Below are 47,527 nucleotides of genomic sequence, written 5' to 3'. Positions count from 1 at the left end.
CTCTTCCGATCTTACGCCGACGCGGACGACCTCGTCATGGTCGGCGTTCTCAAGGGCGCATTCGTCTTCCTCGCGGACCTGTCCCGCAAGCTCACGATCCCTCGCACGATCGAATTCATCGCCGACGCCAGCGAAGGCCTGCGCGCCGACCGCATCTTCTTCATGGAGATGAACACCCGCCTTCAGGTCGAGCACCCGGTGACCGAGGAGATCACCGGGGTCGACCTGGTCGAATGGCAGCTGCGCGTCGCCAGCGGCGAGCCGATCCCGCTCAAACAGGAAGATCTGTCGATCAACGGCTGGGCCATAGAAGCGCGGCTCTATGCCGAGGACCCGGCCAAGGGCTTTTTGCCTAGTATCGGCAAGCTCGATTCGCTCGACCTCTACGACGATAGCGCGCGGATCGAGACCGGGGTGGTTGAAGGCAGCGAAGTATCGCCTTTTTATGATCCAATGATTGCCAAGGTCATTGTCCACGCGGAGAGCCGGGCGGAAGCGATCAACCTGCTTGGCTCGCAGCTGGAAATTGCGCGCGTTTGGCCTGTAAAGACGAACAAAGGCTTCTTGGTCCGGTTGCTCAAGAATGAGAGCGTCCGCGCCGCCGACCTGGACACAGGCTTGATCGAGCGAAACTTCGATGCGCTGACCACCCGTCCGCAACTATCTGATCGCACGTTAAGCGACGCCTCGTCCTGGCTCCTGAGAGAGTCGAGCGACTACGACCAGCGCGTCTCCGGCCTATCAGGCTTCCGCCTCAACAGCCCACAGCGCTCGCTTCAGCGGCTCAATGTCGATGGAGAGACTGTTGCACTCGACTTCGATCCTACTCCGCTCGGTGGGCGGTTCGAGCACGGGTTCATGGACGTCATGCACCACGGTTCGCAGTTTGTGCAGGTAGAAGGCGATATCTACGAAATCAGCTGGCCGCGCGCCTCCGGCACCGGCCACCACCACGCCCACGACGGAGACATCATCGCCCCCATGCCAGGCAAGGTGATTGCGGTCGATGTTGCCAATGGCGAGGAGGTCAAGGCCGGGCAGCGGCTGATGGTGCTCGAGGCGATGAAGATGGAGCATGCGCTCGCCGCGCCCTTTGACGGGACGGTGCGCGAGCTCACCGCCCAACCCGGTGCGCAGGTCCAGGTTGAAACATTACTGGCGGTGGTCGAACCCAACGAGGAATAGGGTTAGCCCCAAACATCCGTTCGGGCTGAGCTTGTCGAAGCCCTGTTTTTCCTGTTCAAAGGGAAGTGCGCCCCTTCGACAGGCTCAGGGCGAACGGGGAAGGATGGGCAAATGAAAATCTTCATCACCGGCGCATCGGGGTTTGTCGGCGGCGCGGCGGCGCGACACCTCGCGGCCAAGGGGCACGAGATTATCGCCATGTCACGCTCCGAAAACTCGGACGCCAAGATCCGCGCGTTGGGCGGCACGCCGGTCCGTTGCGATCTTGAGAATGTTTCCGCCGAACACATGGCAGGGGCCGACGCGGTCATCCACTCGGCTGCCTTTGTCGAGGCATGGGGGCCGAAGGACGCCTGGCACCGCTTCAATGTGCTGGGCACGCAGCACATGCTCGATGCGGCGCGTGCGGCAAGCGTGAAGCGCTTCATCCATATCGGGACCGAGGCAGCAATCGTGTACGGACAGGATGTTCGGCATGCCGATGAGAGCTATCCGCTCGCGCCCGATTCCCCCTTCCCCTATTGCGCAACCAAGGCGCAGGCCGAAATGAAGGTAGTGAGGGCCAATGGCCCCGGTTTCGAGACCATCGTGCTGCGCCCCCGCTTCATCTGGGGGCCGGGCGACCAGACCCTGCTGCCCGCGATCGAGGCCATGGTGAAAGCCGGCAAATGGGCATGGATCGAACATGGGAAGGCCCTGACGTCCACCACCCATATCGACAATCTGGTCCACGCCATCGAACTCGCGCTCGATCACGGTACGCCGGGTGAAGCCTATTTCATTCTCGACGACGGTGAGGTGAGCATGAAGGACATGATCGCTGGAATTGCCGCCTCGAAGGGGCTGGAACTGCCCGACAAGTCGATCCCTTCGTGGGTGGCAGGCACAATCGCCGCTGTGAGCGAGCCCGTCTGGCGCATCCTGAACCTCAAGGGCAAGCCGCCCCTGACCCGGCACGAGGCCATGGTGCTGGCGCGCGACTGCACGCTCAGGGGCGACAAGGCGTGCGCCGGGCTGGCCTATGCTCCAATCGTCACCCGCGAACAGGGCCTCAGGCAGCTGAAGGCCTGAATGGGTCCACGCAGCCTAAAGAACTTCGTGCATGGCGAGATACTTCCTCGCATCGCGCGGACGGCGAAACAGCACGCCGCGTTCGCTGTATAGCACCAGCAACAGGCCCAGCAGGCTGCAAATCAGCAGCGCCAGTGCAAGCGGCAGGGCACTGCCGTTATAGGCCTGTCCGATCAGTATCCCCAGCCCGGCGCCGGTCCCCATGCGGATGAACGCCTGGACCGAGGACGCGGCGCCCGCAGTATCGTAAAACGGCTGCATCGCAATCGAACCGAAGTTGGAACCGATGAAGCCCAGCAGGCACAGGTTCGCCGACATCAGCGGAATGAACCATGCGAGGGAATCGGGGTGGTCGATCGCGGCATAGACCTGCACCGCCGACACCGCGATGAAGGTCACCAGTGCCGTATGCGACACGCGGCGCGCGCCGAAACGTTCGACGATGCGCGAATTGGCAAAGCTGGATATTGCCAGAGTCGAAGCTGTTACGCCGAAGATCAGCGCGAAATATCTTTCCGCCCCGAAATGCTCGCCGATCAGCTGCTGCGCCGAATTGATATAGCCGAACAAGGCCCCGAAGGTGATTGCGCTGCCCAGCACGTAACCGATTGCCACACGGGTTCGCAGCGTCAGCGGCAGATTGCGCGCGATTGTCCGCACATCGATCGGCTGGCGATCCTGCGGTGCCAATGTCTCTGGCAGGCGAACCCAGGTCCAGGCACACACCAGCGATGCCAGGATCGCCATGACCACGAAGATCCAGCGCCAGCTTGCAAACAGCATCACCGCCTGCCCAACGCCGGGTGCAAGCACCGGCACGACCATGAAAACGATGAAGATCAGCGACATCAGCCGCGCCATCGCGTCTCCTTCAAAACGGTCTCGGATGATGGCGGCGGGCAGCACCGCCAGCCCGGCAGTGCCAAATCCCTGCGCCATGCGAAAGGCAATCAGCATCTCGAAACTTGTCGCCCATGCACACAGCAGCGAGGCGAGCGCATAGATCGCGAAAGTCAGCACCAGAATGGGGCGGCGGCCAAAGCGATCCGCCAGCAATCCGGGAATGAGGCAACCGAGTCCGCTGGAAATCATGTAGCTGCCAATCACGAACTGGCGCTGGTTCTGGTCCAGAACATTCAGCGATGCCGCAATATCGTCCAGCGCGGGCAACATCGAATCGATCGCGAGCGCGTTGAGCGACATGATCGCCGCCATCAGAGTGACGAATTCGCGCTGTCCGATGACCCGGTTGTCACCGGCCGAGGATGTCACTGTTATCGCCATGCGCCGTCCATGCCCAACTCGCCAATGACTGGAAAGCGAAAATTGCTTGCCCGGCATAGCTTGCAAGCCCGTTGCTGCTTCACGGCCCACAATCGCCTACACAGCTGGCATGACGCAGGCTGAAACCGATTCTGGCGAGGCCGGGGAAGGCGAAGAGGAGGCCGGCACCGGCCTGCGCAAGATTATCCATGTCGACATGGATGCGTTCTACGCGTCCGTCGAACAGCGCGACAATCCCGAGCTGCGCGGAAAGCCGATTGCGGTGGGCGGATCGGGCGAGCGCGGCGTGGTCGCCGCAGCGAGTTACGAAGCGCGCAAGTTCGGCGTGCGCAGCGCCATGCCTTCGGTCACCGCCAGGCGACTGTGCCCCGACCTGATCTTCGTGCGGCACCGTTTCGATGCCTACAAGGAAGCCTCGCGGCAGATCCGCAGGATCTTCGAACACTACACGCCGCATGTCGAACCGCTGAGCCTCGACGAGGCCTATCTCGACGTGACGGACGATCTGCTGGGGATCGGCTCCGCCACCCGCATCGCCGAACTGATCCGGCAGGAGATCAAGGCCAAGACGCAGCTCACCGCCAGTGCGGGCGTGTCCTACAACAAGTTCCTCGCCAAGATCGCCAGCGACCAGAACAAGCCTGACGGAATGTGCGTGATCCGGCCCGGCCAGGGCGCGCAATTCGTCGCGGGGCTGCCCGTACGACGTTTCCACGGCGTGGGGCCCAAGGGCGCGGAGAAGATGGCGAAGCTGGGAATCGAAACCGGGGCGGACCTCGCCGCCAAGGATATTGACTTTCTGCGTCAGAATTTCGGCAGTTTCGCCGATTATCTCTATCGCGCCGCGCGCGGGATCGATTTGAGGCCGGTGCGCGCGCATCGCATTCGCAAGTCTGTCGGCGGCGAGCGGACGTTCAACGAAGATATCTCGTCAGGCCCGGCGCTGCGCGAAACGCTGCGCGATATCATCGATATCGTTTGGGAAAGCATCGAGCGCACCAAATCCAGGGGCCGCACGGTGACGCTGAAGATGAAGTTCACCGATTTCCAGCTCATCACCCGATCCCGCTCGGTGCCACAGGCGGTATCCGGCAAGGAGGAATTCTCGCAGCTTGCGCATCATCTCCTGGAAGAAACTTTGCCGCTACCCATGCCGATCCGGCTGATGGGGCTGACGCTTTCAAACCTGGAACGCGACGAGGATGCGGAACCCAAGCGGGAGGATGCGCAGCTCTCCCTTCTTTAGCTTCCGTCCTTGCCAATTTGCGCCTGCCACCTCTCAAGCCGAGTCCGGCTGAGGGAGCCAATCGGCCGGGGCAGCGAGGCGGGCTCAAACACCCGCGCCTCCACCACTTCGCGCATGTCCGGGCGCAGTTCTCCCTGCAACCGCGCGGAGACAAGATAGGCGGTGTGCCGCGATCCCGAAATCACTTCCTCGAAACTCTCGAACAGCTCGACCTGCTCGATCAGGCAGCCGACTTCCTCGCGCATTTCGCGATGGGCCGCATCCTGCGGCTCCTCGCCCCGCTTGATCCCTCCGCCTGGCAGGGCCCAATGGCCGGAACCATAGCTGTGCCGGACCAGTAGAACCCGCCCCTGCGCATCGCTCGCAATCACCGTCACACCGGATATCGGGACCTTGCGCAGAAGACGCCATTTGTGCCGCACGCGGTGCGCTATCTTCAGCGCGAGCCGGTGCAGCGGAGGCGGGATCAGGCGAAACACGTGACCGGCTGCGTCGCCGCCACCAGCAGCCGGGCGACAGGCAGGTCGTGCTCTCCGCGCATTGCCGCTTCGAACACTGCGCGCTTTTCCGCAGAGCCGCCCAGCGTGAACAGCACCGCTCCGCTGTTGAGAAGCGAAGGGATCGTAAGCGTAATGCGGTCGAACGGAGCCTCTGGCGGCAGCGGATCGGGTGTAAGCCGCCGGATCGCCTGCCCATCATGCACCTGCGGATCGGTGTTAGGGAACAGCGAAGCGATATGCCCGTCCGCGCCCATGCCCAACCACGCCAGCGCAAAGCGCGGCACCTGCTCCATCTCGCTCAGCGTCACGACTTCCGCGCCCGCAGGTTCGAACAGAGCGCGGATCTTGCCAGTGTTGGAGGCGGGGTGATCCTCCGCCACAATCCGGTCATCGCCCGGCCACACCAGCAGGCGGGAAAAGTCGAGATCGCGTGCGACCAGCTCCTGGAAGACCGGAAACGGCGTCGATCCGCCCGGCACGGTGATCGCGACCGGGCCTTCGCCCGCAGCCAGCTCGGCACCGATGCGCTGCTCCAGCCAGTCGGCGACTTCGCCGATCCCGGCTCCTTCGATGATTGTGACCTCTGCCATGCAAGCACTCTAGCAAAAGGGCCGCTTCCGAACAGTGCGGAAACGGCCCCGATCAAAGGAATAGCTATGCGCTGCCCGCTACTTGCCTATTTGAGCGTCTGCGAAAGGAACCAGACGCGTTCTTCCGCCTGATCGGTCCAGTCGTCGAGCATCCCGTCCGTGGCATTGTCATTCGCATTGCCCGCCAGTTCCTTCAGCCCCTTGAGCCGCGCGACCAGCGCCGCATTGTCGTCGCGCAGTTCCGCAACCATCGCTTCCGCGCTCAGCAAGGTATCGTCCTGATCCCTGACTTGAGTGTGCCGGACGACCGAGCCGATCGACGTCAGCGTATCTTCGCCATTTTTGCGCACGCGTTCACCGATCGCATCGACCTGACCCAGAATTGCACCCGCCTGCTCGTCGAACATCAGATGCAGGTCGCGAAAGCGCGGTCCCGCCACATGCCAGTGGAAGTTCTTGGTCTTGAAATAGAGCGCCAGATGATCGGCCAGCAGAGCGTTGAGCTCGCTTGCCAGTGCCTTCTTCGCATTGTCTCCATGGGTAGCCATCGAAAATCCTTCACCTTCCTGAATTTGCGTTGTTGGCCATCTCCATAACGCATCGGGAACACTAAGGCTTTCGATCATTTTCGGTATCAATAATCGATTTCATCGATTGACTACAGGATGCCGCGCGCGCCGAGCATGATCGCCACGGCCAGCACCAGCATGACGCCGCCGAGCATCAGGCGGATGCTACGCAAACGCAGGACATGCTCCAACCTCTCGCCCATGCTCCAGCCGAAATAGAGCGCGGCCGCGCCGCCGATCGCCCCGCCCAACCCGGCCATGGGCGCAAGCGCGGTCGCCGCAGCGAAGGCAAAGATCGCGAAACGGGCGGCATCGCCGATCTGCCGGGTCAAGAGGACGAGAGAAAACGCGCCGAGCGAGCGGGTCGGTTCGCTCGGGATCTTCATCCGGACTGGCCAGAACAACTCCACCGCCGCCACCAACAGGGCGAAGCCGATCAGCATTGACTGCGCCGCACCGGGCAGAAGCGCGGCGATGGTCGCTCCGGCCCAGGCCATTGCTCCTGCCGAGATCGCACAGGAAAGAAGCACCGCAGCCAGCAAGCCGCGGCTTTGCCCTGACACTGCGGAAAATCGCGCTACCAGCAACTGGTCATGCCCGCCCAACGAAGCGAGAAACACAGCCACCAGCGGGAAGAGAAACGAGTCCATGCGCCGCCGAGGTTAGCCTGCGCGTGCGACCAGCGCCATGCTGTAGCGCCGACTGATCCACGACGCGCGTTCAATCAACTGGCCGCTGGCGCGGGTGAGGCCGGTTCAAACAGTGCAGCGATTGTGAAGCGAAAGATCTGGAGCGGGTGAAGGGAATCGAACCCTCGTCGTCAGCTTGGGAAGCTGCTGCTCTACCATTGAGCTACACCCGCAAACGGCTGCGTGCCCAGCCGCCTGAACGCCGCCTTTGCCGCGCGTGCACGTTCCGGTCAATGGCGTTTTCATTCAGGCCCAGTTGGAGAAGACTCGTCCCGCCTGCGAATTGCCCAAAAACGCCCTTTCGCAGGCGCTTACCGCAATACATTGATGGCTTTCGCAAGAGTTCCGCCCGGTCGGCATGAATTTCTCATCATGTCGTTCCCGGGGCAATTGCCGTTACGGCATCCACACTCTTCGAAGTTTGTCCTAGTTCTCTCGTAGTTGTCGGCAAACCGCATGTTCCACTGGCTGATGCTCCAGCCTTGCCAATTACCGAAAAATTCGATCTAATCAGTCTACAAAATAGAGGGGAACGCGCCCCAACGACGGGCGCAATAGGGAGAGGACATTTCAATGAAAAAGCCCGAATTGTATCTCGGAACGGCGCTGGCTGCGCTGGTCGCAACGCCCGCTTTTGCACAAGACGAAGCGGAAGCGCCCTCGATGGCCGAAAACGTCATCATCGTGACCGCACAGCGCCAGGCTCAAAGCCTGCAGGAAGTTCCCATCGCGGTGAGCGCTTTCAGCGCGGAAGCGCTTGAAGAGCAACAGATCGAAAACAGCAGCGACCTGCAGCTCACTCTGCCCAACATTACCTACACCAAGACCAATTTCACATCGTCCAGCTTCACCATTCGCGGCATCGGCGACCTTTGCGTTGGCGTTTCGTGCGATACCGCCACCGGCATCCACGTGAACGACATGCCGCTCCTGGCATCACGTCTGTTCGAGACCGAGTTCTTCGATCTGGAACGGATCGAGGTGCTGCGCGGCCCCCAGGGCACGCTGTTCGGCCGGAATGCGACATCGGGTGTGGTCAATGTCATCACTGCAAAGCCCGACCTTTCCGGATTCTCCGCTTCCGGCGATTTCGAATATGGCAATTTCAACAGCATCAAGGCCAAGGGGATGGTCAATATTCCCATTGGCGAAACACTTGGTGTCAGACTGGCCGGCTTCTACCTCAATCGTGACGGCTTTACGAAGAATCTGACCACCGGCAACGATATCGACGGACGCGATCTCTATGCGATCCGCGGAACCCTGACCTGGGAACCCACGGCCGACACCAAGGTGACGCTAATGGGTTATTATTTCGAGGAAGACGACAACCGCTCGCGTATCCAGAAGCAATTGTGTCACCGCGACCCCACCGGCGTGCTGGGATGCCTTCCCGACCGGCTGGACTACGATGTGCTCAATTCCAATGCGACTCTGGCCGGGGTGCTATCATCCAATGAATTGCTGGGAATCGCGGTCGCACCTTCTTTCGCACCGCTCGGCCTCAACAGCCTCTATGGCACGGACGCTTTCAGCACGGCACAGAACCCGCGCGATCTGCGCACCGTCGCAATCGACTACGAGCCGACCTATTTTGCACGCGAAGAAATCTACATGGCCAAGCTGGAGCAGCGTCTCGGTTCGATGACGTTGAATCTGACCGGAGGCTACAGCAAGAACCGTGTGGACTCGACCGTTGACTACAACCTCAGTGTGCAGGATTCGCTGGCCAATAATGCCGGCCTTCTCGCGCTGCAGGCCTATGCCAACACGCCCGGTTTCGACGCGATCTTTGGGCCGGTAGCAAACGCCTTGATCCCCAATGGCCCGGCAGGGGCCGCCTGCCAATCGGCAACCGATCCCAATGGTGTGGGTGTTTTCGGCGGCAATAGCGCTGGCTGCTTCGAAACCAGCCTCAACTTCGACCGCTCGGAACAAGACCAGGAACAATGGTCGATCGAAGCGCATCTCGACAGCGACTGGGACGGACCGTTCAACATGCTGCTCGGCGGTATCTACCTGGACGGCAAGACCAAGGATAACAGCTACTACGTCAACAGCTTTGGACTGGACTATGCGGCTGGTATCCTGGGCGCTGCCGTGACCGCATCGGGTGCAACAGGCGGCCTTCCCGTCTATCGCATTACGCCCTTCTACCGGAACAATTCGCCGCTGATGCACCTCAAGAGCTACGGCTTTTTCGGTGAAGCCTATTTCGAGGCAACCGACCGCCTGAAGCTGACTGTCGGCCTACGCTACAATCACGATGAAAAGTTCCTGCGCGCCCGGACGCTGCTTTACAGTGACGGAACCTCGAGCGAATTCTCGGGCGGTGCCGCGATAATCGCGCCCTATTCGGCAACCACCTTCACCGACGCGCTCAACTATGCGACGGCGGACTTCGACAAGGCGACCCCAGGCGTTCAGGAATGGCAGGAGCGCAGCGTGAGCTTCAATCGCATGACCGGTCGTGCGGTCGTCGATTACGAGCTATCGCCGGATAATCTCCTCTACGCGTCCTATTCGCGCGGCTACAAGTCGGGAGGCATCAATCCGCCGCTATCGGTTGGTGCGGTCAACGAATCCTTCGCTCCGGAAAAGGTCGACGCCTTCGAGATCGGTTCGAAGAACGTATTTGCCAATGGCAAGATGACACTCAACCTCACGGGCTTCTACTACAAGTACAAGGGCCTGCAGTTGAGCCGTATCATTTCGCGCACTTCGGTGAACGACAATGTCGATGCGAATATCTGGGGCATCGAGGCTGAAGCGATAATCGCCCCGATCCCCGATTTCGTGATCAATATGAACGCGAGCTACCTCAATACCGAAGTGTCGGCCACTAAGCTGCTGATCAACCCGCGCGACGTTTCGGCGGGCCGCAGCGATACCGTGATTATCAAGGACATATCGCTGGCCAGCAATTGTGCGGTGACTTCCACTGTGGGCAGCGCCGCTGCCGCAAATGGATATGTCGCGGCAATCAATGGCGGCGTCGGCCTCCAGGCCCCCGTTCCAATCCCATCGACCAACACAACCGGCGCGTTCTCGTTCTGCCAGGCACTGTTCGACAATGCGCCAACTGTCGGCGCACTGTTTGGCGGGATCGAGGTTACATCGGGCGTCCCGGTCGATATCAAGGGCAACAAGCTGCCGCAGGCGCCGGACTTCAAATTCTCGGTTGGCGCGCAATACACCTGGTGGTTGGGCGACCTCAGCCTGGTCCCGCGTCTCGACCTGACATACACGGGCGAGAGTTACGGCAGCATCTTCAATGACCAGATCAACCGGATCAAGGGCTATGAAATCCTCAACGCGCAAATCCAGCTGAATGGCAAGGATGACCGCTGGTATGTCAGGGGATTTATCCAGAATATCACGAACAATGACGCGACGACGGGTCTCTATGTCACGGACCAGTCCTCCGGCCTGTTCACCAACATCTTCACGCTCGATCCGCGCCGTTACGGCGTGGCCGTGGGCGTGAAGTTCTAACTTAGGGTTCCAATCTGAAAGAGGGGCGTCGCGGGCAGTCGCGGCGCCCCTTTTTATTTCCCGGGCACCCCGAAGATTGCGATACTGGCCAACTGCGCATAATATGCGCAACGCAAGGCACAGGCCGGGGGATGCAGGGCGAGGACAAGCCGCAATATGCGCAAGACCACAGCATGGGACGTCGCCGAGAAGGCAGGCGTCAGCCAGTCGACCGTTTCGCGGGTGTTTACCGGCGCGTCACGGATCAGCGAGGCCACGCGCGAACGCGTTCTCGAGGCGGCCCGCTCGCTCGATTACCTGCCTGACAAGCGCGCATCCAGGCTGCGCAGCGGGCAGACCGGGGTCATTGCGGTGGTGCTCATCATTCGCGCCGAAGATCGCTCGCAGGAGGTCAATCCTTTCACCTATGCGCTGCTGGGCAGCGTTTGCCGCGCCGCATCGGCACGCGGTTACGAGACGCTGGTGTCCTTCCAATCGTCGGAAGACAATTTCTACGGGCGCTATGTCGAACAGCGCGATGCGGATGCGATGATCGTGCTGGGGACGACTCAGAACCCAAGGGCCTGGGCCCATTTCCGGCCCATCCTGCAGGAATCCGATCACTCGGTATGCTGGGGGCTTCCCTTCGAGGAAGCGCATTCGGTCCGTTCCGATAATCGCCTGGGCGGCAAGCTGGCTGCCGAGCATCTGTGGCAAAAGGGCTATCGCAAGCCTGTCTTCCTTGGCCCAATCGAAAGCGCCCAGCGCCAGTTCAACGAGCGCTTCGAAGGCTTCAGCCAGGCCATGAAGGAACTCGGCGGTGAAGCGGTGGTGATGCGCGATCTCAGCACCAACGACCGTTTCGAACAGGGGCGCGAGGCGATCGCGCGGCTGGCAGTGAGCGGCCAGACCTATGATTCGATCTTCGCCGCCTGTGACTTCATTGCGCTCGGCGCGCTCGAGGCGCTGGTCGAACGCGGGGTTTCCATCCCGCAGGAAGTTGGCATCGTCGGGTATGACGGACTCGCCGCGACCGCACACGCCAACCCACCACTGACTACGATCAAGCCGGACCTGGAGGAGGCAGGCCGCCAACTTGTTGCCCGCGTGCTCGACGAAGAGACCGATAGCGCCGCACCGCTCGCTCCGGTCGAACTGATTGCCCGGGCCAGCACTGCCCGCAATTGAAGGCGCGCGCTAATCCGGCGGATTAAGCCGCCGCTGCCCCTTCGCGACGCATTCTGCCAGCCAGGTCTTGCCCGCCCTCACCCGAGCCAGGCTTTGCGTGTCGCTATGCGTGACGAGCCATAGGCCCCGCCGGATCTTCGTGCTGGCACACACTGGCACGAGGTCACCCGCGTCCTCGGCGATGAAGCAAGGCAGAACTCCGATCCCCGCGCCTTCGACGATCAGGCGATGCTGGGCGTTGATGCTCGACGAACGGATTCTCGCTTCAAGCCCGGCATGGAACTCATCGAGATAGTTGAGCTCGGGTGCAAACAGCAGGTCTGGAACATAGCTGACGAGTGTGTGACCATGCGCCAGATCGGCGGGGGTCGCCGGCGTGCCGCGCTCCTCCAGATAGGCCGGGCTGGCATAGAGCCTGAGCGAATAGTCTGACAGCTTGCGGCACAGGACCGGCCCAGCCTTGGGCCGCGAAAGCATCACGGCGATGTCCGCCTCGCGTTTGGAAGGACTCAGAAAACCGCTATTGGCCACCAGTTCCACCGTGAGGTTAGGATGCTCCAGGGCGAACTGCCCCAGATAGGGAGTCAGGAACTGGCTGCCGAACCCCTCGGCAACGCTCATGCGCAGCACACCGCTCAACCCCGTTTCGGACGCCATTTGCTCGTCGATCGAGCGCGCCGCCTGCGCCATGGCCTCTGCCTGGGACAGCAATCGCTCACCCGCTTCGGTAAGGGTCTGGCCGGTTCTGGTCCGTTCGAATAGAGTCGTCTGGAGTCGCGCTTCGAGCCGTTTGAGCCGCCGCCCAAGAGTGGTTGGATCGAGCCGGAGATTTTGCGCAGCGAGCCCGATTTTGCCCGTTTCGGCCACCGCGAGAAAGACCCGGATATCGTTCCAGTTGAGATCCTGCATATTTGCAGGTGGTACATGCGAATTTACTGGTTGTCTGCACGAAATCCGTGCCGCATCGGGATGTGACAAAGTGGAAGAGGATTGAAGATCATGCGCCAGATCGACCATTTCATCGTTGGCGGAGGGGGCACCGCTCCCGCACGCAAGCACCAAATCTGGAATCCTTCGACCGGCGAGGTCCAGGCCGAAGTCGCTCTGGGCGATGCCAGCCTGCTCGACAAGGCCGTGGCAGCCGCAAAGAAAGTCCAGCCCGCATGGGCCGCGACCAATCCGCAGAAACGCGCCCGCGTGATGTTCGAGTTCAAGCGGCTGGTTGAGGCAAACAAGCAGGAATTGGCCGAACTGCTCTCGTCCGAACACGGCAAGGTGGTCGAGGATGCGCATGGCGACGTGCAGCGCGGATTGGAAGTGATCGAGTTTGCTTGCGGTATCCCGCAGGCGCTCAAGGGCGAATATACGCAGGGTGCCGGCCCAGGCATCGATGTCTATTCGATGCGCCAGCCGCTCGGCATCGGAGCGGGTATCACTCCGTTCAACTTCCCCGCCATGATCCCGATGTGGATGTTCGGCATGGCGATCGCTGCGGGTAACGCCTTCATCCTCAAGCCGTCCGAGCGCGATCCCAGCGTGCCGGTGCGGCTGGCCGAGCTGTTCCTCGAGGCTGGCGCGCCCGAGGGGCTGCTGCAGGTCGTCCATGGCGACAAGGAAATGGTCGATGCCATCCTCGATCATGCTGACATCAGCGCAGTGAGCTTCGTCGGCTCATCCGACATCGCGCAATATATCTATGCGCGCGGCACCGCCAACGCCAAGCGGGTGCAGGCCTTTGGCGGGGCGAAGAACCACGGCGTGGTGATGCCCGACGCGGACCTCGACATGGTGGTGAACGACCTTACGGGTGCGGCCTTCGGCTCTGCCGGCGAGCGCTGTATGGCGCTGCCGGTGGTGGTCCCTGTCGGCGAAGATACGGCAGAGCGGCTCAAGGAAAAGCTGATTCCCGCCATCCATGCGCTTCGCGTGGGCGTCTCGACCGACCCCGAGGCGCATTACGGCCCGGTCGTCACGCCCGAGCACAAGGCGCGGATCGAGCAGTGGATCTCCACGGCCGAGCAAGAAGGCGGCGAAATCGTGGTGGACGGCCGCGGTTTCAGCCTGCAGGGCCACGAGAAAGGCTTCTTCGTCGGCCCGACGCTGATTGACCATGTCACGCCGCAGATGAAGAGTTATCAGGAGGAAATCTTTGGCCCGGTGCTGCAGATCGTGCGCGCCAAGGACTTCGAAGAGGCTGTGCGCCTCCCCTCTGACCACCAATATGGCAATGGCGTCGCCATCTTTACCCGCAACGGCCATGCCGCGCGCGAGTTCGCCAGCCGCGTCAATGTCGGCATGGTCGGTATCAACGTCCCGATCCCCGTCCCGGTGAGCTATCACAGCTTCGGCGGATGGAAGCGCTCCGGCTTTGGCGATATCGACCAATACGGCATGGAAGGCCTGCGGTTCTGGACCAAGTCCAAGAAGGTCACCCAGCGCTGGCCCGATGGCGGCGGCGATGGTAGCAACGCTTTCGTCATTCCAACTATGGGGTAAGTCCTATGCACAAACTGTTACTTCCGATCGTTTCGCTCGGCCTCGCATCCTGCGCCGGCTACGACGATATGGCGAGCGCACCCACGCCTGTGGAGATCGACTATATTTGTGATGCGGCTGCCGCGCAGGGCCATATCGGCCACGATGCCACTCAGGCTATGGGCGCGGCGATCCAGAAGGATAGCGGCGCACGGACGCTGCGCTGGGGGCCGCCCAATTCAGCCTGGACAATGGACTACCGCAAGGATCGCGTGAACGTCCGCTATGACGATGGAATGAAGATCACCGAAATCACCTGCGGCTGAAGCGGTTACACGCTGGACCGGGTTTGACGCGTCAGCGCCGCCTGGCTGGCGAGCAGGTACCAAGGAATACCAATGACAGGACAGTTCCAGCTTACCGACGATCAGCTTGCCATCCAGGAAATGGCAAAGCGCTTCACCGCGGACAACATCACGCCTTTCGCGGCCGAATGGGACGAAAAGCACCACTTCCCGCGCGACGTGATCCAGCGGACCGGCGAACTTGGCTTCGGTGCAATCTACGTTTCCGAAGAAAGCGGCGGGATCGCTCTGGGTCGGCTCGAGGCGGCGCTCATCATGGAAGCCATGGCCTATGGCTGCCCGGCGACCAGCGCCTATGTCTCGATCCACAACATGGCAGCCTGGATGATCGACCGCTTCGGGAGCGGTGAGCTCAAGGAGCGTTTCCTGCCCAAGCTCGTCACGATGGAGCATATCGCCAGCTATGCGCTGACCGAACCGGGTTCGGGCTCCGACGCCGCGGGCCTCAAGACCACGGCGAAGCTGGACGGCGATCACTATGTGCTCAATGGCACCAAGCAGTTCATCAGCGGCGCGGGCTTCAATGACATCTATGTCGTCATGGTCCGCACGGGCGAGCACAAGAGCAAGGGCATTTCCTGCCTGGTGATCGAGAAGGATACGCCGGGCCTCTCCTTTGGCGCGCCCGAGAACAAGCTGGGCTGGAACGCCTCTCCCACTGCGCAGCTGATCTTCGAGGATTGCCGCGTGCCCGCGGCCAATCGCGTCGGCGCGGAAGGCGAAGGTTTCCGCTTCGCCATGGCCGGGCTCGACGGCGGGCGGCTCAATATCGGTGCCTGTTCGCTCGGCGGCGCCCAGCGCTGCCTCGATGAAGCGATCGCCTACACCAAGGATCGCAAGCAGTTCGACACACCGATTGCCGACTTCCAGAACACGCAATTCATGCTGGCCGACATGGCGACCGAGCTGGAGGCCGCGCGCGCGCTGCTTTACCTCGCGGCCTGCAAGGTAAGCGAGAACGCGCCGGACAAATCGCGCTTCTCGGCCATGGCCAAGCGGCTCGCGACTGACAGCGGATCGAACGTTGTCAATAACGCGCTGCAGCTGTTCGGCGGCTACGGCTATCTAAGGGACTATCCGATCGAGCGCTTCTGGCGCGATCTGCGCGTGCACTCGATTCTCGAAGGCACCAACCAGGTGATGCGCATGATCGTTGGACGGGACCTGCTGCGGCAATGACTGAGGACGTTCTGACCTCAAGTGAGGGCGCGGCGGGCTTCCTGTCGCTCAACCGGCCCAAGGCGCTGCACGCGCTGACCCTGGAGATGTGCCACGAGATGAGCGCGGCTCTGGGTGAATGGGCCAATGACGATGCGGTCAAGGCCGTCATCATTGACCATTCGGAGGGCCGAGGCTTCTGTGCAGGCGGAGACATCGCCTTCCTGCGCAATTCGGCGATCAACGATGGCGGCGTGTCGGGTCGCAAGTTCTTCCATGACGAATACCAGCTCAACCACCAGCTTTTCACCTATGGCAAGCCTGTGGTTGCCTTCATGGACGGCATCACCATGGGCGGCGGCGTGGGGATCAGCCAACCGGCGCAGTTCCGCGTCGCGACCGAACATACCCGCCTGGCCATGCCGGAAACGGGGATCGGCCTGTTCCCCGATGTCGGCGGCGGATGGTATCTTTCGCGCCTTGGCGGGCGGCTTGGCCAGTTCCTGGCGTTGACGGGGGCAAGGCTGGATGGGGCGGAATGCCTGTGGGCCGGGCTCGCAACGCATTACCTCCCGTCCGAGACGCTGGGCGAAGCGAAGGAACGCATCGCACATGGGCACGAGCCGGGCGGTGTGCTGGCCTCGCTTGCGGCCACTCCGCCTCCTGCCCGGATCGAAGGCAATGCCTCGGCCATCGTGCGGCATTTCGCATCCGACCAGTTCGAGGACATTCTCGCCAGCCTTGAGAGCGACGACAGCGAATGGGCGGCGAAGGAGCTGGCGACGCTGCGCACCAAGAGCCCGCAGACCTGCAAGGTGGCGCTGCGCCAGCTTGCGACCAGCGCCACGCTCGTCGATTTCGCCGAGAACATGGCGATGGAATACCGCATCGCCAGCCGTGTACTCACCCGCCCCGACTTTGCCGAAGGCGTGCGCGCGGTGATTACCGACAAGACCAACGATCCCCAATGGGACCCGCCGACCCCAGAGGGCGTGACCGACGATCTGCTCGATGCAATCTTCGCCCCACTGCCCAAGGGGGAGGAGTGGGTGCCGCTCGAACTGAAATAATTCGTCATTCCCGTGAAGGCGGAAATCCAGATACCGTTTCGCGCGGAGCTGCAACGTTAGATAGGCCCCTGCCTTCGCAGGGGCGACGAGGACAATAAATGAGCTACGAAACCATCACCGTCGAACAGCGTGAAGCAGTCACTCTGATCACGCTCAACCGCCCGCAGGCGCTCAACGCACTCAATTCGCAGGTGCTCGACGAGTTGATCGAAGCCTTCGCCGCCTATCAGGCCGACGAGAGCCAGCTTTGCGCCGTGCTCACCGGGTCGGGCGACAAGGCCTTTGCAGCGGGGGCCGACATCAAGGAAATGAGCGAGAAGCCCGCGGCGGACTTCTACCTGCAGGATTTCTTCAGCCCCTGGACCAGCGAGATCGTCAAAAAGACCCGCAAACCCTGGATCGCCGCGGTGAATGGCTTTGCACTGGGCGGCGGGTGCGAGCTGGCGATGATGGCGGATTTCATCATCGCTTCGGAAAACGCGAAATTCGGCCAGCCCGAGATCAAGCTGGGCGTTGCGCCGGGCATGGGCGGTTCACAGCGCCTGACCCGCGCCGTCGGCAAGTCAAAGGCGATGGAGATGTGCCTGACAGGCCGGATGATGGACGCCGAGGAGGCAGAGCGAGCCAATCTCGTCGCGCGCGTGGTGCCGCATGAAAGCCTGCTCGATGAAGCGCTCAAGACTGCAGCACAGATTGCCGCGATGCCGCCCATGGCCGCCATCGCGAACAAGGAAATGGTCAACGCCGCTTTCGAGACTTCGCTCGATCAGGGTTTGATCATCGAACGCCGCATCTTCCAGATCCTCACCGCGAGCGAGGACAAGGCCGAGGGCATGGCCGCCTTCATCGAAAAGCGCGAAGGCCAGTGGAAGGGACGGTGATTCCATTCGCGTTGATCGCTGTCGGCGCTGTCGGCAGCTTTCTAGCATTGTCGGAATTCCGCGACTTTCGAAACCAGTCGGGCAATTTCTCGAAGCGGCACATCGTATCGTTTGGGCGCGGAAGTTTCATGCGTAAAGCAGTTGCATTTCGGTCGTGGACAGAATTGGTTGCACTCGCAACCGCTGGACCCGCGTCGCTAATCGCCGGACTCTGGCTGCTCCTGAAATAATCGGAGATTTGTTATGAAGATCGCATTTATCGGTTTGGGCAATATGGGTGGCGGTATGGCCGCAAACCTGGTGAAGGCAGGCCATGAGGTGCGCGCCTTCGACCTCAGCGACGAAGCGCTGGAGGCGGCGGAAGAGAATGGCTGCACCACGTTCGGTTCTGCCCGCGATGCTGCCGAGCATGCCGATGCCGTGGTCACCATGCTGCCCAACGGCGCAATCGTGCGCGACGTCTACACCACCGACATCATCGGCCAGGCACCCGAGGGTGCAATCCTGCTCGACTGTTCGACCATCGATGTCGCCACCGCGCGCGATGTGATCGCACTAGCCGAAGAGGATGGCTACGAGATGGTCGATGCGCCCGTTTCGGGAGGCATCGCGGCGGCCAATGCCGGGACGCTCACCTTCATGGTCGGCGGGACGCAGAGCGCATTCGAGCGCGCCAGGCCGATCCTGGAGGCGATGGGCAAGGCGGTGATCCATGCAGGTCAGGCGGGCAATGGCCAGGCTGCCAAGATCTGCAACAACATGTTGCTCGGCATCCATATGATCGGGACCTGCGAAGCCTTCCGCATGGCGGAGAAACTAGGGCTCGACCCGCAGACCTTTTATGACATTTCCTCGGTCTCGTCGGGCCAGAACTGGTCGATGACAAGCTATTGCCCGGTCCCAGGTGTGGGCCCGCAAAGCCCCAGCGACAATGATTATCAGGGCGGCTTCGCGACTGCGCTGATGCTGAAGGACTTGCGGCTGGCGATGGAAGCCGCCGAAAGCGCCGATGCCGCCGTGCCGATGGGCCAGCGCGCCGCGGCGCTCTATGAAGATTTCAACGGGGCCGGAAACGGCGGGCTGGATTTCTCCGCGATCATCAAGACGCTTTGATCTCGGCGAGAATCCGCGCGAGCCATTCGCGCGGGGCCCGGCGCCGCCCCACATCGGCGACGAATTCCTGACCGCGCGCTACGCTGCGCAATCTCTGTCCGCGTAGCCAGCGGTCAGCGCGATCATGGTAACTTAGCTCGCCGAGCCTGAGCCATTCGGGGCGGTTCCAAAGCGAGGGCGGCCCACCCGGCACCGTCAGCCGCAGCGCATCGCTCGCCCGTTCCGCAACCCGCCCCGGCCCGCGATAGACTACGTCATTTCGGTGGTGCATCTCCAAGGCATGGGGATGGCCCAGCGCGACCAACTCCTCCGGTGCTCCCTGCGCGAGCGAGACCAGCTCTTCGACTTCGAGATAGCCGAAGATGCGGTGATGCGGCTCGCCCGTCGTCTCGTTGCGAAACAGGCCGAAGAACAGGAACACGTCGCCCTTGCCCACGCCCTGCCGTGCGAGATGCGTTTGCGCCGCCCCGCACTGGCCGAAAGCGCAACTGCCATCGTCGAGGAACATCGGATCGTGATGGCACAAATCGTCCGGCCCCAGCCTGCCCCGGCTCGCTCTTTCCGCATGTTCGCCCAGGCCCAATGAGCGATAGGTCGTGCGCGATGCGATGCCCGCAGGAATCGGCAGGCTCACCGGCCTCCCGTCTACAATTGGCGACGGCCCGCCGCCTGCCGAGCTGTCGAAGCCCTTCCTGCTGAAGATTATGCGCATAGCCACCTGCTGCATCCGGTAGCTCGCGATGACAAGGCTTTGCCTCCAGCCAAATCGGGCCTATTGGCGCTGTCATGGAAAACAAGGTTACTGCTCTGATCATGGCCGGGAAGCGTTCCGGCGTTCACGATCCACTGGCCCAGCGTGCAGGCGTGGCCCAGAAATGCGTGGTCCCCGTTCGCGGCGTTCCGATGATTGAGCGCGTCGTTCGCGAAGTGGCAGCTTGCGGCAAGATCGGCGCCATCCACATTGTGGCGCACGATCATGAAGAGATCGCAGCACTTCCCACGGTGGCAGCGCTGGTGGAAAAAGGCCGGCTGAAGTTCCGCGAAGGCAAGTTCAACATTGTCGACAGCGTGTTTTCGGGAGCCGAAGGGGCCAGTTTCCCGCTTCTGATCACCACGGCGGACAATTGCCTGGTGACGTCTGATGGCTATGGCGAATTCATCGACAAGGCACTGGCCGCCGAGGCTGGAGCGGCTGCAGCGCTGGCCCGCAAGCAAGACGTGCAGGCCGCAGATCCCGAAGGACAGAAGAAGTTCTACGAATTCCGCGATGGCGGCTATTCCAACTGCAACATGTACTGGATGGGCAGCAGCGAAGCCCTTTCCGCTGCCGAAATCATGCGCGGCGGCGGCCAGTTCGTGAAGTTTCCCAAGCGGATTGCAAAGGCCTTCGGCTGGATGAACCTTGTGCGATTCTATTTCGGCTGGGGCACCAAGGAAAAGATCTTCGAACAGGTTTCTCGCCGATTCGGCTTCAAGCTGGTGCCGATTGTCATGTCCAAGGGCGATTTTGCGATCGATGTCGACAACGAGCGAACCTTCGAAGTGACCGAACGGATGCTCGCAAAGCGCGAGGCCGCCGCGGGCTGAGGCCTGCTCTGGATAGCCCGCGATGAACCGCCTCTTGCGCAATATCGGCTGGTTACTCGGCGGGCGCGGCTTCAATGCCGTGATGAGCCTGGTCTATCTGGCGCTTGCCACGCGCACGCTGGGGCTCGACGGTTTCGGCCATTTCGCGATTATCGTCGCGCTGGGGCAGGCAGTGACCGGCCTCGCCAATTTCCAGACCTGGCAATTCGTCGTGCGCTGGGGCGCCGGAGAAGAAGGGCCTGGCGAAGCGACCGGCTTTGCGATTGCGCTCGATATGCTGTCGGTGGCGATCGGCACCGTTTTGGCCGCAATCATGGTGCAAACCGCGCAGCTATGGCTGCCCTTGCCCAGCGAACTGCTGCCGATCACCTTCATCTATTGCCTTGTCTCGCTGCTCTCGATCCGCACCACTCCCACGGGGCTGCTGCGCCTGCGCTTCAAGTTCGGCAAGGCGACCGCGGCAGAGGCCGTGCAACCTGCCATTCGCGCGGGCGGCGCGATCCTGGCCTGGCTGTTCATGCCAACTGTCACGGGTTTCATTCTCGCCTGGGCCGCTTCCGAACTGACCGTAGCGGCAGCGCTGTGGATCGTCGCCGCGCGGCAGGAAAGGATCGACTTGTCGCAGATCAGCCTGCGCAAAATCCCGCGCGACCACCCTGAGGCATGGCGCTTCGTCGTCTCGACCAATCTCACCGGTAGCCTCAACATTGCTGCAAAGCAGGTCATGATCCTACTGGTCGGCTCGCTCGGCGGCGAGGCACTGGCCGGTGGTTTCCGCGTCGCCAGCCAGCTTGGCCAGGCGCTGGTCCAACTGGCGCAAACCGTTTCCAAGGCGATCTATCCCGAACTGGTCCATGCCAAGGATGAAGCACTGGTGATGGCCCGGCGCATGGCCAATATCGCGCTGATTGGCGGGGTGCTGGCAGTGCTGGTGGCGCTGTTCCTCGGTCGCTGGGGACTGGAACTGGTAGCCGGACCCGAATTCGGCGGCTTTTACTGGGCGCTGGTGATCCTGGCGATTGCAGGCGCGGTCGAATTGGTCGGCGCGAGCCTCGAATCGCTGCTGGTCTCGGCCGGAAAGGCGCACACGGCCTTCATGGTGCGTGCCGTTCCGACCCTGCTCGCGCTGGTCCTGCTCGATGTCGCGATCGACTGGAACGGGGCCAAGGGGGCAGCGCTGACAGTGCTGGGATCAAGCGCGCTGGCCGTGATCGGTTTCTACGTAGCGATGCTGAACATGCAGCAGATCCGCATCACGGTGGATCCCGCAAGGGATAGCGAGAAGGCCTAGCTCACGCCGAGCGCCTGGGCTTCCTGCCGCAAGCGCCCCGCTTCGGACGGATTGGCCGCAATCGCATCGCTCAGCGCCTTGCGCGCCTTGTCCGGTTCGCCCAGCGTCATGCGGCTGCGGATCAGCATCACCCACCCATCGACATTTGACGGATCGCTTGCAAGCCGCTGTTCAAGCCGTTCGACCATGCCCATTGCCATGTCGCGTTGCTGGTCCGGGCTCATCGCGCCAGCCGCGGCGATCTGCTGCTGACTGGGGCCGGGGATACCAGCACCGCCACCAAGCTCAGGACCGCCAGCGAGCGGTGATCGGGAAGCGACTGCCTCGGCAATTCGCTGGTCCGTCTCAATACCGTTGATTGCGCCGACCTGCTCGATCGTGCGCTGCAGATCCCGCTCCCACGGAGCGCCGGCGGGCGTATCGGCGAGGAGCGCAAGCCAATCGCTGATCGCGCCTTCGTGATCGCCGTCGAGATCCTTCTTCACCGCGAGGAAATAGCGCGCGCGCGAATCGCTGGGATCAAGCTGGATCGCTTTCCTGAACGCGGCAAGCGCATCTGCCGGCATCGGATCGTGTTCGCTCGCCATGACCTTGGCTTCGCCCAGCGCTGACCAAAGCACCGCTTCCGTTCCGCCTGCATCGGTGGCTTTTCCATATGCATCCGCTGCATCGGCGAAGTCCCCACTTGAAAACAGCGCGAAGCCCAGTTCCTGCCAGCCTTCCGGATTGCCAGGCTCTGATTCGGCCCGGGCGCGCAGCTCTTCCACGCTCAGCGGGCCTTCCTCCAGTGCCGTCTGCACACCTGCATCGCGGGAATCGCTCATAGTCCGCCATGCCAAAACGCCTGCAACGAGCAGCGCCGCCAGCAACAACAGGCCAACACCCCAATGCGATACGCCGCGCCCGGCACTCTCATTTTCCATCCCGTCTGGCTAGCAGCGGGGCATTCACCCCGCAATCACCGCAATTGGCCTTGGCGTGCACGCCGCGTTATGCCTATGGTAGGTAAAACAAATTAGGTCGCGGGATCAGCCAAGAGGGGGCGGTTGTGCCGGATCGCTATCGTGTAGCTGTTGTAGGATCGGGGCCTGCCGGGCTCAGTGCGGCGGCGCATGCGGCATCCCTTGGCATGAGCCATGTGCTGATCGAAAAGACCGATCACCTCTCCGACACGATCTTCAAATACCAGAAGGGCAAGCACGTCATGGCGACGCCCAACAATCTGGTGCTGCGCAGCGACCTCGATTTCGAAGCGGGCAGCCGCGAGACGATCCTCGGCATCTGGGACCGGCAGATCGAGGAAAACAAGGTCAACACCATCCTCAATGCAGAAGTGGTGGAGATTACCGGCGAGAGCGGCAATTTCACGATCAAGCTGAAAAGCGGACAGGAGATCGAAGCCGAAGCGGTGGTGATGGCGATCGGAACGCAGGGCAACCCCAACCGGCTGCGCGTATCGGGCGCCGATCTGCCGCATATCCAGTACCAGCTCGACGATCCAACCGAATATGTCGACGAGCATATCACCGTGGTCGGGTCGGGCGATGCCGGGATCGAGAACGCGTTGGGCCTTGCTGCCGATCCGGCTCAGCGCAATGTGGTGACGATCCTTAACCGCAGCGCGGAGTTTGCACGGGCCAAGGGTGCCAATGTCAAGCTGCTGGAAGAGGCGGAGCAGGACGGGCGAATTTCCGTCCGGCGCGAAACCAGCCCCGCCGAAGTGCGCGAGAGCGAACTGGTGCTCGAAACGCGCGATGGGCAGGAAACCATCCCTTGCGACCGGATCATCGCGCGCACCGGATCGCAGCCGCCGCGCGGCTTTGTCGAATCCTGTGGCATCGCATTCACCAGCGAGGATCGCGCCGCCTTCCCGCAGCTATCTCCCAGTTTCGAGACGACCAAGTCCGGCATCCATGTGATCGGTGCGCTGGCGGGCTATCCGCTTATCAAGCATTGCATGAACCAGGGCTATGACGTGATCGAGTTCCTGAACGGGAACACCGAGCTCAAGCCCGCGGACGAGCCCATCCTGGCAGAGAAATTCGCTGCCCTGCCCGGCAATCGTTCGGTCGAGGAATGGCTCGAGACATTCCGCAACAATATCGTGATCCTGCAGGAGCTTTCGCCGCTGCAGATGCGCGAGTTGATGCTGGACAGCAGCGTTGGCCACTATGATCGGGGCGAAGTGATCTTCGTCCGTAACGATCCCGGCTCGTCGATGTTCGCGATTGCCGAAGGCTCCGTCGCGGTCGAAGTGAACCCCAACGATCCCTCCGTCACAGTGCCGATCGAACAGGGTACGATCTTCGGCGAGGTCGGCCTGATCTCTGGCCGACCTCGCGGCGCGACGATCCGTGCAGCCGAACCGACAACCGTGATGGAGCTGTCACGCGGCGCCGCGCTCAAGCTGATCGCCACGGTTCCTTCCGCCGCGCGCGCGGTCAACCGCATCACCATCGAACGGCAATTGCTGCAGATGTTCGGATCGGGCCTGACCAGGGAAGACGTAGCCGAACTGGTCGATGCAGCCGAAATCCAGGAAATCCGCGCCGGACAAGCGGTGATCGAGGAAGGCGCGGAGGACAAGGACATCTTCGTTATCCAACGCGGATCGATGATCGTCGAAAAGGATATCGGCGGCCATCCAGTGTTCCTCAGCTATTTGCCCGCGGGTTCCTATTTCGGCGAAATGGCGGTGATCGACGGCTCGAAACGAACCGCCACGGTCAAGGCCGCGATCAAATCCGAAGTCGTCCGCTTTCCGGGCGAAGCCTTTACCCGGCTGCTCGAACGCAAGCCGGAAATCCGCCAGCGCACGCTCAAGGACATGGCGGCGCGGCGCGAAGTCAACGCCTTCATCGAAGAACAAAAACACAGTTTTGGCGGCGCGGTCGACATGTATTCGCAGACCGCGCAATTCCTGGTCGACAACGGGCTTGGCGAAGCAACCGACGTGCTGTTGATCGACGAGAAATTGTGCGTGGGCTGTGACAATTGCGAGAAGGCCTGCGCCGACAGCCACGAAGGTCTTTCCCGCCTCGACCGCGAGGCCGGGCGGACCTACGCCCATCTTCACGTGCCGACTTCGTGCCGCCATTGCGAACATCCGCATTGCATGGCCGATTGCCCGCCCAATGCGATCAAGCGCGGTGCGGACGGGGAGGTCTTCATCGACGAAACCTGCATCGGCTGTGGCAATTGCCAGCGCAACTGCCCCTATGGCGTGATCCGCATGGACGCCAAGCCGCCGCAAAAACCCTCGCTGATCCAGTGGCTGCTATTCGGCAAGGGGCCTGGGCCCGGCGAAGCGCCCTATGCCTGGCGCAAGAAGGAAGCCGAGAAGGAAGGTACGCAAGCGGCCAAGCTGGCGATCAAGTGCGACATGTGTTCGGGGATCGAAGGCGGGCCGGCATGCGTGCGCGCCTGCCCCACCGGCGCCGCGATCCGCGTCGCTCCCGAGAAGTTCCTCACCTTCACCAAGCTGGTGCAGGAGGAGATGGTCTGATGGCATCGGCACGGGACAGCGATTTCGCCTTCCACAATACGCGGCGCGACACCGATCACGAGAGCTTCCTCGCGCATCGGCGTTTCTACTGGCTGAAGGCCGCCGCTGCCATCAGCGCAATCTGCGTCCTGATCTACCTGTTGATCGATCCCGAACCGCGCCAGAATGGCGGAACCTGGTACGGTTACACCCTGGGTACGATCGGGGCCGGGCTGATCGTCTGGCTCAGCCTGCTCGGCATCCGCAAACGCAGGATGACCGAGGGCAAATGGAGCCTCAAGGCCTGGACCAGCGCGCATGTCTATCTCGGCCTCGCACTGATCGTGATCGGCACGCTCCACACCGGCTTCCAGCTTGGCTGGAACGTACATACGCTGGCCTGGTCGCTGATGATTCTGGTGATCGTGAGCGGGATCTACGGCATTACAGTCTATGCCACGCTTCCGCAGGCGCTCAGCAACAACCGCAAGGAAATGACGCGCGGCCAGATGGTGGAGGCGCTCGAAGCGCTCGACCGTCAGCTTGAAAGCGCCGCGCAGCCGCTCGGCCGCGACGATGCCGATCTGGTCATTGCCGCGCTTGATCAGGACGTGTTTTCCGCTGGATTGTGGGCCCGCCTGACTGGCTCATACAAGCGATGCGCCACCCGCATTGCGCTGGACGCATTTGCCACCGCCCATGGCGACGAACACCGCGAGCGCGTGCGCGCGCTGCTCGGCCGCCGCATGGCACAGCTCGAACAGATCCGCCGCCAGTTGCGCCTCAAGGCGCTGCTCGAAGTCTGGCTCTTCATCCACATCCCGGCAACGATCGCGCTGATCGCCGCGCTTACCGCGCATATCGTCAGCGTGTTCTATTATTGGGGCTGAGGGGGAGAGACGGCGCGATGGCATTCCTGATCCGTACGATCGACTTCACAGCCGCCGGGCGCGAAATCGTCCGTGACCGCGAGCACGGCGGCGACACGCTTTCCATCGGACGTGCGAGCGAAAATGATGTGCATTTGCCCGATCTTGCGGTCGAGCAGCAGCATGCCAGAATCGAACCGGTGCCGGGCGGGCATTTGCGCGCCGTCGCTGCCGGTACGCTTGGCTTCACGCATGACGGCAGGACCGTCACCGAAGCCGTGTTCAACCCGCGCGAAGGTGCCGAATTGGGCTTCGGCAGCTACCGTCTCGCCTTTTCGCAAGAGGGCGATGGGCCGGTCACGATCACCCAGCGCCAGGTCGATGACAAGGTGGGAGACAGCGAAGCGTTATCCGGCTTTGCGCTCGCCAGCGTGATGCCGTCGAAGCGCGTCATGTCGTGGATCGGGCTCGCGGCAATTCTGGTCGCGTTCCTCGCCATTCCAATCGTCTCGAACCTCACGCGTGAGAAGGTGGAGCCCGACTACAAGGCGCCCGGAAAGGTCGCGATGGATGGTAGCTGGAGCACCGGCGCGCTCAGCTTCGCGCACCACGGGCTTGAGGACAATTGCGAGGCCTGCCACGTCGTCCCGTTCCAGGCCGTGCGCGACGAGACCTGTCTCGCCTGCCACAAGGGCACCGGCGATCACGCCCCGAAGCCGCGCCAACTCGCCGGCCGCGGGCCGCTATCCGCCGGGGATTCGATCCAATGGGCGGTGGCCGAAACGCTGGGCAAGGAAGGCCCCGGTGCCTGCACAACCTGTCATACCGAACATGAAGGGCCGATGCGGATGGCGCCGCCTGCGCAGGCCTTCTGCGCCGAGTGCCACGATGGCATGGACGCGCGGCTGACAGACACCGTGCTGGGCAATGCAAGCGACTTCGGCAAGGCCCACCCGCAGTTCAAGGCGCTGATCCGCACGATGCGCGGAGAGCCCAAGCCTGAGCGCGTTTCACTGGCAAAGAAACCGAAAGAGTTCAATGGCTTGCGCTTCCCGCACAAATTGCACCTGGACCCCAGGGGCGGCGCTGCGCGGATGGCCGCCAGCCTGGGTCCGCGCAAGGGATATGGCGAAGCGCTGGTGTGCAAGGATTGCCATACGCCGACTAAGGACAAGCTCGGCTTTCTTCCGGTCGATATGGAGGATGATTGCGAGGCCTGCCACAGCCTGGTCTATGACAAGGTCGGCTCGACCTTCCGTACGCTGCGTCATGGCGATGTCGACCAGATGCTGGCGGATTTGCGCGCAATGGACCGCAGCCCGCGCGTTCCCGTAGTGAGCGGGCGCAAGCGACCGGGCGAATATGCCAGTGGCAGGCTCTACCACCAGAACTTCGGCCCGCCATCGGGCTCTCTGGTTGCGATCAACCGCGCGCTGAAGAAGAATGGCGTGTGCGGCGAATGCCACATTCCCACGATCCTGAACGGGCGGCCAGACGTGGTCCCGGTCGACATTCCCGATTTCTACCTGGTCAATGGCTTCTTCGATCACGAAGCACACAAGGAAGAGAAGTGTTCGGATTGTCACGCGGCGGAGACATCGAAGACATCGGATGACCTGCTTATCCCGGGCATCGCCGTCTGTCGCGATTGCCACCTGGGCGAAGACGCGCCGAAGGGCAAGGTCGCTTCGAGCTGCGCCATGTGCCACGCCTATCACCCGCCCACAGGCAAGATACCGCACGACCATCCACCGACGGAACCGAAGCAGGTTGCGCTCTCGACCCGCAAAGGCGATTAGGTACATATGGGAAGGGGCAAGCCGTGCTGATCGCGCAGATGACCGATATACACATCGGCTTCGACCCCGATGCCAAGCCGGAAGAGCTCAATCGCATCCGCTTTCGCCAGACGCTGGACCGCTTGCTCGCGCAGCCGAATACAATCGACCTGCTGGTGCTGAGCGGCGATCTTACCGATCACGGCGACAAGGAAAGTTTCGAGAAGACTGCCGAGCTACTCGAAAGTGTACCCTGCCCCATCCTGCCGATGGTGGGCAATCACGACAGCCGCGAAGGCCTGCTCCACGCCTTCCCCAACACGCCGATGCAGGATGGCTTCCTGCACTATACGCATGAGCAGGACGGATTGCTGATCCTGCTGCTCGATACGCTGGAAGCGGGGCGGCACGGCGGGGCCTTCTGCAGTGCGCGGCGTGACTGGCTGCGCGCGACACTGGAAGCCAACCGCAGCAAGCCTACGCTGATCTTCATGCACCACCCGCCGGTCGTCTCGGGAATAGACTGGATGGATCCGGCGGCTGACGAAGACTGGATCGCAAATTTTGCCGCTGCGATCGATGGCCATGACCAGATTCTGGCGATCCATTGCGGGCACCTCCATCGTCCGCTGCTGGCGAGTTTTCGTGGGGTGCCGCTGGGCGTCACGCCCTCGGTCGCGCCGCTGGTCTCGCTCGATCTGCGTCCGATAGATCCCGAACGCGCGGACAATCGCGACCTCATCACCACCGAACCCTCGACCTATGCCTTGCACCGCTGGGACGGCAAGGACCTCGTCACGCATTACGAGAAGACCAATGAATGGGACGTCGTAGCCCATTACAGCGACGACCTGAAACCGATGATGCGCGACATGTTCAGGGAGCGCGAATAGCGCGGGCAGACCGCGTCTCCGCCTGGACAGTTCAGCTTTTCGAGCTCTCGCCGGAAAGCGTCTCCAGGATCGGGCAATCGGGGCGATCGCCGCCGCGGCAACTGTTGGCAAGGTCGAGCAGCGTCGCGCGCATGGCGGCCAGCGCTTCAGCCTTGCGGCCCAGCTCATCCGCCCGCGCAAGGGCCAGCGCCTTCACATCGGCACTGCTGCGTTCTTCATCGCCCCACAGGCTCAGCAATTCGCGGATTTCCTCGATCGGAAATCCAAGGTCGCGAGCATTGGCTGCAAACTTCAGCCGGTGGACGTCGGCATCGGAATAGTCGCGATAGCCGCTGTCGCGTCGAGCGGGCGGCGGGATCAGACCGATCTTTTCGTAATGGCGGATCATCCTTTCGGAGACGCCGCTCTCGCGCGAGGCATGTCCGATATTCACAGCTTAACTCTATTGAGGCGCAAGGCATTGCTGACGACACTGACGGAGGACATCGCCATGGCCGCCGCCGCGATGACCGGCGAGAGCAATATCCCGAAAGCGGGATAGAGCACACCCGCTGCCACCGGCACACCCAGCGCATTGTAGAAGAAGGCGAAGAACAGGTTTTGCCGGATATTGGCCATGGTCTTCTGGCTCAGGCTCCTGGCGGTGACGATGCCCGTCAGGTCGCCCTTAAGCAGAGTCACCCCGGCGCTTTCCATCGCCACATCGGTGCCCGATCCCATCGCAATTCCGACATCGGCCGCCGCCAGCGCGGGCGCATCGTTGACTCCGTCGCCCGCCATCGCAACCACCGCGCCTTCCTCACGCAGCCGCGCGACGACTGCACTCTTGCGGTCGGGCAGCACGTCTGCCTCGACTTCCTCGATGCCGAGCCGCCGGGCCACGGCCTCAGCGGTCGTGCGGTTATCGCCGGTCATCATCACGATCCGGATGCCGGATTTCTTCAACGCCTTAAGCGCCTCAGGCGTACTCGCCTTTATCGGGTCCGCGATCGCGAGAACTCCCGCTACTTTGCCATCCACGGCCATGAAGATGGCGGTCGCCCCTTCGGAACGGAACTCTTCGGCGGAGGCTTCCAATGCCCCGATCCCGGCGCCCAATTCCTGCATGAAGCGGTCATTCCCCAGCGCCACCTTGTGGCTTTCGACCGTGCCGGACGTGCCCTTGCCCGTGGGTGCATCGAAATCCTGCACCTCGGGAATCGCAATCCCGCGCTCCAGCGCGGCATCAACGACAGCCCTGGCCAGCGGATGTTCGGACGGGCGCTCGATGGCGGCTGCGAGGCGCAGCAGCTCCGCTTCGTGATATCCCTCGCCCGCAACGATCCGCGTCAGTGCAGGCTTGCCTTCCGTCAGCGTTCCGGTCTTGTCGACCACCAGCGTATCGACCTTCTCCAGCAGCTCGAGCGCCGCGGCATCCTTGATCAGCACGCCGAGCGAAGCGCCGCGCCCCACGCCGACCATGATCGACATGGGCGTGGCGAGGCCCAGCGCGCAGGGACAGGCGATGATCAGCACCGCCACAGCCGCGACCAGGCCATAGGTGAAGCGCGGTTCCGGCCCCCAAATCGACCATGCGGCAAAAGCCAGCAAAGCGACCGCCAGCACGGCGGGCACGAACCAGCCCGCGACCTGGTCCGCCAGCCGCTGAATCGGCGCGCGCGAACGCTGCGCTTCCGCCACCATCTGGACGATGCGGGAGAGCATAGTGTCCCGCCCCACCGCTTCCGCGCGAATTACCAGCGCCCCGGTCTGATTGATCGTGCCGCCGATCACGCGGTCACCAACGTCCTTGGTCAAGGGCATGGATTCGCCGGTAACGAGCGCCTCGTCGAGCGTTGAATGACCCTCCTCCACCGCGCCATCGACAGGCACCTTTTCGCCCGGCCGGACCCTGAGCCGGTCCCCGACCATGACATCTTCAAGCGGCACTTCGGCTTCGCTGCCGTCATGGGCAATGCGTCGGGCGGTCTTGGGGGCGAGCCCAAGCAGCGCCTTGATCGCGCCGGAGGTGCGGTCGCGGGCGCGCAGTTCGAGGACTTGCCCCAGCAGTACGAGCACGATGATGACTGCAGAGGCCTCGAAATAGACCGGAACATGGCCGCCCGGTCCACGGAAAGCAGCCGGGAACAGCTGCGGCGCCATCAGCGCGATGACGCTGTAGAGCCAGGCTATACCCGTCCCCATCGCGATCAGAGTGAACATGTTGAGATTGCGGCTGACCAGTGAAGCCCAGCCGCGCTGGAAGAAGGGCGCACCGGCCCAGAGCACCACCGGCGTTGCCAGCGCGAACTGGACCCAGGCGGATATCTCCATCGGCATCAGCCGATGGATTGCCGGGAAGACATGGCCGCCCATCTCCAGGATGAAGACAGGTGCCGCGAGGACCAGCCCAATCCAGAAGCGGCGCGTCATGTCGATCAGCTCTTCATTGGGGCCGGCATCGGCGGTGGCGATTTCAGGCTCCAGCGCCATGCCGCAGATCGGGCAGGCCCCCGGATGATCTTGCCGGATTTCGGGGTGCATCGGGCAAGTCCAGATGGTCCCTTCGGGGAGAGGCTCTTGCTCGGCTTCGCTCGACGGATTCAGCCAGCGCTCCGGGTCGTCGCTGAATTTCGTCAGGCAGGAGGCGCTGCAGAAATGAAACTCCTGCCCTTGGTGATGCGCATGGTGCGGCGTTTCGGTAGGGTCGACCGACATGCCACAAACCGGGTCTGTCGCGGTGGCTGAGCTTTGATGCTGGCCATGCGCAGCACCATGCCCCAGACCATGTTGATGCCCGCATGAACCGTGTTCGTGATTCTGGCTTGTCATCGGCTTTCTCCTTTGCCGATACAACAAATGCACCTTAACACGATGTCAGAGTCAAGCGCGAACCCTGTTTGGCCGCAATGGATCGCCTGCCGGTCTAGTTTCCAGCCGCAACATCGCTATCATGCCTAAGCGGGCCGACGCCGCCAACCCATGCGCTCATGTCGACTTCATCCGAAACCTTCCACGGCACACCCGAACTGGTCAGGAACAGTTTCTCCATTTCGGGCCTTGTGAAGGGCCGCGATCCGAGCCGTCCGAACACCGCCATCTGGCCGCCGGTCTCATCCACCGCACGGTCACGGTCAAGCCCCTTGCTCATCGCCAGCGCCGGGCCCTTTGTCCTGGCCCAGGCGATCAACTCGGGCTTGGGTGCAGGCGAGAAGCCATAGAAATTGGGCTGGCTGTCAGGCGAGGTGAGCTGCAGCACCTTCATCCCGTTCACCCCGTCGGCGACATAGGCGAACAAGGTCGCATTGGTGCTGCCCACCACCACGTCTTCGGCATCGTTGAGCGTGCCGCCAAGCGTCTCTTTCGCATAGACCTTCGGTGAGAGCGGGCGCGTCACATCGAGGATCACCAGCCCGTCCTGCTTCGCCGCGACATAGGCATAGGTGCGCGCGATGTAGAGCCGCTGCGCATTGGCAAGCGCCACATCACCTTGCGGCATATGCACCGGATTGCGCAGATTGGTGACGTCGAACAGTCTTATGCCGCTGGCGTCCGTGACCCAGAGGTAGCGGAACTGGATCGCGCTCGCCCGCGCATCGTCAAGCTCGCGCACGGCAGCGACTTGCGGATCGAGCGGATCGGTCAGGTCGAGCACCACTAGCCCGCGCGCGGTGGTGATATAGGCAACCTCGCCCGCCAGCTGGATATGCTGCGCACCGTCCAGCACGCCGCCTTCGTTCCACGCCGTGCCGCCATTGGCAAAGGTGGCGCGCTTGAGCTTGTTGTTGCGGAAATTGCCATCGGCCAAGGTGTTGACATCGACCAGGATCAGACCCTCCTCGGAGTCACTGATCGCCGCATAATCGTAAATCGGCAGGAACGCCTGCTCCTGGTTCATCGCGCGGATTTCCGGCGTGTTGCGCGTCGGCGCGATTGGCTGGTTGGTCGCCAGCGCCATGCAGGTGGCATTCTTACTCTTCACATGCGTGTCATGGCCCAGCGCGCTGAAGGGCGCGGTTAGAATCCGCTCGGACACGCCCTTGTTGGCGATGGAGGCAACGTCATAGACACGGAAGCCGCCCTTCCCTTCCGCCACGAACATGTATTCGCCGCGCAATTGCAGGCAGCGGACCGCATCGCGTGTGCCCTCATGGACATTGGCGAATTGCTCGAAAGCCTTGGTTTCACCTGACAAATCTTCGTCGAAAGCCTTGCCGCGAGTCCAATCCTTGAGCTCGCGATCATTGCCCTCGACATGCATGCGCCAGTAATCGGGATAGGCATATTTGTGCAGATAGGAACCCAGCACCGCCTGCGGCTCGTCCCATTCGGTCACGCGGATCGCCTCGAAACCGTTTTCCTCGCCGACCCATGCGTTCATCCCCACGAAATTGACGAAATTGGTGCCGAGCAGCAGCAGCTGGCTCATGACCGCATTGTTGTCGTCATTCACCGAGAGGTGGCAATCGGTGCAGGTCTTGGTCTCTGTCTTGCGCACCGTATGCGGGAAATGTGGCGCAAAGGCCTGGCTGGAGAAGCCGCTCGCCGCAATCGGCGGCTGCTGCACATAGATCCGTTCGCGGTTTATGTTGGTCGAGCTCAGCACCAGCGCGCTGGTGCTGCGAACCGGAGCAATCTGGTTGCCCTTGGTGGTCTGGTGCTTGCCAAGCTGGAACATCTGATCGCGCGCCACCTGCGGATTGTAGGTCGCGAAATTGCGCGTGGTCTCACCCTCATAACGGTGCAGTTTCGACTTCCAGTTTGCTTCAATCGGAAGGTGGCAGCCACCGCATGAAGTGGTCCAGGAAAGGTGGCAGGTGAAGCACGCCATCTCGCCTTCCCTATGCGCACGATCGCCCTTCGCGACGCCCGGCCCGAAAGCGAAACTGCCGTCCTCAGCCCCCCATTTGCTCATCAGCTTGGCGCGCGCCGCCTTAGGATTGAAATGCGCGCTGTCCCGATCAACCGCTTCCTTGACGAGGCTCACTTCCCACTGGAGATCGGGATCGACGATCGATCTCTGGATCAGCACGCGCTCCCCATTGGCGTCTTCGCTCCATTCGAAGCGGCGCTTGCCATCGGGGTTGCGCAGCAGCGCAAGGTCGTGGCCCTTGGGCGGCGCGGCCGGCCCGCTGGTGCGGAGCGTGGGATATGCATCGGCGGTACCGTGACAATCGACGCAACCGATCTCGATTGCGTTGGCAACCTCGCCATAGATCAGCCCATTGCCATGGCTGTCCTGCGCATAGTGGCAATCTGCACATTGCATGCCCTTTTCGGCGTGGATGCTCATCATGTGCACCGACTTGCCCGGATTCACGCCCGGCTCGACAAACTTGCCTTCACCCTGTTTGCGCCATTTCTCGGGATCGTCGGGGCTGACGATCTTGCCATCGGCGTCGAGCAGGTTCCCTTCGCGATCGCGCTTCAGGATCGCGCGGAAGTTCCACCCGTGGCCATGGTAATCGGCGAACTGCGTATCCTTGAGCTCTGGGTTGAGGTCATAGACATTGCGCAGGAAGTCCAGATCCGCCCATTTGCCCTTGGGCGCGGCGCCTTCGGGATTGCGATCGAGCACAGCCCGAACCTCTTCAGCCGTCGGATATTTCTGCTCCTTCGGCCACATGAAGGGGGCATCGCTCTCGTAATCCCACATCGTGTAGCCGAGATAGCTGTTCAGGAAGATGTTGGGCTGGTGCATGTGGCAATTCATGCATTGCGCGGTCGGGATCGCGCGGGTGAAGGTGTGCCTCAGCGGGTGGCCTGATTCCTTGCGCGCACTATCGCTGTGCTGCTTGAGCGCGTGGCCACCTTCCGCCCCTCCAACAGAATCCGGCTCTTTCACCGCGCCGTGGCCTGAACCATGGCCTTCGTCATGGCTACCGGTGCGGCCGGTCTCGTAAAGCTGCGCAATCGTGGGATCGACGGTCACGCTCTGCCCGTCGCGGCCGTATTTGGCGTAGATCAGCGAGTGGCGCGGCTCGCGGTCATTGGCATAGACCACGTGACAGGCTGCGCAGCCGGAATGGCGATAGTCGCCCGGTTGGTCGTTTGTGCCCATGAACCACAAGAAAGGATCGTTGAGGCGCGTCTTGTGCAAATTGAGTACCGGGATCGCCACGCGCAGGCCCGTGCCCCGGGCGCGGTTCGACTGCTTGAGGTCCGGCCGGCCCGGCTCTTCCAGCCGCTGGATCGACCCGGTCGGATTGGGCAGGCCGATCTCCGCGAATTGCGAACCGATGTTGCGCCCGCCCCGCTCGAACACACGGAACACGTCCGCAGGCGGAACCACATGCCAGGTGGGCAGCGGATACATGGCGGCAAGCGCGCCGCGCGACTTCTCTGCATCGGTCACCGTGCCCGGCGTTCCGCCCGTTCCCGGGCTCTCGATCTTCGCCGCTTCACCTTCGCGCGTGTAGGCCTCGCCCAGGACGTAGTTCTTGTAGGGCAGGATGCCGTTGTTATAGGCCGCGCCGCCCCACAGCATCGCCCCGGTCGCCATTAGCGATCGCTCACCCGCCTCGATGATATCGAGATGGCAGGCACCGCAGGCTTCGCGCGCCACGCGCAAATCGCTGGGATTGACGAAGCGCACGAACTCGGGCGATTCATTGTTCAGCAGCGCATAGCTCTGCTTCGGATTGGCGGATGCGGGATAGTGCCAGCTTTCCGGAAATCTGGGTAGCACATGCGCCTTCTCGCGCGCGGCGACATAGAGCGGATCGTCATGTGCCAGGCTTGAATCGCCTGTGACCGTCACATCCCCGCCATGGCAATCGACGCAGCCGAGGTTGACTGCAGGCGTTTCATGCATGGTCGGCTGGTCGGTGCGGACATGGCAAGAGAGGCAACCATCCGACTTCGCCATCATATCCGCAACAGTCTGGCGCGCAGGGGCAGGCGGAGCGGTTACGCGGCTATAATCGCGCTCGACCGGCTTCTCTTCTTCGGAGGCCCGGCTGGTGCCCGAAATGACCAGCGTGACCCCGAAGGTCAGCATGGCGATCGCCAGAGCGAGAGAACGAATGATACGCATCAATAGGTCACGATCGCATTTGCCAGCACCGAGTAAAAAGTGCGGTCGTTGCCGAGGCTGTCAAACAGGTCGCGGAAGCCGTCGCCCGAAACAAGCGCGGCGGCGGAAAGGCGCAAGACGATATTCTGCGTGGCCTTGGGCCGCCAGATCGCAGCGGCGGAAAGGTCATAGCCTATATCCTTGGGGATCGACCCTTCGACGCGCAGTGCCTGCAGAGTCGATGTATCCTCGAACCACAGATGGTTGGCATTGGCGGAGACGCGCAGTTCGGGCGTCAGATCGAAATCTGCCCCTACCCCCAACAGCATGGTGCCCGGATTGTTGAAGTTCGACTGCCCCTCTTCCTTCGAGCTGCGCAGCGAATTGAGGATGCCGTTGCGCCCGTTCACCGCGACGGCGCGCCCGCCGCCGGCGAAGGGAATGGTCTGCCTTATCCAGTAGCTGGTGTCTGCTCCGGCGAAGATCGGATTCTCGAAGATCGCATCGAAACCGCCCTCTGTATCGTCATAGGGATCGCCATCGCCGCTGGCATAAAGGCCAGATAGGCGGAACCGCATCCAGTCATGGTCATAGCTCAGTTCGATTGCGCCGAACTGCGCGTTGATGTCCGCCGGGCGGTCTGTGAAGAAACTGTTGCGATCCTCGCCCAGCGCCCAATAGGCGCTAGCGGTCAAATTGATCCGACCGATCCGACCATCCGCATTGTAGCCGAGATAGATCACGTCGTAATCGCGCCCGCGCAAGGTACCGAGCAGCGCCGGGCGCACCGGGAAGCCGTTGTCGTCTATATGGACGTCGTTCCCCTCGCGGTTGCGATTATACACGACCGTCACCTGACTGGTGAGCGCAGGAATCAGGAAATCCTGGCGATAGGCATTGGCGACGAACACAAAGTCATCGCGCGGGCTCTGCAGAATTGCGTTGAGCCCGCTGTTGGTATCCTTCTCCAGTCGCCAGAAAGCGCCAAGATTATACTGGAAGCGATTGTTGTCGCGCGACCCGAAGAAGCGCAGGCCAAGCTGCTGGTCCTGAAACAGAAAACCGCGGAAATCGGACTGAAACGGCTGGATACCGAGCCGCAGGCTGTCGAAGTCGTAGCGCGCCGAGGTGTTGCGGATATGATAATCCAGAAACAGCTCCTGCACGCCCACGAAATGGTCACTGCGGTGACTCGGCTTTGACGGCTCGACAAACAAAACGCGCTTTTCAGGCACATCGACATAGTTGAAATTGAAAGCCAATGTCGCGCGATATTCGATCTCCGGCGGCTTGAAGGCGGTGCTGCCCTTCACCAGCGCCGCCCCCACTATGAAGGTCTGCGCAAAGACCGGGCTGAAGCTGTGGCCGAACACGTCGACACGGTTCGGGTCTTCCGTGGTCTGAACGCCCACGGGAATCGGGAAGGTGCGCGGTTCGAACACCGTATCGCTGACGGCATTGGCGATGAAGAACCAGTCATGGCCCTTGATCGGCAGCCACGGCACCTTGTCCGGATTGATCGGCCGGTCACCCTTGTAGGTGTTCTGGTGATAGGGATCGAACCAGCGTTCCTTCACCAGCCCCAGGCTCTGGATCAGGCGCCAGCGATCGGGAATCGGGATCTGGTCGGTCGGGAAGGCTTCAGGCGGTGGAGCGCGAACCGCGCCGGCGTTGGTCTGGTCGATCCGGTCGGGTAAGGGGTCAGTATAGTCGGGCCTGCGGCGACCTTCGATGATCTGCGGATCAACTGGCGGAAATGCTTCCGGGTCTGTCGACTGCTCGACCCAACCCTCATTTCTCTCTTCGCCCGCAGCCTCGTCTTGCGGCGCAGGTTCCTGCACCGGCTCGGCAGCAGGCGCGGCCTGCATCAACGCGAGCGGAAGGAGGAATGAAGCGGCCATTTACAGCCCCTCGCACACGTTCTGCGCGGGATCGTCGAGGAAGGGCGCAAAGGGGCAGTTGACATAGCGCAGCCGCACTTTCGCATCGCCCAGATCGACCACGATATTGTCCGCACGGATTGCCTTGGGCGCATTGGCGATTGTCCCGGTGCGCACCCCCGCGTTGTTGAGGCCGAGGAAGCTCGTCATGTCGTCCTGGTCGATTCCGTCGCCTGAAACGCCGATCCCGCCAACCAGAGTATTGCCGCGATAGACCGGCACCGAACCCGGGAAGATCTGGATACCGTTCGCAAGGCGCGGAGTGCCCGCAGGCGAATTGGGCAGTGCGGTGCAGCCCTGCGGCGTATCGGGATCGACACCGCCGCTGTTGATGAAGCCGAGATGCGCGACGATATTGCCCGCCACCAGATCGGTCTGCAGACCGACCGCGAAGGGGCTGAACTGCGAACTCTGCATCACCGAGAGCGGTCCCGGCGCACGGCCAACCTCTCCATCGGGGAAATATGGGCGAGAGAGATTGCCACCCGAACGGTCGGCAAAGGCGAAGGCGCCGGTCAAGGCATTGGGATCGCTCAGGAAATCGCGCAGGCGCTGGACATAGGCGGCGACTGTGGCGGGCCCCATGCTCAGCTCTTGCCCCGCCGTGGCGCTGGAGAAAAACGTCGCGGTGCGCGCCTTTTGCAAACTCACATCGGTGCCGAAGATCGGCCCATCGGGAGAGCGCACGATACCAAGCACCTGGCCATAGGTGTCGACCAGACTGACGGTCGCCTGCATCCGGCTGTCGAGCGGGCGGCGGATCTGTGCCCTTGAGCGCGACAATACCAGGAAGGCCTCTTCCAGGATCGCCCGTGCTTCAGCCGCAGTTATCGGCTGCGCGATGCTCCCACCGTCGGTACCGGCCCTCACGGGATAGCGCGGATTGCCGCTGCCATCGGTCAGGATATAGGCGTCGGGATTGTCGAACTCGGCAGCCGTCGCGCGGCGTACGCCCGATGCCTCGCTGCCATAGGTCACTCCGGCCTGGATCGTTCCATTGCTGTAACCGGGCACCGCCACCAGTCCGCCCGCCGGGCCATTCACGGCGCCAAAGCTGGTCTGCAGCGGGCCGAGATCGCTGACCGTCATATCGGTGAAGCGCAAGGAAGTGCCGTCGACATTGATCCGGTCCGCGGTAACATCCGGCGGCGGCGCGAAGCCCTGAATCCCCGCCAATGCGGCGGCCTCTTCATCATCGGAATCGGTGTCGAGAATGTTCGGATCGAAGCCGTAATCACCGTCACCTGCGACGCCGATCCCTCCCACGACCACGCCGTTCTTGTAGATCGGAAATCCGCCCGGATCGGCGGCAAGCCCAAGCGGAGAGCGCTTCGGCCCGATCAGCGCGCCGGGCCCGCCGCCTGCATTGTAGCGCGCGGAAAGGTCGGAACAGGGCAGTTGGCTGAATTGCACGCCGAACAGCGGGCCGCTCTCAAGCCCGACAGTGGTGGGCGCTGGCGGGAAATGTTGCTGCACGATCTGGCTCGCCGTGCGGCTGGAAAAGGCATTGCCGCCACTCGACAGGTAAGCCCCGGTGATGGCCTTGGCGATGGCCGCTGTGCTGGTCGGGACCATTGCGCCTTGCAGGCCCACTTCGGCACCCGCAGTCGCCGTACCGCCAATCGTCTCGCGGCTGACCGTGGTCATTGCCGGGCTACCGTTCATCGCGAATACGGCCAGCACATTGCCGACCCGGTCGACCACGGCGATGGTCGCAGGCAGACCGCGCGCCTGAGCCTCACCCACCGCCTGCGCCAGTATCTGCTGCACTTCCGCGACTGAAAGCGATTCCGCCGCCGGATCGGCAAATACCCGCCCGGATGCGGGCGGCGTAGGTGTAGGAGCGGGAGTGCCGCCGGTGGGCGCAGGCGCATTGCTGCCTCCCCCGCCACAGGATGCCAGCGCCAGTGCCAGTGCGGCGACGAGGCTGACCGGCGCTCGCGCGAAATCCCGCATCAACGCAGCGCCCCCACTGCTGACGCTGCCTGTCCCAGGGCCTGGCGGAACTCAGCCGGGCGGTAGGAGTTGGGCGCGCTCACTGCGGCATAGGCACGGTTGATATTGGCGCGAATACCCGCTGCCGCACCCACGGTCACGCGGCCTTCACGCACCAGTGCGTTGAGCAAGGTATCGACCGCCATTACCGCCTGGACCGACCCTGCATAATCGGTGAAACGCGGGCGCGTTGCCTTGCCAGCGATACTGGCGATAACTGTGAAAGCGTCATTGCCGTCATAGCCGCGCGCGGCGAGCGCATCGGACAGGCTGGCCGCCTTTCCGCGCAGCGCGACCGCCGCTTCCTGGCTGGCGCTGCGCCCCTTGCCCATCGCGCCGTGGAAGTCGCGGCTCGCGGCGAGGAAACCCTCGGCCTGCGATGGCGCCAGCGCACGCGCAACAGCGGAGAGCGTGATGATGTTTTCATCGTTGAAGGGCGGATTGCCGAATGGGATCGGGCGTCCGGGATTGGATTCGAACGTCAGCTTGCGCCGCGGCCCGTCGGTGATTGCGCGATGACAGCTGTGGCAATCGTAGAAATAGAGCTGTGGGAAGATACCCTTCATCCCATAGTCGGGGCGGGCGAAGAGATCGGTGGCGCGGCGAACCGCCTCGGCCTGTCCCACCGCCCATAGCCTTACGCTGTCACTGCGAGGCTTGCGGTCGAGATAGTCATCATCCTCGTCATGATGCTGCTGGAGCGCGGAAAACAGATCGAGCTCGAAGCTGATGCGCGGATGACCCGCCGCCATCATCGAGTGAGTGACGAACTGGCCTGTCTTGGTGCTACCATAATGGCAATCGAGGCAGACCCGCGCGCGGACCTGCGGGTTTTCGAGCGGAACCAGCCCGTTCGCGACGTTGGATGCATGCGTAGCAGGCTTGGCATAGTGCAACGCCAGCCAGCCGCCGGATGGCCCGTGGCAGCTCTCGCAGCCAACGCCGTCGCTCGTGTGGAAGCGCGCGCCGCGCTGGCTCTCGGGCACAAAGGTCGCATGGCAACCAAGGCACGCCTGAGCAGAAGTCGCAGCGCCCAGCCCCAGGCTCTGAGCGATTTGGCGTCCGCGCGGGCTGGCCAGCACGGCATAGGCACGGCTGTGCGATCCGCTAGCGGCGCTTGGTTCCTGCCAGGTCGCGATCTCGTCCTGCCGCACGACCGCACCATTGCCTTCCGCACGGCCGTGGCAAGTCGATCCGGCACAGGTCGCCACGCCTTCATATCGTACGCCCGGCGATTGCGCGCGCGCATCCTCAGGCCCGATACCGCCTGCCGCATAGAGCAATGCGGTGAACGCCAGCAGCGTCGCCAGTGCGGCAAGAATTGTTGGCGTCATGCGCGGAGCAAGGCTTGCTCCCCCGCGACCCGACGGAATTCGACCGAACACAGCGATCATGCGCCTCCCTGTCACCACCGGCCAGCCACCGGTTGTCCGCCCACCTAGGGCCGATCAGCAGTTCCGGGCCATTGCGAATGACCCACTTGTGCGCCCCGTCGATTCTCTCGCATCATTCCCCGGCAAAGCCAAGGTTGCGCTGGACCCTTTTATCCTTCTTCGTTTTCCAGAGCCTGCGCGAGCAGGTCCAACTGTATCGTGCAGCCTTCTGCGATCAAGGCATCAGCAGTGCCTTCGGGTTGATCCGAAGCTTCGACCACGGCGAAACGCACTGTCGTCGCCTCCGACGCGTCAGGCCCGCTGATCCTGTATTCGCTGCCCGCTTCCAGCTTCAGCCGCTCGCTGTCCAGTCGGCGCACCATCACACCGTCCCCGAAGGTCACATGGTGGTGATAGTCGCTGCCCGCCGGGCGCAGGATATAGGTCTCTTCGCCTTCCGTCCTGGGCCGCCACAGCTTTACGTCTTCCAGGGCAGGCACACAGACAGTGCCGGACTTGGTCACATCGACATACCAGAGGTTGGGACTGCGCACTTCGCCTTCGCCTGCCCGCGCGGCGCCCGTTCGGACCCGCAAGGCCGAGCTCTGCCGTGTGAGTTGCGAGAAACGGATGCGCGTATTCGCACCACGCGCACCGGCGCGATAGGTGCCCGGGCCGCGCAGCACGCGCGTTCCCGATTCGTTGAGCACCGTGACCTCGTCACCTTCGTTCAGCGTGATCCGGTCATTGTCGCCGACTTTTTTGCCGACCGGATAGCTATCGGCAGATGGGCCCGATGACTTGACGACCACCCCCGCCATTGCGGGCGCAGCCGCCACCATCGCGGCGGTCGCCAGCGCCACCGTGAAAGTCTGCTTGATCCTGCTATCCCAGAACATAGGCCCCCTCGTCGCCTAGATTGCCGACCCGGTATATCAGATTCTTCAAGGCCTTGTCAGCCTCATTGCGGGCTAAAATTGCCTGCAGGGTCGCAAGCGCCTGATCCCGGTGGGAAGCTAACATGGCTAACGCCTCGGCCAACGCCATGCGGTCCGCTTCGTCGAAATCGGGCGCGGGCTCCATCAGTTCAACCGGCCTGGCACGGCCGCGCAACACCACCTTGCCCATCGGCCGCCACCATTCGAGCGTGGTCTTTTCGGCAAACTCGCGGCTCGCCATCACCGAGGAATCGAGCGCCTTGTTGGCCGCCTCCAGCCGCGCGGCGGTGTTCATGCTGTCGCCAAGGGCAGTGTACTGGATGCGATTCTCTCCGCCGAAATTGCCGACCACCGCTTCGCCGAAATGCAGGCCCACGCGGGTCTTGCCGACGGGTGGCAGCGAAGGGTCCAGTTCGGCCACCCATTTGCGGAAATCTTCGCCAGCCTGCCAGATCGCATAGCCAGCCTTTGCCGCGCGATCGGCATCGTCGGGTCGGGCGATCGGCGCACCCCAGAACGCCACCACCGCATCGCCGACGAATTTGTCAATCACGCCGCCATGGTCGAGCACGACCTTGCTCAGCATTTCGAGATAGCGATTGAGCACTTTGGCAACCTGCTCCGGCGTCATCGCGTGGCTCATCTTGGTGAAGCCTTCGAGGTCGGAGAACAGGACATAGATCTGCTTCTTTTCGCCATGCAGGCTGAGCAGACCGGGCTTGTCAATGATCTCTCGCGCCATTTCCTTGGGCAAATATTTGCCCAGCGCACCTTGCGCGAAATTGCGCTGCACCGCACCCGAAGCGCGTGCCGCAGCGGTTACGGCTGCAAAGGCGAGCACCCAGCCCACGATCCAGCCTGCGGCGGGCACGCCATAGGTGTCTATCCCGCGCCACTGCATCGAAAACGGGACACCCACCAGAATGGCGATCGCAATGCCGATCAGCGGGTATATCCGCCAATTGCTGAACTCGAGCAATGCGGTAAGCGTGGCCGTGACGATCATCAGCACTGCCAGCACCCACAGGTTGAGCCCCGGCAAGCTCGGCATGCGTTTCCCGTCGAGCATTTGCGCGATCATATGCGCGTGAACCGCCATTCCTGGCGGAATCTCGTCGTTGTAAGCCGTGAGCGAGGTCGGAACTCGATCGATATCGACCAGATCGGCGCCAATGATGACATAGCGGCCCCGAACACTCGATTCGAGCAAAGCCGCAGCTTCTGGAATCGCCAAAAGATCCGGATCGGTGAAAGTGTCGATCGCAAGTTCGTTGAACAATGGTTCGACCGGGGCACGTTCGGCTTCGGGGTTGGCCGCAGCCTGTTGCTCTTCCTCTTCGCACCTTCCGCAGATGCGATAAGCGATCGAGCCCTCATAGCCCGGAAGTGTGCGCGCACCTTCGCCCGCGGCCTGCAACATTGCCCGGCCCAGGACCGGAGGCAGATCGGGCTCGATCGTCGGCCAACGCCGGGTAACACCATCGGCGTCGCTCAACCGGATGCTGGCGGGGAAGGCGTTGCTTCCTTCCAGCGCGGCCAGGAACTCTTCAAGATAGACCTGCTGATCGTAGGTGATGTCGTATTCATTGGTCGCGATATTCGCATAGGCGACTGCTGTCGGCGTACGCATATTGCGCAAGGCCTCGACCAGTTCCGCGTCTTCATCCTGCACCTGGTCAAACAATATATCGACGCCGATTGCCTTCGCGCCCATCGTATCGATCGTCTTGAGCGCATCAATGAGCACGCTTCGGGGCAAAGGCGATCGCTTGCGCGCATTGATCAGCGTTTGTTCGTTATAGGCGACCATCAGCAGGCGTTCGTCCTGCTCGACCCGCTCCGCAAAGACGAAGCTGCGCAAGTCGAAAAGACCGCGCTCGGCATCACCCGTGATCGGCAGCGCCCAGCTATAGCGCGCTATCAGCACCGCAATCAGGACCATCACCGCGGTGAAGACAAGCCGCTGCGGCCCGGCCTCGCGCACATTGCGCCAGCCGCGGGTGATGAAATTACCGCTCTCGGATATGTCCGAGTCCATTGCACTCCCCTGGGACCCGGAGGGAGGAAAGCGTGTTCGCGCCGCCAAATCAAGGCGCTGGCACGATTATTCGGTGGGCGGTGTCCACGCAAGGACAGGCTTGCGCGCGGCCTGCGTCTCGTCCAGCCGACGACGCGGCGCGAAATAAGGCGCCTGTTTCATGCTCTCGTCACCCGCCAGCGCACGCTCGGCCACACCGCGTAGCGCAGCGATGAACTGGTCGAGGCTGGCCTTGCTCTCGGTCTCGGTCGGCTCGATCAGCATCGCGCCATGCACCACCAGCGGGAAATACATAGTCATCGGATGATAACCCTCGTCGATCAGCGCCTTGGCAAGGTCCAGCGTTGAGAGCCCGTCGCCAAAGCCCTGATCGCCAAACAGTGCCTCGTGCATGCACGGGCCGCTCGCGGCAAAGGGCGCGTCGAGCAAATCTTCCAGGCTGCGCAGGATGTAATTGGCGTTGAGCACCGCATCTTCCGCCACTTGCCTGAGGCCGTCCGCCCCGTGGCTGAGGATATAGGCAAGCGCGCGGGTGAACATGCCCATCTGGCCATTGAACGCCGCCATGCGCCCGAAAGCCTGCGTATGGCCGAACTCCTCCGCATTATCCTCTTCGACGAGATGCACCACGCCATCCTTCGTGCGCGCGGTAAAGGGCAGCGGGCCGAATGGACACAGCGCCTCCGACAGAACGACCGGGCCGGAGCCGGGTCCGCCACCGCCATGCGGGGTCGAGAAGGTCTTGTGCAAATTGATGTGCATCGCATCGACGCCAAGATCGCCCGGACGCACCTTGCCGACGATGGCGTTGAAATTGGCCCCATCGCAATAGACGAAGCCGCCTGCCGCGTGCACCGCGTCCGAAATGGCCTTCATCTCGCGCTCGAACAATCCGCAGGTGTTGGGGTTGGTAATCATCACGCCTGCAACGTCCGGCCCGAGCCGTGCCTTCAGAGCCTCGAGGTTGACGCGGCCTTCATCTGTCGCGGGGATATTCTCGACCCGGTATCCGGCAAATGCGGCAGTGGCAGGATTGGTGCCATGCGCGCTTTCAGGCACCAGAATCACTTCACGCGCATCGCCGCGCGCTTCCAGCGCCGCACGAATGCAGAGGATACCGCACAGCTCGCCATGCGCACCCGCCTTGGGGCTCATCGCCACGCCCTGCATCCCGGTCAGTTCGATCAGCCAGAATGCCAGCTCGTTGATGACTTCCAGCGCGCCGCGCACCGTATCGACCGGCTGCAAGGGATGGACATCGGCGAAGCCAGGCATCCGCGCGACCTTCTCGTTGAGGCGCGGATTGTGCTTCATGGTGCAGCTGCCAAGCGGGAACAGGCCGAGATCGATGGCATAGTTCTGGCGGCTGAGGCGGGTGTAGTGCCGCATCGCCTCGGGCTCGGTCAGGCCGGGCAGGCCGATCGCATCGGCGCGATCGAAGCCGCCAAGGCGATTGGGGCCGGAATGAGGTTCGGGCAGGTCAACACCGGTTTCATCGGCATGGCCGATCTCGAACAGCAAAGGCTCTTCCAGCATCAGCGCGCGGTTTCCGGTCACAGTCGCCGGGCCAGCTTGCCCGCTGCCCTCGCCTGCATTCATCTCGGGCTTCCACCCGCTCTTGTTGGGAGCGTTCATGGCAACACCTCCTCAAGAGTGGAAGCCAAGGCTTCGATATCCTCTTCGCTGGTCGTCTCGGTCACCGCGACCAGCAAGCCGCCAGCCAGATTGGCCTCGTCAGGATAAAGCCTGCCGAGCGATACGCCCGCCAGCACGCCCTTGTCCGCCAGCTTGCGCACGATGTCGCGCGCATCGCCATCGATCAGCACAGTGAACTCGTTGAAGAATGCGTCATTGAGGACGGTAACGCCCGGAACCTTCGCCAGCCGTTCGGCAGCCATGCAGGCCATGCGGTGGTTCTCCGCGGCGAGCCGCCGCAGCCCTTTCTCGCCAAGCAAGGTCATATGGACACTGAAGGCGAGCGCGCAGAGGCCCGAATTGGTGCAGATATTGCTCGTCGCCTTCTCGCGCCGGATATGCTGTTCGCGGGTCGAAAGCGTCAGAACATAACCGCGCTTGCCCTCCGCATCCTGCGTCTCGCCGCATAGGCGGCCGGGCATCTGGCGGACATGCTTGGGGTCGCGCACTGCAAAGAGGCCAAGGTAGGGCCCGCCAAATTGCAGGCCCACACCGATCGCCTGCCCTTCGCCGACCACGATATCGGCACCCAGCTCGCCGGGCGACTTGATCGCGCCCAGCGCCACCGGCTCGGTGTTGACGGCGACCAGCAGCGCACCCTTTGCATGAGCCGCCTCGGCAATCTCCGCGAGATTGGGGATGCGCCCAAGGATGTCGGGATATTGCACCACGACACAGGCGGTCTCGTCATCGATCCGCGCGATCAGCCCTTCATTGTCGGGCTGCGGCGAAAGGCTTGGCAAGGCGCCCGCGATCTCGTCGCCGGTGAACTTCGCCATGGTCCGAATGGTTCCGGCATAGTGCGGATGGAGCGCGCCGGAGAGCACGGCTTTCTTGCGGCGCGTGATGCGCGTCGTCATCGCCACTGCCTCCCAGCAAGCGGTCGAGCCGTCATACATCGAGGCATTGGCGACCGCGCAGCCATAGAGCCGCGCGACCTGCGTCTGGAACTCGAACAGCATCTGCAGCGTGCCCTGCGCGATTTCGGGCTGGTAAGGCGTATAGGCGGTCAGGAACTCGCCGCGCTGGATGATGTGATCGACGCTGGCAGGAATGTGATGGCGATAGGCCCCTGCCCCCAGGAAGAACGGCGCATCGGCTGCCGCTAGGTTCTTCTTCGACAGCGCGCGCATGTGCCGCTCGACCGCCATTTCGCTGGCGTGCATCGGCAAGCCGTGGATCGGGCCGGAGAGCCGCGCATCTTCGGGAACGTCGACGAACAGATCGTCGATATGGGCCGCGCCGACCTTGGCGAGCATTTCACCGCGGTCGGCATCAGTTAGTGGCAGGTAACGCATGATCTAATTACCTCAAAAATCTGAAAATGCTCGGATCCCAATCGGGTCCAAGGTGCCGCACCGGTCCAAACAATGGCTCCACGATTGGGCATCAACTGTCGCTGTCAAGATGATCCGCTCGCCCAAGAAAAGCTTGGCCGCTTCATCAAATTCACCATTTCCGCCGATGCCTACTAGATGCACTGCGAGCGCTTCATCACACCGCTCTCCCGGACAACCAAAATAAACTAGATCGCGCTCAGCTTTGGTAGCCACCATATGGCATTCCAGATCCTGACATTGAACAAGCCATCCAGAGACTTGCACGACTTTACCATCCCATGACTGGGGGTTTTCCGCGATCTCGCTTAGTTCGACGATGCCTTCGTTGGCAGTTCCACATGAACTTGTCGGCAATGCCATCAAAAGACAGGCTGCCCAGATCAACGGCGAACGCATAAGAGACTATCGACAAAGGCCTTGTATCCGGCCTCGTCCATCAACCCTTCGAGCTGCG

The 47,527-nt window shown here is 62.4% G+C and carries 36 protein-coding genes and 1 tRNA gene; 17 read left to right on the top strand and 20 right to left on the bottom strand.

Features of this window, described 5'->3' with window-relative positions:
• Both ACQY6C_RS03500 and ACQY6C_RS03495 read left to right on the top strand, forming a co-directional pair.
• Positions 1-1,185: biotin/lipoyl-containing protein (locus ACQY6C_RS03500; RefSeq protein ID WP_427964766.1), on the top strand; the 1,185-nt coding region annotated here is incomplete at its 5' end.
• A gap of 111 nt (positions 1,186-1,296) precedes the next feature.
• Positions 1,297-2,256, top strand: coding sequence for an NAD-dependent epimerase/dehydratase family protein (locus tag ACQY6C_RS03495; protein ID WP_427964763.1), 960 nt, complete (start codon positions 1,297-1,299; stop codon positions 2,254-2,256).
• 15 nt (positions 2,257-2,271) lie between these two features.
• Here the strand turns inward: ACQY6C_RS03495 and ACQY6C_RS03490 are convergent, their stop codons facing one another.
• Positions 2,272-3,540 (bottom strand): multidrug effflux MFS transporter, encoded by a 1,269-nt coding sequence (locus ACQY6C_RS03490; protein ID WP_427964760.1) that lies wholly within the window; start codon positions 3,538-3,540, stop codon positions 2,272-2,274.
• A gap of 109 nt (positions 3,541-3,649) precedes the next feature.
• Between ACQY6C_RS03490 and dinB the strand changes: the two genes are divergently transcribed.
• Positions 3,650-4,786: a DNA polymerase IV gene (dinB, locus tag ACQY6C_RS03485; protein ID WP_427964758.1), complete on the top strand. Its 1,137-nt coding sequence runs from the start codon at positions 3,650-3,652 to the stop codon at positions 4,784-4,786.
• Here dinB and ACQY6C_RS03480 read toward each other — a convergent pair.
• From ACQY6C_RS03480 to ACQY6C_RS03460, 5 genes are all read right to left on the bottom strand, one after another.
• The gene (locus ACQY6C_RS03480; protein WP_427964755.1) at positions 4,783-5,265 is read right to left on the bottom strand and encodes an NUDIX domain-containing protein; all 483 of its coding nucleotides are present in this window, start codon (positions 5,263-5,265) and stop codon (positions 4,783-4,785) included. The genes dinB and ACQY6C_RS03480 overlap by 4 nt on opposite strands.
• The gene (locus tag ACQY6C_RS03475; protein WP_427964752.1) at positions 5,253-5,876 is read right to left on the bottom strand and encodes a 6-phosphogluconolactonase; all 624 of its coding nucleotides are present in this window, start codon (positions 5,874-5,876) and stop codon (positions 5,253-5,255) included. The genes ACQY6C_RS03480 and ACQY6C_RS03475 overlap by 13 nt, the downstream gene beginning before the upstream one ends.
• Before the next feature lie 86 nt (positions 5,877-5,962).
• A complete protein-coding gene (locus ACQY6C_RS03470; protein WP_427964749.1) occupies positions 5,963-6,424 on the bottom strand; it encodes a Dps family protein in 462 nt (153 codons plus the stop codon).
• A 110-nt stretch (positions 6,425-6,534) separates the two neighbouring features.
• The gene (locus ACQY6C_RS03465) at positions 6,535-7,095 is read right to left on the bottom strand and encodes a TMEM165/GDT1 family protein (RefSeq protein ID WP_427964746.1); all 561 of its coding nucleotides are present in this window, start codon (positions 7,093-7,095) and stop codon (positions 6,535-6,537) included.
• A 138-nt stretch (positions 7,096-7,233) separates the two neighbouring features.
• A tRNA-Gly gene (locus ACQY6C_RS03460) sits at positions 7,234-7,307 on the bottom strand.
• Positions 7,308-7,707: 400 nt separating this feature from the next.
• Between ACQY6C_RS03460 and ACQY6C_RS03455 the strand changes: the two genes are divergently transcribed.
• Both ACQY6C_RS03455 and ACQY6C_RS03450 read left to right on the top strand, forming a co-directional pair.
• Positions 7,708-10,629, top strand: coding sequence for a TonB-dependent receptor (locus ACQY6C_RS03455; protein ID WP_427964743.1), 2,922 nt, complete (start codon positions 7,708-7,710; stop codon positions 10,627-10,629).
• Between the two features lie 156 nt (positions 10,630-10,785).
• Entirely contained in the window at positions 10,786-11,796 is a 1,011-nt protein-coding gene (locus tag ACQY6C_RS03450; RefSeq protein WP_427964741.1) for a LacI family DNA-binding transcriptional regulator, read from the top strand.
• A 9-nt stretch (positions 11,797-11,805) separates the two neighbouring features.
• On the opposite strand, the gene ACQY6C_RS03445 is transcribed toward ACQY6C_RS03450, so the two are convergent.
• Complete coding sequence (locus ACQY6C_RS03445; RefSeq protein ID WP_427964738.1) at positions 11,806-12,705, bottom strand: LysR family transcriptional regulator; 900 nt, start codon at positions 12,703-12,705, stop codon at positions 11,806-11,808.
• A 90-nt stretch (positions 12,706-12,795) separates the two neighbouring features.
• On the opposite strand from ACQY6C_RS03445, the gene ACQY6C_RS03440 reads away from it, so the two are divergent.
• The 6 genes from ACQY6C_RS03440 (at position 12,796) to mmsB (ending at position 18,858) form a co-directional block, all read left to right on the top strand.
• Entirely contained in the window at positions 12,796-14,292 is a 1,497-nt protein-coding gene (locus tag ACQY6C_RS03440) for a CoA-acylating methylmalonate-semialdehyde dehydrogenase (RefSeq protein WP_427964735.1), read from the top strand.
• A gap of 5 nt (positions 14,293-14,297) precedes the next feature.
• On the top strand, positions 14,298-14,597 hold the full coding sequence (locus ACQY6C_RS03435) for an I78 family peptidase inhibitor (RefSeq protein ID WP_427964733.1): 300 nt from the start codon (positions 14,298-14,300) through the stop codon (positions 14,595-14,597).
• 72 nt (positions 14,598-14,669) lie between these two features.
• Positions 14,670-15,815 carry an acyl-CoA dehydrogenase family protein gene (locus tag ACQY6C_RS03430; RefSeq protein ID WP_427964730.1) on the top strand — a complete coding sequence of 382 codons (1,146 nt, stop codon included), beginning with the start codon at positions 14,670-14,672 and terminating at the stop codon, positions 15,813-15,815.
• Positions 15,812-16,864 (top strand): enoyl-CoA hydratase/isomerase family protein, encoded by a 1,053-nt coding sequence (locus ACQY6C_RS03425; protein WP_427964727.1) that lies wholly within the window; start codon positions 15,812-15,814, stop codon positions 16,862-16,864. Before ACQY6C_RS03430 ends, ACQY6C_RS03425 begins: the two co-directional genes overlap by 4 nt.
• Positions 16,865-16,962: 98 nt before the next feature.
• Positions 16,963-17,745 (top strand): enoyl-CoA hydratase-related protein, encoded by a 783-nt coding sequence (locus tag ACQY6C_RS03420; protein WP_427964724.1) that lies wholly within the window; start codon positions 16,963-16,965, stop codon positions 17,743-17,745.
• A 243-nt stretch (positions 17,746-17,988) separates the two neighbouring features.
• Positions 17,989-18,858 carry a 3-hydroxyisobutyrate dehydrogenase gene (mmsB, locus tag ACQY6C_RS03415; RefSeq protein WP_427964721.1) on the top strand — a complete coding sequence of 290 codons (870 nt, stop codon included), beginning with the start codon at positions 17,989-17,991 and terminating at the stop codon, positions 18,856-18,858.
• On the opposite strand, the gene ACQY6C_RS03410 is transcribed toward mmsB, so the two are convergent.
• On the bottom strand, positions 18,845-19,570 hold the full coding sequence (locus ACQY6C_RS03410) for a hypothetical protein (protein ID WP_427964718.1): 726 nt from the start codon (positions 19,568-19,570) through the stop codon (positions 18,845-18,847). The two genes, mmsB and ACQY6C_RS03410, sit on opposite strands and share 14 nt — an antisense overlap.
• Positions 19,571-19,644: 74 nt before the next feature.
• On the opposite strand from ACQY6C_RS03410, the gene ACQY6C_RS03405 reads away from it, so the two are divergent.
• Together ACQY6C_RS03405 and ACQY6C_RS03400 are read left to right on the top strand one after the other, a co-directional pair.
• Positions 19,645-20,445, top strand: a complete 801-nt coding sequence (locus ACQY6C_RS03405) for an NTP transferase domain-containing protein (protein ID WP_427964716.1) — start codon at positions 19,645-19,647, stop codon at positions 20,443-20,445.
• A gap of 22 nt (positions 20,446-20,467) precedes the next feature.
• Positions 20,468-21,736 carry a lipopolysaccharide biosynthesis protein gene (locus tag ACQY6C_RS03400; protein ID WP_427964713.1) on the top strand — a complete coding sequence of 423 codons (1,269 nt, stop codon included), beginning with the start codon at positions 20,468-20,470 and terminating at the stop codon, positions 21,734-21,736.
• On the opposite strand, the gene ACQY6C_RS03395 is transcribed toward ACQY6C_RS03400, so the two are convergent.
• Positions 21,733-22,659, bottom strand: coding sequence for a tetratricopeptide repeat protein (locus tag ACQY6C_RS03395; protein WP_427964710.1), 927 nt, complete (start codon positions 22,657-22,659; stop codon positions 21,733-21,735). The genes ACQY6C_RS03400 and ACQY6C_RS03395 overlap by 4 nt on opposite strands.
• A 125-nt stretch (positions 22,660-22,784) precedes the next feature.
• On the opposite strand from ACQY6C_RS03395, the gene ACQY6C_RS03390 reads away from it, so the two are divergent.
• From ACQY6C_RS03390 to ACQY6C_RS03375, 4 genes are read left to right on the top strand one after another with little or no spacing between them, the layout of a single operon-like run.
• On the top strand, positions 22,785-25,241 hold the full coding sequence (locus tag ACQY6C_RS03390) for a cyclic nucleotide-binding domain-containing protein (RefSeq protein ID WP_427964707.1): 2,457 nt from the start codon (positions 22,785-22,787) through the stop codon (positions 25,239-25,241).
• The gene (locus ACQY6C_RS03385) at positions 25,241-26,110 is read left to right on the top strand and encodes a hypothetical protein (protein ID WP_427964704.1); all 870 of its coding nucleotides are present in this window, start codon (positions 25,241-25,243) and stop codon (positions 26,108-26,110) included. The genes ACQY6C_RS03390 and ACQY6C_RS03385 overlap by 1 nt, the downstream gene beginning before the upstream one ends.
• A 17-nt stretch (positions 26,111-26,127) precedes the next feature.
• The gene (locus tag ACQY6C_RS03380) at positions 26,128-27,888 is read left to right on the top strand and encodes a cytochrome c3 family protein (protein WP_427964701.1); all 1,761 of its coding nucleotides are present in this window, start codon (positions 26,128-26,130) and stop codon (positions 27,886-27,888) included.
• A gap of 38 nt (positions 27,889-27,926) precedes the next feature.
• Positions 27,927-28,760, top strand: a complete 834-nt coding sequence (locus ACQY6C_RS03375) for a metallophosphoesterase (RefSeq protein ID WP_427964699.1) — start codon at positions 27,927-27,929, stop codon at positions 28,758-28,760.
• Positions 28,761-28,791: 31 nt separating this feature from the next.
• On the opposite strand, the gene cueR is transcribed toward ACQY6C_RS03375, so the two are convergent.
• The 11 genes from cueR to ACQY6C_RS03320 all read right to left on the bottom strand — a co-directional run bounded on the left by cueR (position 28,792) and on the right by ACQY6C_RS03320 (position 47,433).
• Complete coding sequence (gene cueR, locus ACQY6C_RS03370; protein ID WP_427964696.1) at positions 28,792-29,193, bottom strand: Cu(I)-responsive transcriptional regulator; 402 nt, start codon at positions 29,191-29,193, stop codon at positions 28,792-28,794.
• The gene (locus ACQY6C_RS03365) at positions 29,190-31,571 is read right to left on the bottom strand and encodes a heavy metal translocating P-type ATPase (protein WP_427964693.1); all 2,382 of its coding nucleotides are present in this window, start codon (positions 31,569-31,571) and stop codon (positions 29,190-29,192) included. The genes cueR and ACQY6C_RS03365 overlap by 4 nt, the downstream gene beginning before the upstream one ends.
• A gap of 94 nt (positions 31,572-31,665) precedes the next feature.
• Positions 31,666-35,739: a multiheme c-type cytochrome gene (locus ACQY6C_RS03360; RefSeq protein WP_427964782.1), complete on the bottom strand. Its 4,074-nt coding sequence runs from the start codon at positions 35,737-35,739 to the stop codon at positions 31,666-31,668.
• Positions 35,740-35,774: 35 nt separating this feature from the next.
• Positions 35,775-37,655 carry a hypothetical protein gene (locus tag ACQY6C_RS03355; RefSeq protein WP_427964690.1) on the bottom strand — a complete coding sequence of 627 codons (1,881 nt, stop codon included), beginning with the start codon at positions 37,653-37,655 and terminating at the stop codon, positions 35,775-35,777.
• Positions 37,656-39,650, bottom strand: coding sequence for a heme-binding protein (locus tag ACQY6C_RS03350; RefSeq protein WP_427964687.1), 1,995 nt, complete (start codon positions 39,648-39,650; stop codon positions 37,656-37,658).
• Positions 39,650-41,023: a multiheme c-type cytochrome gene (locus ACQY6C_RS03345; RefSeq protein ID WP_427964685.1), complete on the bottom strand. Its 1,374-nt coding sequence runs from the start codon at positions 41,021-41,023 to the stop codon at positions 39,650-39,652. The genes ACQY6C_RS03350 and ACQY6C_RS03345 overlap by 1 nt, the downstream gene beginning before the upstream one ends.
• Positions 41,024-41,232: 209 nt before the next feature.
• Positions 41,233-41,961 carry a hypothetical protein gene (locus ACQY6C_RS03340; RefSeq protein ID WP_427964682.1) on the bottom strand — a complete coding sequence of 243 codons (729 nt, stop codon included), beginning with the start codon at positions 41,959-41,961 and terminating at the stop codon, positions 41,233-41,235.
• Complete coding sequence (locus tag ACQY6C_RS03335; protein ID WP_427964680.1) at positions 41,948-44,038, bottom strand: CHASE2 domain-containing protein; 2,091 nt, start codon at positions 44,036-44,038, stop codon at positions 41,948-41,950. The genes ACQY6C_RS03340 and ACQY6C_RS03335 overlap by 14 nt, the downstream gene beginning before the upstream one ends.
• A gap of 66 nt (positions 44,039-44,104) precedes the next feature.
• A complete protein-coding gene (gene gcvPB, locus ACQY6C_RS03330; RefSeq protein WP_427964678.1) occupies positions 44,105-45,673 on the bottom strand; it encodes an aminomethyl-transferring glycine dehydrogenase subunit GcvPB in 1,569 nt (522 codons plus the stop codon).
• Entirely contained in the window at positions 45,670-47,031 is a 1,362-nt protein-coding gene (gene gcvPA, locus ACQY6C_RS03325; RefSeq protein ID WP_427964676.1) for an aminomethyl-transferring glycine dehydrogenase subunit GcvPA, read from the bottom strand. Before gcvPA ends, gcvPB begins: the two co-directional genes overlap by 4 nt.
• A gap of 12 nt (positions 47,032-47,043) precedes the next feature.
• Complete coding sequence (locus ACQY6C_RS03320) at positions 47,044-47,433, bottom strand: hypothetical protein (protein ID WP_427964674.1); 390 nt, start codon at positions 47,431-47,433, stop codon at positions 47,044-47,046.
• Positions 47,434-47,527 lie beyond the last annotated feature (94 nt).

Source organism: Altererythrobacter sp., assembly GCF_050299635.1.
In the GTDB taxonomy this organism is placed as follows: domain Bacteria; phylum Pseudomonadota; class Alphaproteobacteria; order Sphingomonadales; family Sphingomonadaceae; genus Erythrobacter.
Note: the sequence above shows the minus strand (reverse complement) of the source record. Positions and strands in the feature narration are given on the sequence as shown.

Coding starts and splice junctions, on each gene's coding strand:
- ACQY6C_RS03495 (WP_427964763.1), top strand. CDS start 1,297: ATGAAAATCTTCATCACCGGCGCATCGGGGTTTGTCGGCGGCGCGGCG.
- ACQY6C_RS03490 (WP_427964760.1), bottom strand. CDS start 3,540: ATGGCGATAACAGTGACATCCTCGGCCGGTGACAACCGGGTCATCGGA.
- dinB (WP_427964758.1), top strand. CDS start 3,650: ATGACGCAGGCTGAAACCGATTCTGGCGAGGCCGGGGAAGGCGAAGAG.
- ACQY6C_RS03475 (WP_427964752.1), bottom strand. CDS start 5,876: ATGGCAGAGGTCACAATCATCGAAGGAGCCGGGATCGGCGAAGTCGCC.
- ACQY6C_RS03470 (WP_427964749.1), bottom strand. CDS start 6,424: ATGGCTACCCATGGAGACAATGCGAAGAAGGCACTGGCAAGCGAGCTC.
- ACQY6C_RS03465 (WP_427964746.1), bottom strand. CDS start 7,095: ATGGACTCGTTTCTCTTCCCGCTGGTGGCTGTGTTTCTCGCTTCGTTG.
- ACQY6C_RS03455 (WP_427964743.1), top strand. CDS start 7,708: ATGAAAAAGCCCGAATTGTATCTCGGAACGGCGCTGGCTGCGCTGGTC.
- ACQY6C_RS03450 (WP_427964741.1), top strand. CDS start 10,786: ATGCGCAAGACCACAGCATGGGACGTCGCCGAGAAGGCAGGCGTCAGC.
- ACQY6C_RS03445 (WP_427964738.1), bottom strand. CDS start 12,705: ATGCAGGATCTCAACTGGAACGATATCCGGGTCTTTCTCGCGGTGGCC.
- ACQY6C_RS03440 (WP_427964735.1), top strand. CDS start 12,796: ATGCGCCAGATCGACCATTTCATCGTTGGCGGAGGGGGCACCGCTCCC.
- ACQY6C_RS03435 (WP_427964733.1), top strand. CDS start 14,298: ATGCACAAACTGTTACTTCCGATCGTTTCGCTCGGCCTCGCATCCTGC.
- ACQY6C_RS03430 (WP_427964730.1), top strand. CDS start 14,670: ATGACAGGACAGTTCCAGCTTACCGACGATCAGCTTGCCATCCAGGAA.
- ACQY6C_RS03425 (WP_427964727.1), top strand. CDS start 15,812: ATGACTGAGGACGTTCTGACCTCAAGTGAGGGCGCGGCGGGCTTCCTG.
- ACQY6C_RS03420 (WP_427964724.1), top strand. CDS start 16,963: ATGAGCTACGAAACCATCACCGTCGAACAGCGTGAAGCAGTCACTCTG.
- mmsB (WP_427964721.1), top strand. CDS start 17,989: ATGAAGATCGCATTTATCGGTTTGGGCAATATGGGTGGCGGTATGGCC.
- ACQY6C_RS03410 (WP_427964718.1), bottom strand. CDS start 19,570: ATGCGCATAATCTTCAGCAGGAAGGGCTTCGACAGCTCGGCAGGCGGC.
- ACQY6C_RS03405 (WP_427964716.1), top strand. CDS start 19,645: ATGGAAAACAAGGTTACTGCTCTGATCATGGCCGGGAAGCGTTCCGGC.
- ACQY6C_RS03400 (WP_427964713.1), top strand. CDS start 20,468: ATGAACCGCCTCTTGCGCAATATCGGCTGGTTACTCGGCGGGCGCGGC.
- ACQY6C_RS03395 (WP_427964710.1), bottom strand. CDS start 22,659: ATGGAAAATGAGAGTGCCGGGCGCGGCGTATCGCATTGGGGTGTTGGC.
- ACQY6C_RS03385 (WP_427964704.1), top strand. CDS start 25,241: ATGGCATCGGCACGGGACAGCGATTTCGCCTTCCACAATACGCGGCGC.
- ACQY6C_RS03380 (WP_427964701.1), top strand. CDS start 26,128: ATGGCATTCCTGATCCGTACGATCGACTTCACAGCCGCCGGGCGCGAA.
- ACQY6C_RS03375 (WP_427964699.1), top strand. CDS start 27,927: ATGACCGATATACACATCGGCTTCGACCCCGATGCCAAGCCGGAAGAG.
- ACQY6C_RS03365 (WP_427964693.1), bottom strand. CDS start 31,571: ATGACAAGCCAGAATCACGAACACGGTTCATGCGGGCATCAACATGGT.
- ACQY6C_RS03360 (WP_427964782.1), bottom strand. CDS start 35,739: ATGCTGACCTTCGGGGTCACGCTGGTCATTTCGGGCACCAGCCGGGCC.
- ACQY6C_RS03355 (WP_427964690.1), bottom strand. CDS start 37,655: ATGGCCGCTTCATTCCTCCTTCCGCTCGCGTTGATGCAGGCCGCGCCT.
- ACQY6C_RS03350 (WP_427964687.1), bottom strand. CDS start 39,650: ATGCGGGATTTCGCGCGAGCGCCGGTCAGCCTCGTCGCCGCACTGGCA.
- ACQY6C_RS03345 (WP_427964685.1), bottom strand. CDS start 41,023: ATGACGCCAACAATTCTTGCCGCACTGGCGACGCTGCTGGCGTTCACC.
- ACQY6C_RS03340 (WP_427964682.1), bottom strand. CDS start 41,961: ATGTTCTGGGATAGCAGGATCAAGCAGACTTTCACGGTGGCGCTGGCG.
- ACQY6C_RS03335 (WP_427964680.1), bottom strand. CDS start 44,038: ATGGACTCGGACATATCCGAGAGCGGTAATTTCATCACCCGCGGCTGG.
- gcvPB (WP_427964678.1), bottom strand. CDS start 45,673: ATGAACGCTCCCAACAAGAGCGGGTGGAAGCCCGAGATGAATGCAGGC.
- gcvPA (WP_427964676.1), bottom strand. CDS start 47,031: ATGCGTTACCTGCCACTAACTGATGCCGACCGCGGTGAAATGCTCGCC.
- ACQY6C_RS03320 (WP_427964674.1), bottom strand. CDS start 47,433: ATGGCATTGCCGACAAGTTCATGTGGAACTGCCAACGAAGGCATCGTC.